A 55681-nucleotide genomic window follows, 5' to 3' on the forward strand; every position below is an offset into this window, starting at 1 on the left:
GGACGAGTTCAACATGGGTCAATTCTCAGTGGAAATTTACGCCCTACCCGGGTCACTTCTCAGTGGAAATCAACAGGAGTGGAGGTCAGGGCGAATATTGTTGTCAATCCTGAACGCTTCAGGGACGATCGGATCGAAACCCGCTTCGACAGGTTAGTCCATGTGGTTGATTGATCGCCATAGCGACGGACTTGACGCCGCTCGCATCCCCCTTCCGCTCCCCCTTCGGGCGGCTCTCGTGCGCTGGTACATCGGTAAAGGATCCCGACATGACGAAGAGGCCGGCATCACGTTGGTGCAGCAGGCGCGTATCGGCTCGAAGTGGATTGCCTGCAACTGCCGTGGCACCAAACAGGCACCACCCATTTTGACACCCGCGTTCCTGTCGGAAGCGGAGACCTATTACCTGCGGCGGCTCACAAGCACAAACCGGCCCGAACACGTTTCGTCCTGTCCCTTCTTTCGGGACCAAGCCACGAACCGCATCACGGAAACGCGGAGAGCCCAGACGCCGGCAGACCCCCCCGTCGGCTATTTCGAGGTTCTGCGCCCGGCGCCGGAAAAGCTCGCTCAACGACCAGATGACGACGCCAGCGACGACCGCACGCGAAGTGCTTCCGTTCCGCGCCTCGCCCGCCTGCTCTGGAGGCTGATCGCCAATGCCGGTCTCAACATTGCCGTCCCCAGCGATCAGGAGCCGTCAGAGCGTGCCATCGGCGCGGAGTTCAAGCTGCTCGCAGCGGCCGCCGCGAGGATCGAAGTTGCCCCTGGAATCGAACTCGATCGTGTTCTCTGGACTCACGGCGACGCGCTTCACAGCAGGCGGGCCTTCGCAGGCATCCGAGCGCTATCTCGCCGATGGCCGCGCGGCCATGCACCCCAAGGCTTTCTCACGATCTTTGCCAAGTCGTTCAAAGGCTCCACGATCTTTCCGGCAGGATCCGAGCCGATCGCAGTCGCCAATCGCGTCCAGTCGCCATCGGTGCGGGATAACTCGATCACAGGGCCGTATCTGGTGATTGTCGTTATCGGCCAATATCCCGAAGCGCAAGGCTATGCGCCACTGCGAGCCTACGCCCAACCGATTTATTCGGGTCTGAGGTTCATACCGGTCGATAGCAATTTCCATAGGACCTTGTTGAGAGCCCTCCTCCGATCGAGGCACCGCCTCATGCAAGATGGCATCGAACTAGCAATTGAGAAGCCAGTTTTTGACCGGCTGACCCCGCTTGGAAGCTGTCGACCGGAATTCCTCCTCGAAGCGCGCTCGCGTCTTACTGGTGAGATTCGACGATTCATAGTGCAAGCTCTAGAGGAGACGAGCGTCGAGCTACGTATCCCGAAGCTGGCTGCTCGCCGGAGCCTTGAACAGATCGCTCCCGTTCTTTCAATCACGCCGAAGGACGTTGAGGATGAACAAATCTGGCGCCTGATCGTCGAAGCGTTCTACCGATCCTGATGGAAGGGCGTAGCCCTAAGGCCAAGACAATGTCATGGCGAATGCACTCACGATGGCAAGCGTAACAGGGGTCGAAAGCAGGTACAGCTTCTGCCATCTCCACCAGGTTTTAGGGATGAGCCGGAGCAGGTTCCTCGGCGTGGTGACCGTTTCCCATGTCCGTTCGCGGCACAGCTCGACGGTGATGAAACCCAAGGACATGATAAGAGCAAGGGCGCAGCAAAGCCCCGCAGCGGCATAGAGCGCGATCCAATTCTGAAGCTCCGCGGCCGAAAGATGTTCCACGGTTCACAACCCTTCCATCCGCTCTGGTCGTATCAGTCGACCACGGCCGTCGTTTCCATGAGACTTACACCAGTCGCAATCAATCGACTACACACGCAAAGTTGCTCCAATTTGGAGACGATTTTCAGCGATCTCGAACGGCGTCGGGCTTAGCATGGTCAGCAGCCTGGAGACAGTTCATAAATTGGTAGGTACACAGGGCGAGCTTCAAGGTGTCATGCAGGTATCGGTTCTTGTGATACTCTATCGTGGGCGAGAGCGCATCACGGTTCACGACGACAGTGATAAGGCCTGGTCTGAACTTGTAAATTTTGTCGACGCCTTCTGGAAGAATTCTGACGTGGCGGTGCTGACCTCTACCCCCGCCTCAGAAGAGCAGCGCGTCAAACTATTCTTTTCCGAGACGGGTGCATCCTATATCCTAGGCCATGCCGACGTGTCGGCGCTTGCTGCACACGTTATGGCAATGGAAGACTAAGCAAGGCCGAGTTGGTTCCAAGTTCTGTACCGTCCGGCAATCTCAGTCGCCTCTCTACACGAGGATGTGCATGTTCGCGTGCCTTGTTATCGGTGACAGCATTGGCGTCGGACTGTCGGGAGCGATCAATAACCGATACGCCAGTGGGTGCGATTCGGTGGTCGAGGCAGGCGCTACCATCGACCAGATACTGGCGTGGCGTAAACCCGCCAGGCTATATGGCACCACCGTCCTCGCCGTCGGATCCAACGATCAGCCGAGCCGACAGCTAACGCTCAAACTGACCAGACTACGCCAAAATATCGCGACAAAACGAGTGATCTGGATGCTGCCCTACTCCCGGGAGCGAGCCTATCTCATAAACTCGATTGCTGTGACGTTCGGCGACGACACGTTGGACATCGCGCGTTTCCGCACGAGCGACCGTGTCCACCCGATCAGCTACGATGAGATCGCGGCTGTTCTCCTGCCGAGGGGCCAACCACGGGGGAGCAGGAAATCCACTGTTGAGTGGTCTCAACGCAGTCGACGATAAAGCATCGACCTAAAACGCTGCATTTCATTCGAGTAAGCTGAGCTTAGTCCTCCATTGCTCCAGATGTTGGAGCGCAGGTCTCAAACCATGCGCCAATGGCCCCAAGCCATAGAGTTGATAGGATTCAGGCGGTGGCGACATCATTCGCGAGACCAGAGATACGCCTTCCAATTCCCGTAGGCGGACCGTGAGCACATTAGCGCTGATTTTCGGTATGGCTCGACGAATGGATGTAAATCGCAGCTCGTCTTTGCTCAGGGCTACCAGGATGTGCAACACCCATCGGGCACTCAATGTATGGAATATCGCGTCGGCCGCCGCAGGGTCTATCGCTTGAAAAAGCTGTCTTTCTGACTCGATGCACATCCAGTTACTTTCTCACCCTAAAAGGCGCAGGGCCGGACTGAGTCAGCTACGCCGTTCGCGGTTCCGTCGGGCCCGGCTTGGCGGTGCTTGGAGGGTCGCCGACCCGCTCATGGACAATTGCGGAGGGCGTGCGCGAACGGCGGCGGCGAGCGGCCGAACTTGTGACCACCACTGCCTTGGTACGTCTTCGTCCCAGTGAAGAGCAGATGAGGGAAGGCGCTTTTTGACATCACGATTTGCCGATGCGCGAAGGTCCGATGAGGGACGACTCTGGGGCACCACGACGGATTTCATGTCACGCGATCCGCCAAATCAAGTGAAGCTACTCCCGACAAATCAAAGTACCGCAGTGCAACGCGCCTGATGCGTGCGTCACCGTTCGAATATAATACGCGGCGAAGCGTCCAACCCCTCAGCCTCGGCGCGGCGGAGCTTGCTCTTCGGGCCTCATCGCCTTACCTGCCGCCTCCCCCCGAGCGGGGTTGGAGTCGGAGAAACGAGCCGACCGACCACGTAGCCGCGGAACAAAGGCGGGTACGCGGTCCATATACGCACGATATGCCTGGCCAAATTCCGCGAGCGCCGCCTTCTCCTCATGCCGGGCAAGGCGAATATACATCACCACCAACACCGGAAACATGGCGAGCGTCAGTAACGTCGGCCATTGCAGCAGAAATCCGAGCATCACGAGGATGAACCCGATATATTGCGGATGGCGAACCTTGGCATAGATTCCCGTCGTTGCGGGCTTGTGAACGCGCTGGGCTGCGTGAAGCGGCGCCCATCCGGCCGAGATCAGCCAGAAGCCCGCGCCGATCAGCACGAAGCTGGCAAGATGGAACGGGCCAAAATGTGGGTTGACCCTCCAGCCGAACATCATCTCGAGCAGATGGCCGGCATCGTGGCTCCACCAGTCGAGGCCGGGGAAATGCGACTGGAGCCAACCCGAGAGCAAGAAGATGGTGAGCGGGAAGCCATACATTTCGGCGAAGAGTGCAACGATGAATGCGCTGAATGCGCCGAAGCTGCGCCAGTCGCGCCCGGTGGCGGGTTTGAAGAAGCTGTACGCGAATAGGATGAACACGGAGGCGTTGACCAGCGCCAGCCCCCAAAGACCATAGCCATAATCGGTATGCGTCATCGCGGCCCCCCTTCCACGCGCTCGTTCGAATTCGCAGGCAGTCCGGTCGGGACAGCACCCGGCATCTGGTCATGGCCATGCTGATGGCCGCCATGACCGTGATGCATGAACAGGTGCATGAGCGGACAGGCGAGCAGGATCAGATAGGGCAACACACCCAGGAAATGTGCGGTGTGCTCGGTGATGAGGAAAAAGCCCGCGACTAGCAGGAAGCCGATCAAAACGATCTTTCCACGCTTGCGCATGCGATGGTCATGCCCGTCCATATGCCGCTCTTCTCTCGCCAATGTCTTGCGAGCATAGATCCGAGTCCCGGGAGCAAGGTATAAGTAGAGACCGAAGTCCGTCATTCGCCCAAGAAGGCGATGCCGGCTGGTTCACAAACCTCACCATCCCTATCGGCGTTACGCAGTGGTCATGACGCGGCCGTCATTCTGCGGCTTTTGCGTATAGGCGTGCGCTGGTCGTCCACCAATGCTGCGCTAAGGACAATAAGCGTGAGAGGCAGGCCAGAGTTCATGCACAAGAAAAGGAAAAAGCATCATTCCCGCGGCCATGTCGGGGTGAACCTGCTCGAACGGGAAGCAAGGATCGACCTCGCCACGCGACCTGCCGACGGCCTTGGCGTCGCGTTCCTCGGCGCATCGGAAACGGTGACAGGGTCGCGCTATCTGGTGGACGACGGCGATACGCAGGTCGTGGTCGATTCAGGCCTGTTCCAGGGTCCGAGGGATTTGCGCCGCCTCAATTGGGCGCCGATCGCGCCCGAGGTTGCCGATGTCGGCCTGTTGCTGCTGACGCACGCGCATCTTGATCATTCCGGCGCGCTGCCACGCATGGCGCGCCTTGACTGGGACGGGACCGTCCTCAGCACCCGGGCGACCGAAGCTTTGTGCGAGCTTCTGCTCCCCGACAGCGGGCACCTCCAGGAAAAGGATGCGGAGTTCGCCAATCGCCACGGCTTTTCCAGGCACCAGCCCGCGCTGCCGCTCTACACGCAGGCTGACGCCCGCCTTGCGCTGCAGCTGTTCCGCACGGTCGAGTTCGGGGCGTGGCACCCGATCGCGGACGGCATCAGGGCGCGCTATCATCGCGCCGGCCACATCCTCGGCGCCGCCTCGATCGAGATCGATTGGAAGGGCCGCACGATCCTCTTCTCAGGTGATGTCGGGCGCTATGGCGACGCAGTCATGAAGGATCCCGAGCCACCTGCCCGTGCCGATTATGTCCTCGTGGAATCCACCTATGGCGATCGCCGCCACGAACAGGTCGATCCGACCAAGACCCTGGGGGACCATGTCGAACGGTGCGTCAAGCGTGGCGGGACCGTGGTGATCCCCGCCTTCGCCGTGGGCCGCGTCCAGTCCCTGCTCTACCATTTTTCCCGGCTGCGCGCCGAAGGCCGTCTGCGCGACATCCCGATCTTCCTCGACAGCCCGCTGGCGATCAACGCGAGCGGGCTGATGTGCGATTTCATGGACGAGCATCGCCTGACACGCGCCGAGTGTGAAGCGGCGTGCGGGGTCGCGCACTATGTGCGCGAAGTGGAAGAATCCAAAGAACTCACCGCCAACCCCGCCCCTAAGGTCATCATCTCGGCCAGTGGAATGGCGACGGGCGGCCGCGTGCTCCACCATCTCAAGCGCTTCGCGCCGGATGGGAAGAACCTCATCCTCTTCTCGGGCTTCCAGGCGGCGGGCACCCGCGGCGCCGCCATGATCGGAGGCGCCCGGACGATCAAGATCCACGGTGAGTATATCCCGGTCGAAGCCGAGGTCGCCAACCTGACGATGCTCTCGGCCCATGCCGACAGTGACGAGCTGATGCGCTGGCTCGGGTCTCTGCACGAGGCCCCACGCCATGTCTATGTCACCCATGGCGAGCCGACCGGCGCCCAGGTTCTGGCAAAGCGCGTCTCGGAGGAGCTGGGCTGGGCATGCAGCGTACCGGCGCTGGGTAGCTGGGGCATGCTCGCATGAAGCCCGGGATTATCGAGGACGCCGAAGCAGAGCCTGTCGCGACGACGCTGCGGGCACACCGCATCGGCCTGTCGGCTGCCGGAAGCGATCAGATCGCGGTCATGCGCCACGACTGTCCGGTCTGCCGCTCGGAAGGTCTCGCGTCGCGCGCGCAAGTTGCGCTGCGCGCCGGCGGGCGGGAAATCGTCGTCTCGCTGCTGCATAGTTCCGCGGAGGCTCCAGCGCCAGGCGAGATCGGCCTGTCCGAATCCGCTTGGCAGCGGCTCGGCGTCAGTGACGGCGATCCGGTCGAGATCGCGCACGCCCAGCCTCTCGCCTCGCTCAGCGACGTGCGTCGGCGCGTCTATGGCAATCGGCTTTCCGATGGGGCTTTTTCAGCGATCATCACCGACATCGCCGAGCGACGCTATAGCGATGTCCATCTCTCGGCGTTCGTCACGGCCTGCTCAGCGGTCCCGCTCGATACGGACGAAACGATCAGCCTGACCAGGGCGATGGTCGATGTCGGCGAGCGATTGCAGTGGCCCGAAGAGGTCATCGTCGACAAGCATAGCGTCGGTGGATTGCCGGGCAATCGCACCACGCCGATCATCGTCTCGATCATGGCCGCGGAGGGCCTGATCATGCCCAAGACATCGTCGCGGGCGATCACCTCGCCGGCCGGCACGGCGGACACGATGGAGGTGCTGGCACCTGTCGACCTCGACGTTTCCGCAATCCGCAAGGTGGTCGAGCGCGAAGGCGGCTGCATCGCCTGGGGCGGCGCCGTCAATCTCAGCCCTGCCGACGACGTGATCATCGGCGTGGAGCGCGTGCTCGATATCGATGCCGTCGGGCAGATGGTCGCCTCGGTGCTGTCCAAGAAAATCGCGGCCGGTGCGACCCATCTGGTCATCGACATCCCGGTTGGGCCGACGGCGAAGGTACGCGGCGCCGATGCCGCCGACACGCTCGAGCGCGCGCTGAGCTCGGTCGCCCAAGCCTTCGGGCTTCGCACGCGCGTGATGCGCGGCCCCGGCGCCGAGCCGATCGGACGGGGCATCGGTCCGGCGCTCGAGGCGCAGGATATCCTTGCCGTGCTCCAGGGGCAGCCGGGCGCCGAGGATCTCGCCCACCGGGCCTGCGAGCTGGCGGGAGGACTGCTTGAGCTCGCGGACGCAGCCCCGGCCCGCGAAGGTTATGCGCGTGCGCGGGCGTGCCTCGAAAGCGGCCGGGCCTGGGCCAAGTTCCAACGTATCTGCGAAGCGCAGGGCGGCATGCGGGCTCCACCGGTCGCCCGGTTCCAACAGGATATGATCGCTCCCTATAGCGGCCGCCTGGTGAGTATCGACAATCGCAAGCTCGCGACGGTCGCGAAGCTTGCCGGCGCGCCGATGGCCAAGGCCGCCGGCGTCGCGCTGCAGTGTCGGCTGAACCAGATGGTGGATGCCGGGGCTCCCTTGTGCACCATTCATGCCGAGAGCCCGGGCGAGCTCGACTATGCGGCGGCCTATGCGGTGAGCGACGGGCCGATCTTCGGGATTGAAGCGCTATGAACCGTCCCGTGCTGTTCGCGCTGTCTGGCAGCGAGGCCCTGGCACAGCCGCTATCCGCCGCGCTCGATGCAGAGGTCGGCACGATCGAGCATCGTCAGTTTCCTGACGGGGAAACCTATCTCAGGGTCGTAAGCGACATCAGCGACCGCGAGGTCATCCTGCTGTGCAGTCTCGATCATCCGGACGCCAAGCTGTTGCCGCTGCTGTTCGCAGCCGACACCGCGCGCGATCTGGGCGCTCGCAGGATCGGGCTCGTCGCCCCCTACCTCGCTTACATGCGCCAGGACATTCGCTTCCATCCCGGCGAGGCGGTGACGTCGCGAACCTTTGCCGCGATCCTGTCCCGCCATCTCGACTGGCTGGTGACGGTCGATCCGCATCTCCACCGCTATCATGCGTTGTCGGAAATCTACCGCATCCCGACCCAGGTTGTTCATGCTGCGCGGCTTCTGGCCTCGTGGATCAAGCGCAATGTCGCTCGTCCGCTGATCATCGGTCCGGACCTGGAAAGCGAACAGTGGGTCTCGCAGGTGGCGGCCGATGCCGATGCTCCGTTTCTCGTGTGCGAGAAAATCCGGTCCGGCGACCGTGACGTCACCATCTCGATTCCGAATGCCCCAGCGTTTCTCGATCGCCAGCCGGTGCTGGTCGACGATATCGCCTCATCCGGCCGGACCCTCGCCGAGGCGGCGCGCCAGCTGGTCGGCATGGGGTTCGCGCGACCGGATTGCGTGGTCGTGCATCCGCTTTTCGCCGGCGATGCAGCGCAAGTCCTGGGTGGGCTCGTCGAGAGGATCGTGAGCACGAACGCTGTTGCGCATACCTCTAATGATATCGACGTGATGCCGGCGATTGCGGAGGCCGTTCGTCACGGAATTTGAACGGTGCGCTGCGCGTCAGTTCTTCAGTACTCAATGCTCAATGCACGATGAAAACGAACGCCCGGCAAACGCCGGGCGCATTCCCATCCATTGACCCTACACGAGCCCGAACCAATCTTCCGGGAACTTCGCTTTCGGAGAAAGTCGCGGCAGGAAAGGAGGATATGTCATGTCGCACACACGCTCTTTCCTTGATCCCTTCATCGTTGCTCGGACCCGCAGCTTGAGCCCGAAGTGAAGCCCGCCATCCTTGCATCCTGGGCGTCCGATCGCTCCGCCGTCGAGGGCCAACCGGCCCTCCGTCGCCCGCCAGCATCCCGGTGCCGGTCGACGATGTGATGGCAGCGCTGCGCTGGCTCGATCGCGCTGAGCGCGGCGCGGGCCTGGCATCCTTGGTTCGTCAGGAACAACCCGGTATCGGTGCCATCCTCGCCGGGAATATCGAAACTGCGACACGGAAGGCGGGCGATCTCTGCGATGATCAGCCTTCGATCTCAAAACCCTATGATCACCGGTTCGTGCTGAATCGGATTCGCCGTGCCGTAGCGGCGCGCGAGCGGAGCTGCGATCCGCCCCGGACATCGGCGTTACGGCGCGCTGCTGACACAGAATAGCGATTATCAGCTTCTTGCCATGACAACATGACGCGTCGAGCTTAGGAGCAACCAGCGCGCTCATCCCCCAAGAGGCGTGCCCACTCCCGGCGGCAGCGTCTTGCGGCGCCTTGCCGCCGGGAGACCAGAGGGAGCGCCGCCCCGTTCGCAAGAGCGGTCATCTCGCAAAGTTCGGCACATGATGCCGGGTCGCTTACCCCCCTCTCGCCGAGCACCTGCCTTGCCTGTTGTGATGCGGCGGTATTTCGGCCTTGACCTTGGACCATGGCCCTACCCGTAGAAGGTCTCCCCTTTGAAGCTGTGCCCGCTGGGGTGCGCAGCAATGCCAACACGTCCGGGGGGCCATGGAGAGCAAGCGCGTCGTTCATGTCATTGATGACGAAGAAACAATCAGGAAAGCTGTAGGATTCACATTAAGGACAGCGGGATTTGCCGTCGAGACCTATGGCTCGGGAGTCGACTTTCTGAAAATTGCAGATGAAGCTGAAAGAGGTAGCATCGTTCTCGACATGCACATGCCGGACATGAACGGTCTACAGGTTCAGGCAGCGCTGACGCAGATGGATATAAGCATGCCAGTCGTGATGCTGACCGGCAACGGAGACATTGCGCTTGCTGTCCAAGCGATGAAGGCGGGTGCTGTCGATTTCCTGGCCAAACCTATCGAACGGGCGCTGCTGCTCGATGCGATAGACCGAGCGTTCGCGCGCATCGACACGGCCGAGGGGCGCGCTCTCGAAGAAGCCGAGGCATGCCGACAGGTCGATCTACTGACACCGCGCGAACGGGATGTTCTCGAAGGCCTTGCGCAAGGCCTTCCGAACAAGACCATCGCCTATGATCTGGGCATTTCTTCACGGACGGTCGAAGTCCATCGCGCGAGCATCATGTCCAAGCTTGGAGTCCGTACCCTTGCCGAAACCTTGCGGATCGCCTTTGCGGCTGGAATGGGAAGGCCGCTGTAGGTAAAGGCGGCCAGGGCTGCTGCGGTTGAATCTCTGCGTGTCACCTGATGGCGCGGACATAGTGCCTGCCGGGATGCATCGACGTTGTTCATCAGCTTTTGGCGGAATTTTCGTGAGCCCAGGCGAAGGGTCGCGCTTGATTGCTATCGCGAAAGGAGATGAAACTCTTCCAACAGCTGGGCGATCTCTGTGCCTTCAAGCTTCTTCATCAACAGCTTGCGCAGGAAGGACGGGCCGGGAATGTCGATCCCTTTGCCATCCCTGAGCGGCCCGATTGTGGCCAGAAGCGTGCGGATATCATAGGTTGAGTTGAACACTTCCGGCACGCCGCGTTCGACCTTCATCAGGGTGTAGACGGCCTCCATCGGCGTGCGCACCGAATATTCCGTCGTGAAGATACAATCACGCTGCTTCGACTCGGCAAACTGGCCGACAAAGGCGAAGTTGACCGCGCCCTCGGGCACCACGTCCGGCCGGTCGCCGGCCTGGCGCGGCATGAAGAAGGCGGTGATGTAGGGCATCATCACCGGCACGGTCTTCGCCCCCGTCGCGGCGAGGCCGGGGATGTCCTCGACCGGCACGCCGAGATGATAAAGCCATTCCTGCGTGATCTCCTCGCCCGTGCAGTCCTGCATCGGCTTCTTCACATAGTCGCCCGGCCGGTCGACGAACAAGGCATAGAACCAGGCGACGATCTGGTCCTTCGGCTGTTTCCTGAAGTGGGGTTGCCGGCTGACCGTCCAGCTCAGCAGCCAGCTCGAGTCCTTGACCGTGACGATGCCGCCAGTCACCACCGTGCCGCTGAACGGATCGCGCCTGGCGATCTTGCGAATGTACGCCGGAATGCGCGCGTCGAGCGTGGTGATGGTCGCCGACGCCCATTTGGTTTCCGGGATGTGCGATCCGAACACGTCGGGACGACCAAAGGCCGGGTCCTTGGCCGCGATCCGGCGCCACAGGTCCCAGGCCGGCGCCGGCCCCTCATTCAGCCTGGCCGGTGTATGATGATCGCCATTGTCGGAATTTTCGGTCAGCGATCCGATGGTGATGAAGACGAGATCATCGGCGCCGAGATCGACGCCGCCTTCGACGCCGTTTTCGATCCAGGCAATCCGGGTCGCCTGCTTGCGGCCGGGCTGGATGTCGAAATCGACGTCGGTGACCTCGACGCCGTAGCGAAATCTGACACCGCGATCCTGCAACCATTTGACCAACGGCAGGACCATCGATTCATATTGGTTGTAGCGGTTGAACTTGAGCGAGGAAAAATCCGCCAGACTGCCGATATGGTGGATGAAGCGATGCAGATAGAGCTTCATCTCGAGCGCGGAATGCCATTCCTCGAAGGCGAACATGGTGCGCCAGTAGAGCCAGAAATTGCTCCTGAGGAAATCATCGCCGAAGACTTCGTTGATCCGCTTGTTCTCCATCTCCTCCCGCGTCGCGAGGAAGACGGAGATCAGATCTTTTTGCGCGCGACCGCCGAGTGTCAGCAAAGCCTTGTCGGGCACATCCTGGCCCTGGTTCTGCGTCACGCGTTGAAGCGAAAAATTGGGATCGTCCTTGTTGAGCCGGTAGAATTCGTCGAGCACACTCGCATCCTCGATCTCCAGCGAAGGGATCGAGCGATAGAGATCCCAGAGGCATTCGAAATGCTCCTCCATCTCGCGCCCTCCGCGGATGACGAACCCCTTTTCGGGGACGTCGAGGCCGTCGAGCGCGCCGCCGGGAACATGCAGCTCCTCAAGGATGGTAATATGCTCGCCGGCGACGCCGCCGTCGCGGATCAGGAACGCCGCGCCTGCCAGTCCCGCAAGACCCGAGCCGACGAACCAGGCCGTCTTCCTGTCAGCGCCCTCAGGTTTGCGGGGCCGCACGAAAGCTTCGTAGTTCCCGCTACTATAGTGCATGCTCAACTCCATCCTTGATCCCGACGACAATGGCGGTTCTGCGGTTTCTTGCTGAACAGCAGAAATGCCTGCCCTGCATTCATTCTCGCCGATGTCGCCCGCCGCTCAGTTCGACGACTTCACTGGTGATCTGATCCTGACGCGTGAGGCGCTCCTCGAGGCGCAGGGCCTCGCCCTTGCGATCGATGTGGCTGCGGGCGGTCGCCATGGTGCGCAGCCGTGCCTCATTCTCGGCGACGAACGTCTCGACCGCAGCCGCGCAGATGTGGGCGAAGACATATTCCGCGGTCAGGTCGCCGATAAGGTCCGCCGCGTTGATATTGACGAGCGGCGGCAAATCCGCCGTGGACGCGGGGAAAGTGTCGAGGTCGAGCGGCAGGAGGCTCGCGCGCACGATCGAGACGCCCTTGCCGCTGCTCCAGACCGGATAAGCCATGGTGATGGGCACCGCGCCGACCTCGTCCAGATAGTCGTACAGCGCGTCGATGATGCTTGTCGCGAGTGCGGGCAGCGCATCGGCCTTGCTCGGCATGCTCGCGCTCCATGCGATGCGCAGACCGCGCTCGGCCGCAAGCGTGGCCGTGCGCGCGCCAATCAGAAGAATATGCCTGTCCTGCATGTCGGCCGCGGCGCCGTCGAGCAGCTGCTCCGGAAAGGCCCCGGCAAAGCCTTGCTCCGCACCGAACAGGATAAGGCCGCCTCTCGCACCACCGACCGCCCGCGCCGGAAAACGCGCCAGTGGCTCGTCAAGGCGGCGCGCCTGGCCAATGGCGGTGCGGGCGGTCTCCGCATAGCGTCGCACCGCAGGCAGCAGCGCGCGCGCCTGATGCGCCCGCTGCGCGGCGATGCCCTGCATGGCGTTGACCACCGCACCGAGCTGGCGGACGGTCTCGATCCGCTGGCCGATCTCGGCGAGGCGATCGCTCATGATGCAGAACCGGCCGGCTGGCTTTCGATCAGCGCTTTCACCGTCGTCATCAGAGCGGACCGCTGCGCGGTGTCGATCTGTCCAGTCCGCTCGATCTGCGCGCATAGATCGGGGACGTGATCGTCGATCCAGGCGGGCAGCCGCGTGCGGAGCGACGATATCTCCGAGACCGCCATGCCATCGAGCAACCCTTCGCCGAGCGCCACGACCAGCGCCACCTGGTCGACGACCCGTAGTGGACTCGACAGCGGTTGCACGAGCAAGGCGCGCAAGCGCTTGCCGCGTTCGATCTGGGCGCGGACACGCGGCTCGGGCTGCTCGCCGAAGCGGGTGAACATCTCGAGCTCGAGGAACTGCGCATAGTCGAGGCGCATGGTCCCGCTCGCGTCGCGCAGGACGCGAAGCTGCGTCTTGCCGCCGACCCGGCTCACGCTCGTGCCCACATCGATGGCGGGCTTGTGCCCCTGCGCGAACAGCTTCGCGTCGAGAATAATCTGACCGTCGGTGATCGAGATCAGATTGGTCGGGATATAGGCGCTGACGTTGCCGGCATCGGTCTCCGCGATCGGCAGAGCCGTGAGCGAACCGCCCCCCTTCTCCGTCGAGAGACGCGCCGCACGTTCGAGCAGGCGGGAATGGAGGAAAAAGACGTCGCCGGGATAGGCCTCGCGCCCGGGCGGCTGTCCGGTCAGCAGGGCGATCTCGCGATGGGTCGCGGCATGCTTGGTGAGATCGTCGAGCACCACCACCGCATGGCCGCCACCATCCCGAAAATACTCGGCCATCGTGAAGCCCGCGAACGGCGCGATCCATTGCAGCCCCGGCGCCGCGGCGGGGCTCGCCACGACGAAGATGGTGCGGTCCGGCGCGCCATGCCGCCGCACCTGGTCGACCACGCGCGCGACCGCCGAGCTTTTCTGGCCGATCGCGACATAGACGCAGATCATGTCGCTGGTGCGCTGGTTGATGATCGTGTCGACCGCGAGCGCCGTCTTGCCTGTGGCGCGGTCGCCGAGAATGAGTTCGCGCTGCCCCCGGCCGATGGCGAACATCGCATCGATTGCGAGCGTGCCGGTCTGCACCGGCTGGACGACGAGGTCGCGTTCGATGATCGCCGGCGCCGGCCGTTCGACAGGATCGAAGCGCCTGGCCCGGATCGGCGCGCCCCCATCGAGCGGACGGCCGAGCGGATCGACGACTCGGCCAAGCAATGCCTCGCCAACCGGCACGCGCACCACCTCGCCCGAGCCGGTTACGGTGTCTCCTGCCTCCACCTGGGCGGCATCGTCGAGCAGCACGCAGCCGATCCGGTCCCGGTCGAGCGTGTGGACGAATCCGGTCTGGCCCCGGGCGAAATAGAGCAATTCGTCGAGGCGCGCGTCCGGAAGGCCCGAGACCATGGCAACGCCGTCGCCGATCGATTCCACCCGGCCAATTGCATCGACACGCGGCCCGAGATTGGCGCGCGTGATGCAGCTCTGGGCCTGCGTCAGCCAGTCTTCAGGCGATCCGGGCATGATCGTCTTCATTGAGGCTCTCAACCATGGCGTCGAGATCGGCGCGCCAGCTGTTGCGCACGACGGCGTGGGGCGTGCGAAGCTCCGCGCCGGCGATGAGATCTGGATCGACTGCGAAGATCGGGGTCGCGGTATCCGGCAGGATTTCGCCAAGCGCGCGCGCTACCTGCGTCTGCAGATCGGCCGTCAGCGGCGCGGGCGTCGCGACGGTGACGGGCCCGGCGGCCGCCAGGCTGCGGCGATCCGCCTCGGAAAGGTCTCCGAGCCGCGCCTTGAGCGCGTCGACCATGGCCTGCACCGTCTGCTCGGGCGGGAGACGAGCGAGCAACGTGCCTGCCATCGAGGCGGCGAGGTTCGCTGCCTTTTCCCGCCACTGCGCCGCCACCCGCCCGCGTTCGGCATCGATCGCCGCATGGCCTTGCTCGACGACGGCGTCCGCCTCGAGCCTGGCCTGCGCGAGGAGGCGCTGGCGCTCCGCTTCGGCCTCGGTCCGGATCTCGGCGCGGCGAGCCGCCGCATCCGCGACGAAGCCGTCATTCTGCGTTTTGAGCGCCTGCGCTTCGGCCTGTGCCCGGTCCTTTGCCTCCCGCGCTTCGTCGAGCAGCGCCTGGGCCGATGCCTGGCGGGCAGCGATGGCATCCATCACCGGACGGAACAGGAAGCGTCCGAGCAGCCACACGAGGATGAGGACATTGACCGCCTGCAGCGCGAGCGTCCACCAGTCGATCCGCATGTCAGGCGAACGGGTTGGCGAAGAGCAGCAGCAGCGCGATCACGAGGCAGTAGATCGCCATCGTCTCGATCATCGCGAGGCCCACGAACAGCGTGCGCGAGACGGTGTTGGCGGCTTCGGGCTGGCGCGCGATCGCGTCCATCGCGGCGGCGACGGCCCTGCCCTGCCCGAGCGCCGGGGCGATTGCGCCGATCGAGATCGCGAAAGCGGCTCCGAGGATGCTGGCGAGATGGATCCAGTTCATGCGGGGGACTCCTGTTTGGATGGCGGGCGGGCGCCGTTCTCGCTGATAGCGCTCCCGATAAAGACCATGGCGAGCGCGCCGAAAATGTAGGCCTGGACCGCGCCGGTCAGCATTTCGAGCGCCATGAGCGGGATCGGGACGAGCAGCCCGGCGAGGCTCAGCACGACGCCGATCATGAAGACGCCGCTCATGACGTTGCCGAACAGGCGCACCATCAGCGAGAAGCTGCGGGTGAAGAGCTCGACGATATTGAGCGGGGCGAGCAGGATCGAGGGGCGCGCGAAGGTCGCGAGATAGGCCCTGGGCCCGAGCGCGCGGACGCCGAACCAGAGCGTCGCGCCGAAGACGATCAGCGCCAGCGCCGCGTCGGTTTCGAGGGTCGCGGTCGGCGGCTCGACGCCGGGGATCAGCGACGACCAGTTGGCGACCAGCAGGAACAGGAACAGCGTGCCGATCAGCGGCAGATAACGCTGCGGTTCCGCCTCCATCGTCTCGCGGATCTGGCCGGCGACGGTCTCGACGACCAGCTCGAGCGCCGCTTGGGCTCGGGTTGGGCGTAACGCAAGGCGGCGGGTCAGCAGCCAGCTTCCGATTGTAAGGAAGGCCATGATGCCCCAGGTCGTGGCGACCGGCTGGCTGATCGGCACCGGACCGATCGCGAACAGCACATGGCTTTCAAGTGGTGACGCGAATTTCATCGGGCGCCTCCGAGCCGGTGGAGCATGATCTGGCGCCCGCCCATGAAGCCGGTTGTTGCGGCAAGAAGCGCCGGCCACCCTTGCCGGCTGGCGATGACGAGAACCAGAATAGTGACGGCGAGACGCCCGAGCCTGAGCAGGATCGCGCGCGATGCCGGGCCGCCATGGGTGACGAGGTCGGCTTCTCTGGCGATGGCCGCGAAATGGGCGAGGCCGACCGCAAATCCGAGGGCCAGGAACAGGATGGGGGAGAGCTGGCTCATTGCCGGTGCATCCAGCGCCAGCCCGACCAGCAGCCGAGGGCGAGCCCGACGAGCAGGAGCGGCGCGGTCCAGAAGATGCCGCTATCCAGCCGGTGGTCGAGCCAGCGGCCGATCGCGAGACCGACCAGCGCGGGCAGGACGATCTGCCAGCCGAGCACGCCGATCTGGCCGAGATTGCGGGCGACGGAAGGAAGCCGCTGCGCAAGCCGCCGCCGTTCCGCGCGGGTCCGGATGGCTTCGACGATCGGCTGCTCGGGCTTGTCCGCGGTCACAGACCAAGCTCCCGGCCACCACCCTGCAGGGCCTCGACCATATGGCGGATCGCCTGCATCCTGAGCTTCGCCGACGCGATCCGTTCGGATCGTTCGCCCTCGTCGCGCTCGCGGTAGCGCGCGAGCACGTCATGCTCGAGCGTTCCGAGGTCATCGCCGACATGGCCTTCGCGCGTCGCGACCGCGACCCCCGTGCCGTGGCTTACGGTCAGAATGCCGTTGCGCACCGCGCAATAGCCTGGAGCGCCATCGGCGCCCCGCCAGGAGACGATCGAGACGCCAAGCGCGGTCAGGAAATCGGCGTGGCCCGACAGGATGCCGAAACTGCCGCTGGCATCCTCGGCGCGAACCGACCTGACGTCCGTGTCGACGAGGATCGCGGTCGGATCGGTGATCCGCAGCTTCATGCGCCCTGCCCCACGCGAGAGCGTGCCTCTTCAATATCGCCTACCATGTAGAAGGCGCTCTCGGGCCAGTCGTCGGTCGCGCCGGCCAGGATGGCCGCGACGCCCTTCAGCGTATCGGCCAGCCCCACAGAACGGCCGGCTTGCCCGGTGAAGGCCTGGGTCACCATGAAGGGCTGGGTCAGGAAGCGCTGCAGCCGCCGCGCCCTGCCGACGATCAGCCGATCCTCGCGGCCCAGCTCCTCGATACCGAGCAGCGAGATGATGTCCTGGAGCTCGCGATAATGCGCGATCGTCTCCCGGACCTGCTGGGCGAGCGCGTAATGATGATCGCCCACGACCTGCGGATCGAGCAGGATCGACGAGGATCCCAGGGGATCGACCGCGGGATAGATGCCTTCGGCCGCCATGGCGCGCGAGAGCAGAATGGAACTGTCGAGATGGGCGGAGATGGCGGTGACCGCAGGGTCGGTGAAATCGTCGGCGGGCACATAGACCGCCTCGATCGCGGTCACCGCCGCTCCATGCACCGAGGCGATGCGCTCCTGCAGCGCGGCCACTTCGCTGGCCAGCGTCGGCTGGTAGCCGACGCGTGAAGGCATGCGTCCGAGCAGGCCGGAGACTTCGCTGCCGGCCTGGACGAAGCGGAACACATTATCCATGAGCAGCAGGACATTGCGCTTCTGCTCGTCGCGGAAATATTCGGCGATGGTGAGCGCGGTCAGCCCTACCCGCCAGCGCGCGCCCGGCGGCTCGTTCATCTGCCCGAAAACGAGCACGGTCTTGTCGATCACGCCCGAGCCGCGCATGTCCGTGAGCAGCTCATGGCCCTCGCGCGATCGCTCTCCGATGCCGGCAAAGACGGAAACACCTTCATAGCGCGCGACCATCGCGTTGATGAGTTCCATCACCAGCACGGTCTTCCCCACCCCCGCGCCCCCGAACATCGCCGCCTTGCCACCCTGGGCGAGCGGCGCGAGCAGATCGATGACCTTGATGCCAGTCTCGAACATCGCCGTCGCCGCGTTCTGGTCTTCGAGCGGCGGGGGTGCGCGGTGAATGGGCCTCAATGGAACATCCGGCCCAAGCGGCGCGCCGCCGTCACCCACCTGCCCGGTCGGCGTAAGGAGCCGCCCCAGAACCTTGTCTCCGACCGGGACCGCGATGGGGGCGCCCAAGGCCGTCACGCCGACATTACGAGCGAGACCGGAGGTCGGCTGAAGCGCGACGGCGCGGACGGTGCGGTCATCGATATGGCTCTGCACTTCCGCGACCAGCGGGCCTGACGATGCATCGACGCGCAGCGCTTCATTGACCGCGGGCAGCGGCCCTTCGTCGAACTCGACGTCGAGGACGGGACCGCGCAGCGCCGCAATCCGGCCGAGCCTGGCTATGGACGGTATCACGCCCATGCCGGTTGCCGGGTCAGACCATAATCATGCCCGACCGTGCCGCGATCATGACGGGACGGGTAGAAGTCGCTGCCCGCGGGCACGACATGGACGACAAGCCAAAAGTGCATTGGCTGAGCGTCGCAGGCAAGCCGCAGATTCGGCATACGTAGAGTTACCGATTCTCTCTGATTCAGCCTCGCCGAATAACGGCGGCGCGACGCGATGGGCCTCAGGCCAGGGCGCTATGCCCGATATGCCAGAGCTCAAACGCGAAGAGAAAGGTTCACCGTTTCATGCCCTATCCCGTTGATCAACTCGCCGCGCTCGCCAAAGCGAATGTCGGCCTGATGCTGAAGCTCGCCGAAGTCGCCCGGAAAGGTGGCGAAGAGTCGCTCGAGGTCGGCAACCGCGCCGCCGGCCGCTTCGCCGAAGAGGCGCGTGCCTCGATTGCGGGCGCGACGGACAAGACGTCGGACGCCGGCGCGGTCAGCCCGGCCGGACCGCGGGCACTGTTCGAGGACATGGCCACGGTCCGCGAGCATATGATTGCCGGCACAAGATCGGCGTTCGAGGAATGGCAGCAGGCCTGGCAGGCCGTCGCGAGCGCTCCGACGGCTCCCGGGGCGCTGGATGCCTTTGCTGCCATTGTCGGACCATGGTTCGGGCAGAAAAGCCCGGGCGACGGCGAGAAGCAGGCCACCAGCGACAAATAGGATAGCCCCCGATCGCGGCGAGCCGCCCTAGCCGAGCAGGTGCTGACCGCCATCGACCGGAATGATCGTGCCGGTGATATGGCGGCCGGCATCGCTCACCAGAAAGGCGGCGAGCCCTCCGACATCCTCGATGGTCACGAGCTGGTGCTGCGGGACCGTCGCCGCGGCCCGTTCGAGCAGCTCGTCGAAGCGGTCGATGCCGCTGGCAGCGCGGGTCGCGATCGGGCCTGGCGAGATCGCATGGGCGCGAATGCCCTTGGGGCCAAGCTCAGCCGCGACATAGCGGGTCGCGCTTTCGAGGGCCGCTTTGACCGGCCCCATCAGGTTGTAGTGCTCGACCACCCGCTCCGACCCGTAGAAGGTGACGCACAGCAGGCAGCCGCCATCCGACATCAGCGGCTCGGCGAGACGCGCCATGCGCAGGAAGCTGTGGCACGAGACGTCCATCGCCAGCGCGAAGCCTTCGGCCGAGCTGTCGACGACGCGGCCGTGCAAATCCTCCTTCGGCGCGAAAGCGATCGAGTGAAGCAGGAAATCGAGGCCGCCCCATTCGGACTTCACCCGCTCGAACAGGGCCTCCACTTCGCCCGGCACCCGGACATCGCACGCGGCGAGCCATTCGACTCCCAGGGTCTCCGCGACGGGCGCCACGAACGGCTCGGCCTTTCCGTTGAGATAGGTCGCCGCCAGTCTCGCCCCACAGTCGTGAAAGGCCTGGGCGCAACCCGCCGCGATGCTATGCGCGTTGGCGATACCGATCACCAGGCCGCGCTTGCCAGTAAGATCGACGAGAGGTTTCATGCTTTCGGCTCCTCACGCAGCAGATCGGCGGCGTGGATAGCGATCATCCTTTCCTCATCGGTCGGGATGACGCGGACGGCGACACGGCTGGACGGCGCGCTGATGACTGCATCTCCTCGGAGGTTCGCGTCCGCGTCGAGGTCCACGCCGAGCCAGCCGAGCCGACCGGCGACGCGGGCGCGAATTTCAGGCGAATTCTCGCCGATCCCGGCAGTGAACACGAATGTGTCGAGACCCCCGAGCGAGGACGCGAGAGCGCCGGCCTGGCGCGCGATCTGCCAGACGAAGAGCTCGATCGCTTCCCCAGCGGCGGGCGTTTCGCTGCCGAGAAGCGCGCGCATGTCGCTGGAGACGCCGGACACGCCCAAAAGGCCGGACTCACTGTAGAGGAGATGCTCGACTTCACGCGCCGTCATGCCCCTCTGCTGGAAAAGATAGAGCACCGCGCCCGGGTCGAGCGCGCCGCAGCGCGTACCCATCACCAGCCCGTCGAGCGCGGTGAACCCCATCGTCGTGTCGATGCTGCGCCCCCCGGCCATCGCGCAAAGGCTGGCCCCGTTGCCGAGATGCGCGGCGATCGTGCGGCCACCGCCTGTATCGGGATCGATCGAACGCAGCTGCCGCGCGATATATTCGTAGGAGATGCCGTGAAAACCGTAGCGCCGCATGCCCTCTTCGCCAAGCGCGCGCGGCAGCGCGAGGCGCGTCGCGATCGGGGGCTGGCCATGATGGAAGCCGGTGTCGAAGCAGGCGACTTGCAGCACAGCGGGGCGCAGCCTGGAGACGGCGCGGACCGCGGCGAGATTATGGGGCTGATGCAATGGCGCCAGTGGGCAAAGCGCCTCGAGCGCGGCGAGGAGTGGCGCGTCGACCCGCGCCGGCGCTGAATAGTCGGTGCCGCCATGAACGATCCGATGGCCGACCGCGATCAGATCGTCGCCGACCGAGGCTTCGATCTCCCGCAGCAAATCCTCGAGCAGCGTCTCGTGCGTGATCGTGCCGTCTTTCGTCCAGCGCCGCTCGGCAAGGACATCCCCCTTCGCATCGCGCGCGATCAGGTGCGGCTCAAGGCCGATATTCTCGATCTTGCCGCTCGCCAGCAAAGAGGGCTCATCAGTGCCCGGCTCGGCGTAGAGCGCGAACTTAAGGCTCGACGAACCGGCGTTGAGGCACAGGATTTCAGCCATCGCGGCGCTGTCCCGCAACGCCGGGAGCCGCCTTGGTCGCAGCCCGCGCCAGCAGCACCGCGAGCGCGCAGGAGGCGAGGCGCGTGCGCACGCTGTCTGCCCGGCTGGTGAGGATGATCGGAGCGCGCGCGCCGAGCACCACGCCTGCGGCATCGGCGCCGCCCAGGAAGGTCAGCTGCTTTGCGAGCATGTTGCCGGCCTCCAGATCGGGCACCAGCAGGATGTCCGCCTGGCCGGCGACCGGCGAGACGATACTTTTCTCGCGCACGGCCGCCTCGCTGATCGCATTATCGAGGGCGAGCGGGCCATCGAGCAGCGCGCCTTCGATCTGGCCCCGGTCCGCCATCTTGCAGAGCGCCGCGGCATCCAATGTGGTGCGCATTTTCGGATTGACCGTTTCGACGGCGGCGAGGATCGCGACCCTGGGCTGTTCGATCCCGATCACATGGGCAAGGTCGATCGCGTTGCGCGCGATGTCGGCCTTGTCCTCAAGCGTCGGCTCGATGTTGATCGCGGCGTCGGTGATGATGAGCGGGCGCGGATAGCCGGGCACGTCCATCACATAGGCGTGGCTGATCCTGCGTTCGGTCCGAAGGCCCGTGTCGGACGATACGACCGCGCCCATGAGCTCGTCAGTATGAAGCGAGCCCTTCATCAGCAGCGCGGCTTCGCCGGCCCGCACGCGCGCGACGGCTTCGGCGGCGGCGGCGTGGCTGTGCGGGACGTCGATCACCCGGAAGGCCGCAATATCGACACCGGCGTCCTTCGCCGCATTCGTCATACGCGCCGCAGGGCCGATGAGAATCGGAACGACGATGCCGGCGTCGGCGGCCTCAGCCACTGCGCGCATGGCGTCGGCGCTGCACGGATGGACCACGGCCGTGACGCACGCAGATCCGTCCTTGGCGCGCGCCATCAACTGGCGGAAGCGGTCGTGGCTGGCGATCCGCACGTCGGGAAGCGGCATGCGGGGCCGGCTGACTTTCTCGGTGGGCGCCTTGACCTCGGCCTGGCCGCTGATGACGGTCTCGCCCTTCTGGTTCACACAGGTGCAGTCGAGAACGATGACATGATGCTCGGCGCGCTTCTGCGCGACGGTGACGCAGGCCGTGATGGTGTCGCCGACGCCCACCGGGCGGGTGAAGCGAAGCGATTGGCCGAGATAGATCGCACCGGGCCCTGGCAGCTCGGTTCCCAGGATCGCCGAGATGAGCCCCGCGCCCCACATGCCATGAGCGATGACCCTGTGGAACATGTCCGTTTCGGCATAGACAGGGTCGAGATGCGCCGGATTCACGTCGCCTGACACCGCCGCGAAGAGCTGGATGTCGTCGGCGGACAGCGTGCGGGTGAGGCTGGCCGTATCGCCGACGGCGATCTCGTCGAACGTGCGGTTCTCGATGAGGTTGGCGGCGGCCATGGCTCAGCGCTCCAGCACGTAGCGCCCGGGGGCATCACCGAGCGGCGGATAGTTCCGTTCGGGCGCGCCCATCGCCGGTGGGGCCGCCGCCTCGCCCGAGTGCGATCCAAGCCATGAACTCCATTCCGGCCACCACGACCCTTCGCGCACCTCGGCCCGCTCCAGCCAGGCATCGGGACCTGGCGCCGGGCCATCCTGCATCCGTGTCGCGATGCGATAATGGCGATGAGGATGCCCGGGCTCGGAGACGATCCCGGCATTGTGGCCACCGCTCGTCAGCACGAAGCGGATCTCCGCGCCCGTCAGCATGTGGAGCTTGTGGGTCGAGCGCCACGGCGCGACATGGTCGGTTTCCGTGCCCACCATGAAGATCGGCATGCGCAGCCCCGAGAGCGAGACCGGGTGGCCGCCGGCCTCGTAGCGCCCTTCGGACAGGTCATTGTCGAGGAACAGGCGCCGAAGATATTGCGCGTGCATGGCATAGGGCATGCGGGTGCCGTCGGCGTTCCATGCCATGAGGTCGGTCATCGGCTCGCGCTCGCCCATGAGATAGGTCGAGAGGATGCGCGACCAGAGCAGATCGTTGGACCGCAGCATCTGGAAGGCGCCGCCCATATGGCTGCTGTCGAGAAAGCCGCGCGCCCACATCATCGCATCGATCAGGTTGATCTCCGCCTCGTCGATGAACAGACCAAGTTCGCCCGGCTCGCTGAACTCGGTCTGGGCGGCGAACAGCGTGACGCTCGCCAGACGCTCATCTTCATCGCGCGCCATCGCGGCCGCGGTGATGGCGAGCAGCGTGCCGCCGATACAATAGCCGGCCGCGTGGATCTTCTCGGTGCCGGTAATCGCCTGGATGACATCAACGGCGGCCATCGGCCCAAGCAGGCGATAATCCTCCATGTCGAGATCGCGGTCGGCGCTGTCGGGATTGTGCCAGGAGATGCAGAACACGGTGTAGCCCTGCCCTACCAGCCAGCGGATGAGCGAATTTTCCGGCGACAGGTCGAGGATGTAATATTTCATGATCCATGCCGGCACGATCAATATCGGCTCCGGACGCACCGTCTCGGTTGCGGGCGCATATTGGATCAGTTCCATGACCCTGTTGCGAAACACGACCTTGCCAGCCGTGGCTGCGACCTTCTCGCCGACCCGATAGGCCTCCGTGCCCGCTGCGGGCTCCCCGCGTACCAGGCGTTCCAGGTCGTCGCAAAAAAATCGCGCACCCTCGACAAGGCATTGTCCTCCGGTTTCGAGGATGCGCTGCTGGAGCACGGGGTTGGTCGGGATGAAATTGGTCGGGGACACCATGTCGAGCATCTGGCGGGTCGCGAACTCGACGATCGCTTCGTGGTGCCCGGTGACGCCGCTCACGCCGGTCGTCGCGGCATGCCACCATTGCTGCTGGAGCAGGAAGGCCTGCTCGATCAGGTCGAACGGATGGCGCTTCCAGGCTGCGTCGGCGAAGCGCCGATCCTGGGGCAGCGGATCGATCGCCGGCTCGGGATCGCTGCCGGATGCGCTGCGCATGGCATAGTCGGCGAGCCGCATCAGCTTGCGCCCGCCCTTGGCGGCGAGCTGCAGCTGCCTGCCTGGCGAGCAGAGAATGTGCGTCCACCAGTCGGAAAAAGACTGCGCCAAAGTGGCGGGCGACTGGCCTGAAGTCAGCTGCGCGATGGCGGCGAAGCTCGACCGATCCAGCGTCGTGGCCAGACCGTCCAACGGGTCAGGGATATTGCTTCGACTCTGCACATTTTCGCTCCTGCTGCGGTGCAACAAGCCCTGAAGCGCAGGAAGCCTCTGCGCACTCCGTAGTCCTACGGAGGGATTGCCTCGCATATGCCAGCCCCAGAAGTCAGAGCTCAGCACGACATTGCTGTATGAAAAGCGGCCAAATACGATCAGGAGGCTCAGTGCGGTCGCACGGGCGAGCCAGCTATCCCGCCGAACCAGTCCCGCAATACCGGCGAAAGGGTCTGCGGGTTGCCGCCGATATGGCGAAGATCCTCCGCCAGCAGTGGCGGGCGGACTGCGAGGAAATATATCGCGAGGCCCGTCGTGAGAATGCCAAGTGCGATCAGCACCCCGGCCGCCAGAGCGGGTCTGGTCCGAGAGGCGGCCGGCGCTAACATTTTCTGTCGAGACTCAGTTCGGCGATGATGGGACAATCTGGCCGCTCGTCGCCATGACAGCGCTCGGCGAGATCGACGAGGGTCTCGCGCAGGGTCGTCAGCGCTTCGGCCTTGCGCTGCAATTCCTCCGCCCGCGCCAACGCGACCCGCTTTACATCGGCGCTGCTGCGGCCCGTGTCGGCCCACAGGCCGAGCAGGGTCCGGATCTCCTCGATCGGAAAACCGAGATCGCGGGCATTGGCGATGAACCGCAGGCGATGGAGGTCACTCTCGCCATAGTCGCGATAACCCGCTCCCCGGCGCGGCGGCGCCGGGATGAGGCCGATCTTCTCATAATGGCGGATCATCCGCTCCGAGACCCCGCTTTGCTTCGACGCCTCCCCGATGTTCACAGCGCTTTCCGGTTGAGGCGCAGCGCGTTGGTGACCACGCTGACCGAGGAGAGCGCCATGGCGGCGGCCGCGATGATCGGCGAGAGCAGGATGCCGAACAGCGGATAGAGCGCGCCCGCCGCCACCGGCACCCCGGCGACATTGTAGATGAAGGCGAAGACCAGGTTCTGGCGGATGTTGGACATGGTCGCCTGGCTCAGCCGCCGTGCCCGCACGATGCCCATGAGATCGCCCTTGAGCAGCGTCACGCCCGCGCTCTCGATCGCGACGTCGGTGCCCGAGCCCATGGCAATACCGACATCGGCGGCAGCCAGTGCGGGGGCGTCGTTGACCCCGTCGCCGGCCATCGCCACCACGCGCCCCTCGCTTTTCAACCGCGCGACGACGGCACTCTTCTGGTCGGGCAGTACCTCGGCTTCGACATCGTCAATGCCGAGCCGCCTTGCCACCGCCTCTGCTGTGGTGCGGTTGTCGCCGGTCAACATCACCACGCGAATGCCTTCGGCCTTGAGTGCGGCCAGGGCCTCCGGCGTCGTCTGCTTCACGGGATCGGCGATTGCAAAGGCGCCGCCGACGGTGCCGTCGACGCCGATGAAGATCGCGGTGGCGCCATCCCGGCGCAGGGCGTCGGCCTGCTCCGCCAGCGCGTCGGTTGCTATGCCCTCTTCCGAGAGGAACCGCGCATTACCGAGCACGATCCGGCGGCCGTCGACGGTGCCGAGCGCGCCGCGTCCGGTGGGGGAATCGAAGTCGGTGACGTCGCTCGTGGGGATGCCGCGATCCTTGGCGGCCTCGACGATCGCCAGCGCGAGCGGATGCTCGGAGGCCCGCTCGACCGAGGCGGCAAGCCGCAGCAGTTCGGCTTCGTCGAAGCCGGGCGCCGGCACGATCTGGGTGACGGCAGGCCGGCCTTCGGTCAGCGTGCCGGTCTTGTCGACGACGAGCGTGTCGACTTTTTCCATATGCTCGAGCGCTTCGGCATTCTTGATGAGGACGCCGAGCCCGGCGCCGCGGCCAACCCCGACCATGATCGACATCGGCGTGGCGAGACCCAGTGCGCAGGGACAGGCGATGATCAGCACGGCGACCGCCGCAACCAGCCCGTAGGCGAAGCGCGGCTCGGGGCCCCAGATGCCCCAGGCGATGAACGCGACCACCGCGACCGCGATGACCACGGGCACGAACCAGCCCGACACCTGATCGGCCATGCGCTGGATCGGCGCGCGCGAGCGCTGCGCCTCGGCGACCATCTGGACGATGCGCGCCAGCATGGTGTCCCGGCCAACCTTGTCGGCGACGATAACGAGCGCGCCGGTCTGGTTGAGCGTGCCGCCGATCACCGTGTCGGCCTTGGCCTTGGTGACGGGCATGGACTCACCGGTGACCATCGACTCGTCGAGCGAGGAACGGCCGTCCTCGACCACGCCATCGACCGGCACCTTCTCGCCGGGACGCACACGCAGGCGGTCGCCGACCGCAACGAGATCGAGGCTGATTTCCTCTTCACTGCCATCGGAACCGATCCGGCGCGCGGTCTTTGGCGCAAGGTTAAGCAGCGCCTTGATCGCGCCCGAGGTCCGCTCGCGCGCGCGCAGTTCGAGCATCTGGCCGAGCAGCACGAGGACAGTGATCACCGCGGCCGCCTCGAAATAGACGGCAACCATGCCGTCCTCTCCGCGGAAGGCGGGCGGGAACAGCTGGGGCGCGAGCGTCGCGACGACGCTGTAGATCCAGGCGACCCCGGTCCCCATCGCGATCAGGGTGAACATGTTGAGGTTGCGGGTCTTGAGCGAGGCCCAGCCACGCTCGAAGAAGGGCCAGCCCGCCCAGAGCACGACGGGTGTCGCCAGCACGAACTGGATCCATACCGAGATCGACATCGGCACGAGGCGATGGATCGCGGGAAAGAGATGCGCGCCCATCTCGAGGATCAGCACCGGGAGGGCCAGCATCAGGCCGACCCGGAAGCGCCGTGTGAAATCGACCAGCTCATGGCTGGGGCCGCTGTCGGCAGTCACGGTCGCGGGCTCGAGCGCCATGCCGCAGATCGGACAGGACCCGGGATGGTCCTGCCGAATCTCGGGATGCATAGGGCAGGTCCAGATCGTGCCTTCTGGCACCGCGACTGGCGGTGCCGGCGGGCCGAGATAGCGCTCGGGATCGGCGATGAATTTTGCCCGGCAGCCCGCGCTGCAGAAATGATAGCTTTCACCGCCATGCTCGGCATGGTGCGCAGTGATCGCAGGATCGACGGTCATGCCGCAGACCGGGTCCTTGACGCCAGCCGCTGGTTTCGCAGCGCCGTGGCTGCCGCAGCAACCGCCGCCATGCGCCGCTCCATGTGTCTCGTTCATCGCCTTGCTCCTTTCGACGCCTGACGATCTAGGGTCTGACACCGTGTCAGGGTCAATACGTAATCGCCTAAGCGGACAAATCGGCGGGCCCGTTCGCCTGGCCGCCATCAGCCAAGGTCATTGGCAACCGTAAGGCCGTGGTCCTGCGCCGGTCGATGCGCCGTAAACAAGTCGATCGCGCCGGTGATGGTCAAAAGCCGAAACGTCTCGGCCACATGCCTGAAGCCGGCCGCCGCGATCAGGCCGGGGAGCACGCCGTCGGCATTGGGCCGGGTATCATCGATGCCATCGAGCCGCTGCACGGTCAGGCGGAAGGCAAGCCGCATGAAACCCTGCTGGCGGCCATAATCGGCGATCACCAGGCGCCCACCCGGGCGCAGCATGGCGAACATGGCGCGCAGGGTTGCCGCCTTCTCCCTGACCGGCATCTGATGCAGCACGAGACTCGACACGACAGCGTCGGCGGTACCCGGGGCCACGTCCCTGGCAAATCCCTGACGCCAGTCGATATCGGCCCGCCGCACAGCGGCCTTGTGCCGCGCGATGTCGAGCGCCTCGGCATCGGGATCGAGACCGATCACCTGCGTCCTGGGCTCGGCTTGCTTGAGCATCAGCGCGAAGCTGCCGGTGCCACAGCCGACGTCGACGACCGTCTCACCGGCTTTGGGCGCCAGGGCGGCGAGCATGGCGGCACGCCACCGCTTCTCCCGCGTCCACAGGCGGATCGCGCGATCATAGTCTTTCGTCGATCCGGTCCCGAGCGGCGGGGTGTAGGATTGCATTGGCTTCTCCCAACGCGAGGCGTTCGAAACGATAAACTACATCGACATGGGTGGCGACAGTGTCCCCAGCCAGGCGACCAGCCCGAGAATGACGATCGCAAGACCGCCTTCGACGACGAGGCTCGCGCGCAGCAGCGCCTGCGCCCGTGGCGCGTCCTCTTCCTCGATCGCCTGCGCAAGTGCCGGGGTCAGGCGATAACGGTTGAGCGCGGCCAGGCCCAGCATGCCGGCGAAGAGCAGCAGCTTGGCGATGAGCAGCAGGCCGTAGGTCGACTGCCCGAGAGACGCGATGTTGCCCGGGCCGACCAGGAACCAGCCGTTCACCGTCCCGGTCAGGATCAGCAGGGCGACGATGATCGTGCCGACGAGGGAGAAGCCCCGCAGCGCTTCCTCGGCGAGCATGACCCGGTCCATGTCTTCAGTGGCGAGATCATCGGTTGCGAGCCTGGTAAGAACCAGCGCAAGGAATGCGGCAAGCGCGCCGACCCAGGCGCCCGCGGCGAGCAGATGGATGAGATCGGCCCCCAGTTGCAGCCAGCCCGCCTCGCCTTCGCCGGCCGCGCCATGCCCGCTCCAGGCGAGGGTCGCGAGTGCGACCGCGCCTGCCAGAGTGGAGGCGATGAAGGCAGGACGGGATTGCCGGCGATAGAAGGGGATGGAGAGCAGAAGAACGAGGAGCGCGACGAGGCGCGCCTTCAGCGCCGTTCCCATGGACGTGCCGTTGAACAGCTCTGCGACCATGGAAAGATCAGGCTGGGTGAGCGGCAGCCCGGTCATGGCCGCTGCCTGCAACGCGAACCCCAGCGCCGACAGCAGGAGGGCGAGACAGGCGAGACCGGCCACCATTGCTACCATCGGCAGATGCCGCTGTACCATCCGGCCGCCGCCGGGCGCATAGAGCGCGAACAGCGGCAGGCCGAACAACAGGCCGAGATCGACGTAGAGCGCCCAGCGGACGGCGACGAGTGCCACGTCGTTCATGGCGTCACTTGACGGTAAAGGCGAGATTGCCCTGGATGCGGTGCGTGTCGGTCGAGACGACGTGCCAGGCGACCTGATAGCTGCCCGCCATGAGCGGCTTGGCGAGCGTCAGCACGAGCGTCTTGTCGCCTTCGACGGACGTCTTGAAGCCGGTTACCGCCATGCGGTGGTTGGGCATGCCGGGCATGCCGGTCATCACGATCTCGGCGCCCGACAGCTTCGGCATCAGACCTTCACTGAAGGTGAGCGTGATACGCGAAGGCGCCGAGACGCTGGCGTTCGCGGCGGGCGTCGAGGACACAAGCTTGGGATGCGCGTAGGCCGGAGCAGAAACACTCAGGCCGACGGCGGCGATAACTGCGAGAGGCGAAAAGAAACGCATTGGAACATTCTCCTGTAGATCCCATGAGACAATACGCAGCCCGAGCCCCCACCCCTCGCAATTATTCTTTTCAATCTACAGCAAGGGTTCCTGGACCATCGTGCGTATTGAAGGATGAAGACGGAGAAGCACCATGGATGAACTTGACCACCTGCTCTCGCGGTTGCGCGATGCGCCTCTCGATCCCAGGCTCGGCGGCCTGGAAAGCCGGGTCATGGCGGAAATAGCGCGCATCCGGGCCATACCAAGCCTTGGCGCTATGACGTTCGGCATCGCGGCCGCAACCGCGCTGTTCATCGGAATTGCCGGCTCGGCAGTTCCGACACGGTCTGCTGATGCCAAACCGCTATCGCCCTTCGATGCTCGGCTCGCGCTTGCGCCCTCGACGCTGCTGAGCTCGCAGTGATGCGCGACCGCCGCCGGCTCCTGCTCCTCGTCCTGGTGACCTTCGCCGCGGCGATCGCTGGCGTTGTCATTGGCCGCGTCTATGTGGTTCCAGTGCGCCCGGTCGAAAATGAGCTGCACGAGCTGCTCCATCGCGATCTGAAGCTGAATTCAGCGCAACACAGCCGACTCGAGACAATCGAGAAGAACTACGCGATCCGGCGTCAAGCGCTGGAGGCCGAATTGCGCGCCGACAATGCGCGTCTCGCGGAAGCGATCGAAGCGGAGCATGGCTATGGCCCGCAAGTCGCAACTGCGGTGGATCGCTCGCACCAGGCCATGGGCGCGCTGCAGAAAGAAACACTTGAGCATATCTTCGCGATGCGGGCCGTGCTGCGCCCGGATCAGACGGACAAATTCGACGACGCCGTGGTGAAAGCGCTGACGGCCAAATCCGAATGACCGCGTGCCTCCCCGACTGCTCGGACGGGGAGCTCGCGGCTCTGGCGCTTGGAGGCCGGCAAGCGGCCTATGGCGAGCTGGTCCGCCGGCATCAAGGTTGGGTTCACCGGCTCGTGCGCAGCCATGTCGGATCTATGGATGAGGCATTGGATGTCACCCAGGCGAGCTTCGTCGCGGCCTTTGCCGCACTCAACCGCTATGACGTAACCCGACCCTTCCAGGTCTGGATGTCCCGGATTGTCATCAACAAATGCCATGACTGGCGGCGTCGGCGAGCGGTTCGAAATTTCTTTGCCCTAGCCCTACCGCTCGGCGAGGCGGACGGCGTCGCCGACGACGCACCGCTGCCCGATCAGGCGATCGGGGCCGAACAGCAGCTCGCGCAAGCAATGAAAGCGATTGCTGCCCTGCCGTCTTCCCTCAAGGACACGCTTATTTTGCGTACGATCGACGAGAAATCGGAAGCTGAAACCGCCGAAATTCTCGGGATCAGCCAGAAGGCGGTCGAAACGCGCCTCTATCGAGCTAGGGCACGCCTTTCGGAAATATTAAAGAAAGTTTGAGGGGGATGAGGCCATGCTGCGTATTCCCAATAGGTACGCCCTCTTTCTTAAAGCTGAGACAACCGAATGATTTCTGCTCTCGACCGCCGCCAGTTCCTCCGCGGCGCGGCCCTCGCCGGCGGCGGCGCAGCATTGTCAGCCTGGCTGCCGGCCTGGGCGCAGACGATCTCGCCGGGGATGCGACCGACGCTGCCGACCGTGTCGGGCGAAGACATTACGCTCACCATCGCCCGGCAGTCGATGACCATCGACGGGCGCAAGTTCCGGGCAATCGGCCTCAACGGCACGGTCCCCGCCCCGCTGATCCGGCTGCGCGAGGGCCAGCGCGTGCGGCTCAACGTCATCAATCAGCTGGAGGAGGACAGCTCGATCCACTGGCACGGGCTGATCCTGCCGGCCAATATGGACGGTGTGCCGGGCGTGTCTTTTCCGGGCATCAAGCCGGGCTCGAACTACCTCTACCAGTTCTCCGTCGTGCAAAGCGGCACCTACTGGTACCACAGCCATTCAGGCCTGCAGGAACAGGAAGGCCATTACGGCCCGATCATCATCGATCCCGCCGGTGCCGATCCGGTCGCCTATGACCGCGAGCATGTCATCGTGCTCGCCGATCACAGCGCGCTCTCGCCGCAGGCGATCTTCCGGCGCCTCAAGGTCAACCCCGGCCATTTCAATTTCCAGCGCCAGACCCTGGCCGGGCTCCTGTCGGGCAAGGATCAGCCGCTCAAGGACCGGCTCGACTGGGGCCAGATGCGGATGGACCCGGCCGACATCTCCGATGTGACCGGATCCACCTACACCTATCTCGTCAACGGCCATGGTCCGATGGACAACTGGACCGCGCTCTTCACCCCGGGCGAACGGGTGCGGCTGCGGGTCATCAATGCGTCGGCGATGACCACCTTCAACGTCCGCATCCCCGGCCTGCCGCTGACCATCGTCCAGGCCGACGGGCAGAATGTGGTGCCGGTCACCGTCGACGAGTTCCAGGTTGGTGTTGCCGAGACCTACGACGTCGTTGTCAGCCCAGGCGATGACAAGGCCTACACCCTTGTCGGCGAGGCGATCGACCGCTCGGGCATGGCGCGTGCCACGCTCGCGCCGCGCGCCGGCATGGCCGGCGAGGTTCCCCCCTTACGCAAACGGCCGCTCGCCGACATGAAGGACATGGGCATGGACATGTCCTCGATGCCGGGCATGGAAGGCATGGACATGTCGGGCGGCGCTATGCGGGGCGTCGATCCGACGGCCGAGAAGAACGCGTCCGCGCGCCTCGCGACCGGCGCGGCGGCAGCGATGGCGACCATGGACAATAGCGCCATGGCAGGCATGGATCATTCGGGGATGGATCATTCCGCGATGAGCGGGATGGACCACGGCGCGATGGGCGCCGATGGCCAGATGGCGGGCATGGACCATGGCGGGCACGCGATGGGGTCGATGAAGATGCGAGACTTCTCGAACGCGCCGCAGGTGAAGCGCGACCCGAGCGTCCAGACCATCTCGCCGATGCCCGTCGACCGCACCGGCGAGCCCGGCCAGGGCCTCGCCGACGTCGGCCACAAGGTGCTTGTCTACAGGGACCTGATGGCGCTCGATCGCAATCCGGACGTGCGCGCGCCGAGCCGCAGCATCGACATTCACCTCACCGGCAACATGGAGCGGTTCATGTGGTCGTTCGACGGCGAAAAAATGTCGGACCATCACGAGCCGATCCCCTTCATCGAAGGCGAGCGGGTGCGCGTCAATCTCATCAACGACACGATGATGGGGCATCCGATCCATATTCACGGGCATTTTTTCGAGCTGGTGACGGGGCATGGCGATCATGCGCCACGCAAGCATACGGTAATCGTCCAGCCCGGCGGCAAGGTGACCTGGGACTTCACCGCCGACGCGGTCGGCGACTGGGCCTTCCACTGTCATCTCCTCTACCACATGCATGCCGGGATGATGCGGGTCGTGAGCGTCCGTCCGAAGGGAGACGCGTAATGACCCGCATCCTCACGCCGCTGGTGAGCGCGATCGCCCTTTTCGCTGCCGCGCCCGCCTTTGCCCAGGATCATTCAATGCACGGCATGCCCGGCATGGCGCCGCCGGGCGAGGTGCCGCCGGCGCAGGAGAAGAAGAAGGACAAGGCCGCCGCCAGGCCGCGCGCTCAGACACCAGCGCCAGACGCCACCTCGGCGATGGACCATTCGCAGCACCAGGCCAGTCCTGCGCCGCAGGGAGATGCGGCCGGTCAGCCGCAACCCGCGTCTCCCGCGATGCCGGACATGCCGGGCATGGACCACTCCCAGCATCAGGACGGCGCGATGCCGGACATGCCCGGGATGGACCATTCGCAGCATGGCCAGACCGCCATGCCCGGCATGCAAATGACCGGCACGGCGCTTCCGGCCGGCAATGCGCCCCCGCCGCCTCCCCCCAGCGACCACTTCGCCGATCGTGATTTTCCCGGCGCCGAGATGGCGCGCTCACGCGACATCATGATGAAGGACAGCGGCGGCAACAATTTCGGGCAGGTGCTGCTCAACCTGTTCGAGTATCAAGCGCATAGCGGTCGCGATGGCTATCGCTGGGATGGCGAAGGCTTTTACGGCGGCGATATCAACCGGCTCTGGCTCAAGAGCGAGGGCGAAGGCGAGTTCGGCCGCGGCATCGACAGCGCGGAGGTGCAGGTGCTCTATAGCCGGGCCATCGACCCCTATTTCAATCTTCAGGGCGGTATCCGCCAGGACTTCGGCCGCGGGCCCGACCGCACTTACGCGACGGTCGGCGTCGAGGGCCTGGCTCCCGGCATGTTCGAAGTCGAAGGCGCGCTGTTCCTCTCGACCAAGGGCGATGTTCTGGGCCGGGTCGAGGGCTATTACGACCAGCGCATTACCCAGCGCCTGATCTTGCAGCCGCGCGCCGAGGTCAATTTCGCCGCGCAGGATATTCCGGAGAACGACATCGGTTCGGGGCTGGTCAACATAGAGCTCGGCGCGCGCCTGCGCTATGAGTTCAGCCGCCAGTTCGCACCCTATATCGGCGTCTCTTATCTGCGCAAAGCCGGCGACACGGCGCGGCTGTCGAGGCTTGCCGGCGAGGACGTCCATGCCACCAGCTTCGTCGCCGGCATCCGCTTCTGGTTCTAGCATCGGGACGGCTGATGGCGGGGGCGAACAGGAGAGCGGGGCGTTACACTGAGACCCAGGTCGGCCTGCGCCGAACGAAGGAGATACGCCATGGATCATTCGTCCCACATGAGCACACGGAAGATGGGCGCCTATTGGAGCCTGGCCTTCCAGACCGTCATCAGCGGCGTCATCATGTATCTGGTGATGTTCGTCATGATCGACGGGCTCGACAGCTTCTACAACAACCTCAACATGCTCTACATGACGCTGATGATGGTCTCACCGATGGTGGTGCTCATGATCCTCGCCATGCGGCACATGTTCCCGTCGAAGGCCGCCAACATCGCGCTGATCGCCGCGTCGCTGGTCGCCTTCTTGGGCAGCTTCGCGTTCATCCGCACGCAGACCACGATCGGCGACACGGCCTTTCTGCGCTCGATGATCCCACACCACTCCGGCGCGATCCTGATGTGCCAGGAAGCAAAGCTCAGCGATCCCGAAGTCATCCGGCTTTGCGAATCGATCAAGCGCTCGCAGCGGCAGGAAATCGACGAGATGAAGGCCATACTCGCGCGGCGCTGAGTGGCACGGTCCGGCTACGCCCGGATACGTGCGCCCGGCCGGGCGTGTGAGCCGGCCGATGGTCTACACGAGGCGCGGGCCCGACGAGATTGCCAGGGAGGTGGCGCGGCTTGCGCCGCTGTTCCTGCGACAGGCTGGCGGCCACGTCCTGACGCTGCTCGATCCTTCCGGGATGGTGCTGAGCTATAATGAAGAAGGCGAGCGTGCCGAATGCTGGCCGCTCGATCGCGTCCTGGGACAGCCCCACGACCTGTTCTACCCGCCCGACGAGATTACGGCGGGGCGTCCAGGCGCAGACCTGGCGGCCGCCCTTCACGAGGGCACGCTGGAGCGCGAAGCGTGGCGGGTCTGCGAGAACGGCGCGGAATATCTGGCGCGCCTGACGATCACCGCACTGTTCGAAGGCGACACACATCGCGGCTTCGCCTGCATCAGCCGCGATGTCACCGACGAGGCGGCGGTCCGCGCATCGATCGAGACCCGCGAGCAGCATCTGCAATCGATTCTGGCGACGGTGCCGGATGCGATGATCATCATCGACGAGACCGGCGCCATCACGTCGTTCAGCGCAGCGGCACAACGCCTGTTCGGCTACAGCGAAGCCGAGCTCGTCGGCCGCAACGTCTCCTGCCTTATGCCCCAGCCCGATCGCGACCGTCACGACGAATATCTCGCGCATTATCTGCAGACCGGCGAGCGCCGGATCATCGGCCTCGGTCGCGTCGTGGTCGGCCAGCGCCGCGACGGCTCAACCTTCCCGATGCAGCTGTCGGTCGGCGAGGCCGGTGAAGACGGGCAGCGGTTGTTCACCGGCTTTATCCGGGATCTCACCGCCAAGGAGCAGGATGAGCTCAGGCTCAAGGAACTGCAGGCAGAGCTGGTCCATGTCTCTCGGCTGAGCGCGATGGGCACGATGGCCTCGACGCTCGCGCATGAGCTCAACCAGCCGCTTGCCGCGGTCGCGCTCTATCTCGAGACGATCCGCGACATGCTCGACGAGCGGGACGACGAACCCTTCGTGTCGCTACGGTCGGTGATGGATGATGCGGCACAGGAAACGCTGCGGGCCGGCCATATCGTCCGGCGCCTGCGCGATTTCGTCGCCCGCGGCGAGGTCGACAAGAGCCTCCACGAGCTGCCGCAGGTCATCGCCGAGGCGAGCCAGCTCGCGCTGGTCGGTGCACGCGAGCGCGGCATCCGCAGCTTCTTTGCGGTCGATCCCGCCGCGACGCTGGTCCTCGTCGACAGGGTGCAGATCCAGCAGGTGCTGGTCAACCTGATGCGCAATGCCATCGAGGCGATGGCGGAGTGTCCGGTTCGCGACCTCAAGGTGGCGACCAGGTTGCGCCCTGACGGGCTGATCGAGGTGACCGTGGAGGATACCGGTCCCGGCATCGCGGACGGAATCCGCGAGCAGCTCTTCACGGCGTTCAACTCGACAAAGGCCGACGGCATGGGCCTCGGCCTCTCGATCTGCCGGACCATCATCGAAGCGCATGGCGGCCGTATCTGGATGGAGCGCCCCGACCGCGGCGGCACCCGCTTTCATTTTACCTTGATCCATGCGCGGGCGGAGGAGGAACATGGGGGATAGACGCGTCATCCATCTGGTCGACGACGAGGAGAGCATCCGCAAGGCGGCGAGCTTTGCGCTCAAGACCGCGGGCTACGACGTCGTGACCTATGCCTCGGGCGTGGAGTTTCTCAAGGAGGCGAAGTCGGCGGCCGTCGGCTGCGTCATCCTTGACGTGCGCATGCCCGAGATGGACGGTCTCGAGGTTCAGGCCGCCATGGCAGCACGCGGGGTCAACATGCCGGTCATCGTCCTGACCGGCCATGGCGACGTGTCGGTTGCGGTGCAGGCCATGAAAGGCGGCGCGGTCGACTTTCTCGAGAAGCCCTTCGAGAAAGCGGCCCTGCTCGGCGCCGTCAGCCGCGCGTTCGCGCGTCTCGACGATGTCGACTTTCGCACTCTGGAAACCTCTGAAGCCGGCGTGCGGGTCGCTGCACTGACGCCCCGGGAGCGTGAAGTGCTGGAAGGGCTGGCGAACGGCCTGCCCAATAAGACGATCGCCTATGACCTGGGCTGTTCATCGCGAACGGTCGAGGTCCATCGCGCGAGCCTGATGGCCAAGCTCGAGGTCCGCAATTTGTCCGAAGCCCTGCGGATCGCCTTTGCCGCGGGCATGGGCCGCAAGCCGAAGTGACTGCGACCTCTACGTAGCGACGGGACGAGGCGCGATATGCGATCGATGGTGCAATCGTCACACGGGTGTCCGCTTCTCGCAATGCCATCGGTCCGTTCCACTCAGCATGATGGCAGATACACCATCCTCGTCTCCGACGACGATCCCGGCGTGCGGCGTGGCCTCCAGCTGCTGCTGAGATCGCGCGGCTATGCCGTGTGGGGATATACGACCGGCCACGCGCTGTTGGCCGACCCCCGCGCGAAGGAGGCAGACTGCGTCATCCTCGACTATCGCATGCCCGACATCGACGGATTCGCGATGCTGCGTCACCTTCGCGAGATCGGATGGTCGGGACGCGCCATCATGATCTCAGGCTTTCACGACACGCTGCTGGCCTGGCGGGCCGCCGAGGCGGGCTTCGATCACGTTCTCGCAAAGCCTTTGATCGGCAGGGCTTTGCTCGATGCGTTGGACCGGCACCGCGCCGAGGTTCTGCGAAAGCATTGAGTTATGGCGGCCGGCCCCCGGCAGCCTCAGCCCGGCGCGATGTGGAAAGCCGATCTGCGCCGTCAAAGCCAGTGGCTACGTTTGAACCGGATGTAGAGCCCAATGCAGACCGCAGCGATGACGCCGAGGATGACGAAATATCCCCATTGCGTCTTCAGTTCGGGCATATTCTCGAAATTCATGCCGTAGATTCCGGCAATCGCGGTAGGCACCGCGAGGATCGCGGCCCAGGCGGCAAGCTGACGCGTGATCGCACCCTGGCGCTGCTGTTCGAGCAGGTGACTCGCCTCGAACACCGAGATCAGGATGTCGCGGATGCCGGTGATGGCGCTCTCAACCCTGAGCATGTGATCGAGCAAATCACGGAAATAGGGTTTCCTTCTCACGATCTGGCTTTTGAGCCATTCGAGCATGGAATCTTTTGCCATCATGGGCGTCGTCGTCGCTCTCGGCAGCATCGTCTACCGGGCCAGCATCCGCCGGTCATCAACGTAGGGGTCACGACGGTGGAGCGAGCGGTCGGCTCTTCAAGCCCAACGCGATCGGCTCATTTCTCGCTCACCAGTCGTGAACTAACGGCAAATTTGTCAGAATTTGAGGGTGAAAGTGATTTATGGCCCTCATTTTTGTTTCAAGCAGCGCCTGCCGAATGCATCTCTGCGATTGATGTCTTCTGCAAAAGCTTGTTGGCATCGGATGCTCGCTGATCACACCTAACCCGTAATCGTGCCTCTGGCTGACATACCCGACAAACGTATAAGCTCGCCATGCGCGGGCGTCACCAACCCAATTCCGCGTGCGATCCCAAGCGCACAAGCTGCAAGGTGTCGTCATCGGGCTTGCGGTAAATCAGCACGAGGTCGGGCTTTATGTGGCAATCGCGATGGTCGCGCCAGTCGCCGGTCAGCGCATGGTCGCGGTGGCGCGGTTCAAGCGGCTCGTCGGATGCCAGCGCCTCGATGATCGGGATCAGGTCAGCGTCCAGCGTCTTGGCGTGCTGCCCCTTCTTCTCCCGCTTGTAGTCGCGCTTGAACCGCCCGAAGCGTTCAATCGTCCGCATTGAGGTCGGCCATCAGGTCGACCACCGTGGCGAACCGCTTGCCCTTTCCCTCGCGCGCTTCCTTCATGGCCTCGATCGTCTCGGCATTGGGCACCAGCGGTTCAAACGGCAAGGCCTTGTCGCGGGCAACGCGGGTCAGCATCAGGCGCACGGCATCGGAGACGGTCAGCCCCATAGCAGCCAGCACGGTCGCGGCTTCCTCCTTCACCGCTCCGTCGATCCGGGTCTGCACAAGAGCGTTTGCGGCCATGTCGATTTCCTTTCTGCATGACGATGTAATGCAAGCGAACGCAAAGTGCAATCAGGCAAAGCCCCGGCTATCGACATGGCGACCGGGCTTCGCGTTTTTCACCTTCAATGCTGTGAGTGCCATCGGTTCGGGGCCCTGATCGGGAATGTTGGGGCCGTTCTCACACTTTCGGTGGGCAAACGGTCCCACAATCGTTCCCACATTTTGGGCCAAATTCAGGCAAATCAGGGAGACGACCGCGAACAACTTACAAGACAAATCGTTGCTTTTTCAGTGTAGGTAGGGGTAGGGACGCCATCAGCTCGCTTGACACAAGGTTCTACACTCGACAGCGGGGTCCTCTACCACCGGGCAATTCTGCAGGATGCTGCAAACCGCGCGATATCAATGGCGGGCGAAAATTCGCTGACCGGCGCTGCCGAAGGCCACCACCGTATAGGGTTGGCGGGCAGCGCCTGCCACTTCCATGCCCTCCGAACCGATCGGCATCCCCGCAACCGCAATGCCTTTGACGCCCGCAGGACGGGTCGCCAGCAAGCGCTTGACGTCGGATATCGGGACATGGCCCTCGATCATATAGCCATCGACGATCGCGCTGTGGCAAGATGCCAGCGTCCGGGGCATGCCGGCCTTGCGCTGAAGCTCGCTGCGCGACGCATCGTCACGCATGACGACCTTGCGTCCCAGCTTCGCGCGCACGGCCTGCGCCCACTTCTCGCAACATCCACATCCCGGATCCCGGTGGACGACGATATCACTGGCCGCAAGCGCTACGCCGGGCATGGCGAGGAACAGCAAGGCGACGAATAGGCGGGTCTTCATGAAATGACTCCCGGAAGAACGATAAGCATGGGGCAGAGGCCCCTTCTTTTCTATACGCATCAATGCGCCCCTCCCCTCATCACGCAGATGATTTTACGATGGCGGGCGGCCTCCAGGCTAGCGGCAGGGACACAAGCAGCGCTAGCGATAGACCACCAATCCCCCACAGAACGAGCGGCTGCGCCCCGGGAGCGACGATGGCTATCGCCAGCGGCGCGAGCGCCTGCCCGATGCTGGCGGCGGAATGCTGGAAACCGAGCTTCACGCCTGAAGGGGCCCCGCCGCCGCTGATCCAGAAGCTGGTGACCAATCGAAGGGTTGCCGAGCTCCAGCCGGCAGCAACGATGATCCCACTGAGCTCGGCCATACTCGCGGCGACAGGAAACATGAAAAGTGCCACAGCCAGCAGGCCCAGCGTCAATCCGGCAAGCCGCCTCGGCACAGTGACCAGCCAATCCAGCTTTGCATGGAAGATCTGTGCCGCCAGCATGCCCAATCCGCAGAGACTGAGCATCCAGGCGATCTCTTCGCGGCTCAGCGAAATGGCGCTCCGCGTCACCAGGAGATTGACATGCATCGCCGCCAGCCCGCCGCCCGCGACGATCGTGATAAAAAGCAGGATCAACGTCGCGCCGAGCGTAGGCGCGGGCAGGTCTCCGCCATCGATGCAAGGTGCACACCAGCGCGGCAGACGCACGGCGCAAAGCGCCGCCCCGACGGCACCGATGCCGAGAGCGAGGATCATGAGGGGAGCGCGGGGCAGGATCGCGGCCGAGACCTCCGCCACCAGCGGACCGGCGAGATCGCCCAGAAACACGAAGGCGGTCAGCCAGGTGAAGCGGCGCGCCTGGTCCGCGCGCCCGCTTGCGGCAAAGCTCGCGCAGAGCAAGCCCAACGGTATGATGGCGGCCGACGCCATCCCCGCCACCAGACGCAATGCATAAAGCTCAGGCAACCCGACGAGGCCGATCGGCGCGGTCACCAGCGCGAGGATGACCAGCGCTGCGCGCAACATCGCCCGATAGTCGACCCGGTCCGCGATCCAGCCCCAGAGCGGCGCCGCCAGCAAGGCTGCCAGGGGATGGACCGCAGTCAGGCTCGCGACGTGAAAATCATGAGCGCTTGACGATAGCGCGCCACGAGCCGGGTCGACCAGTGCCGGAAGGAAGGCGAGAATGGCCGTCTGTCCCGCCGACGCCGCAGCCGCCGCGAGCAACAAGACGAAAAAGGAGGCCGGCCAGCGACCGTTGGCTTGCGATCCAGCCTTGTCACGCGGCGCGTTCGCGGTCGATCCCTCGAGTGGCCATCCGCGGATCACCACCAGGCGCGCAAGCCGATCACCAGCCTGTGTTCGGAAGGCCCTTCCCTGCGCAGGCGACGGAAATCGGCCGTGCCGTCAAATGCGCGCTCCCAGACGAAGCCGATATAGGGCGCGAACTTGCGCGACACCTCGTAGCGCAACCGTCCGCTCAGCTCGACATTGCTGAAGCCGCTGCCGAGCTGCCGATCGCTCGACCGCTTCGAATAGATATTGGTTTCCACCTGCGGCGTAAGGATCAACCGATTGGTGAACAGGACCTCATAGGAGGCCTTGGCGCGCGCCGCGAGACGCCCATCGGTTCCTACATAGCCGGTGAGCTGGACGTCGAACCAATAGGGCGCCAGTCCCTCGACGCCGGCGGCGAGCCAGGTGGTCGCACCCTTGCCGAGATCCTGCCTGACCCCGAGCAGCGTGCCCCAGAACGGGTTCTTGCTGTGCCACCACAGCGCCTCGACGCTGCTCTCCGGATCGAGACGTTGGTCGCGGGAGTTCTTGAGCCCCTGGCTGCGCAGCCAGAGCTTGTCATTGTCCTGACCCTTGGTGACGAGCACGGTCCAGCCCACGCCCTGACCCTCGTTGCCGCTGGTGAACTCGAGCTCATCCACAAGTATCTTGGGGATCGAGAGCTTGTCGGCCATCTCATAGCCCGGCAGCGTCGAGTTGCGATAGCCGTCGGCATAATCGTCCGAGTTGCGCGCGTCCGGCGGGGCCTTGCCACCCTGCATCGAGCCCATGTCCATCGTGGCGCCGTTACCGGACGCCTTCGTGTCGGTCATATCCATGCCCGGCATGTCCATGCCCGCATGCTCCTGAGAGCCTTGCGCGGAAGGTGAGTTTGGATCGGGAGTGGCCGTTTGGGCAGGGGTGGCGGCGGGCGACGGGGGCAAGGCATCCTGCGCGAGGGCGGGAGCCGTGATCGCCGGCGCCAGGAAGAGGGCAACGCCAAGAGCAATGCCGCGCGAGGGGATAATCCGGATCATGCGACCACCACCTCCCGGAACATGCCGGCCGCCATGTGATAGAGCAGATGGCAGTGGAAGGCCCATCGGCCCATGGCGTCGGCGGTGACGCGGAAGCTCACCCGCTGGGCGGGCTGGACCACGACCGTATGCTTGCGGACCTGGAAGGCGCCGTCCGGGCCTTCGACATCGCTCCACATGCCGTGCAGATGCATCGGATGCGCCATCATCGTGTCGTTGACGAAGGTGACGCGCAGCCGCTCGTTCGGCTTGAAATGCAGCGGCCGGGAATCGTTGAGCTTGATGCCGTCGAGCGACCAGATGAACCGTTCCATATTGCCCGTCAGATGCAGCTCGATGTCGCGCTCGGGCTCGCGCGGGTCGGGATCGCCGCCCGGCGTGCGCAGATCGGCCAGCGTCAGCACGCGCCAGCCGCGCCCGCGCAGCCCGGCGCCGGGATCGTCCAGATTGGTGCGGGGATAGTCGACGCGCATGTCGGTATTGGCGCCATATTCGGTGCGGGCGTGCTGTGCCCTGGCCGGCATCTCGGTCATGCCGTGCCCGGCATGCGCGTCGCCTCCCATTGCGCCCATCGTCGCCATCGCGCCCATCATGTCGACCGGCTCGAGCCAGGTCCGGGCATCGAGCGGCGGCACGGCTGCCGCCATGCCCGGAGCCGGTGCGATCGTGCCGCGGGCATAGCCGCTCCGATCGATCGCCTGCGCGAAGATGGTGCGGGCGCCGCCCTCGGGCATGGTGAACTCGACGTCATAGGTCTCGCCCGGGCCGATCCGGAATTCCTCGACCGTGACCGGCTCGACCGGCTGCCCGTCGGCCGATACGACCGTCAGCTCGACCCCCGGGATCCGCACGTCGAAGAACGTCGCCGTCCCCGCGCCGACGAAGCGCAGGCGCACGCGTTCGCCGGGCGCGGCGATACCGGTCCAGTTGCCGGCGGGCGGCGCGCCGTTCATCAGATAGGTGTAGGTCGCGGCAGAGACATCGCTGTAGTCGGTCGGGTTCATCCGCGAGCTGTTCCACATCCGCCGCCGCTCGAGCGCCTTCCCAAGGCCCATGGCGCCGACATCCTTGAGGAAGTCGCCGGCTGTCGGCTGCGCAAAATTATAGTAGCTGCTCTGCTTCTTGAGATTGAGGAAGATCTGCAGCGGCGGCTCGTCCGACCAGTCGCTGAGCACGATGCAATAGTCGCGATCGGGCGCCCGCGCCGCCGGCGCCTGTTTCGGCTCCACGATGATCGCTCCATAGAGTCCCGTCTGCTCGGCGAGCGTGTGAGCGTGATACCAGTAGGTTCCGCTCTGGCGGACCTCGAAGCGATAGGTGAAGGTCTCGCCCGGCGCGATGCCGGCAAAGCTGATGCCGGGCACGCCGTCCATCTCCGCCGGCACGATGATGCCGTGCCAATGGATGCTCGACATCTCCTTGAGGCCGTTGCGCACACGGAGCGTGACCGTGTCGCCTTCGCGCAGGCGCAGGACCGGCGCGGGCACGCTGCCGTTCACGGCGGTCGCGATACGGCGTTTGCCGGTGAAGTTGACTGGCAGCTCGGCGATCTCGAGGTCGAACTCGGTCCCGCTAAGCTCGGCGGGCGAGACTGGGGCGGATCGCGCGAGAAGCGCCGGGGCGAAGCCGGCAACCGCGCCGCCGATCGCCAGCCCCTGGACGAAACGGCGCCGTGCGATCGGCCGGATATGTAAGGGAGACATGAACTGTACTTTCGCGAAGTCGGGTTCAGGCGAGGTCGAGGACGATCCGGCCCTCGATGTCGCCATGGTGCATGCGGGAGAAGACGTCGTTGATGTTCTCCAGCTTGTCTGCATGGACCGTGGCCTTGACCTTGCCGTCGCCGGCGAACGCCAGTGCCTCGAGCAGATCGAGCCGCGTGCCGACGATCGAGCCTCGCACGGTAATGCCGTTCAGCACGGTGTCGAAGATCGACAGCGGGAAGTCGCCCGGCGGCAGACCATTGAGCGCGACCGTGCCGCCGCGCCGGACCATGCCGAGCGCCTGCTGGAACGCCTTGGGCGAAACGGCGGTGACGAGCGCTCCGTGCGCGCCGCCTATCGCCTTCTTGAGCGCTGCCGAAGGGTCCTCGCTGTGCGCGTTGACCGTCAGTGTGGCGCCAAGGCGTGTAGCGAGGTCGAGCTTGCTATCGTCGATGTCGACCGCGGCCACATTGAGACCCATGGCACGGGCATATTGCACCGCCATGTGGCCGAGCCCGCCGATCCCTGAGACGACCACCCACTCGCCGGGTCGGGCCTCGGTGGCCTTCAATCCCTTGTAGACGGTGACGCCCGCGCAGAGGATCGGCGCAATGTCGAGGAAGTCGACATTGTCGGGAAGGTGACCAACATAGTTGGGATCGGCGAGGACATATTCGGCAAAGCTGCCATTGACCGAATAGCCGGTGTTCTGCTGTTCGTGGCAAAGCGTCTCCCAGCCACCCAGGCAATGCACGCAATGCCCGCAGGCGGTGTAGAGCCAGGGCACGCCGACCCGGTCGCCTTCCTTCACATGGGTGACGCCCGCACCGACGGCGGCGACATGCCCGACGCCTTCATGGCCAGGAATGAAGGGCGGGTTGGGTTTGACCGGCCAGTCCCCTTCTGCCGCGTGCAGGTCGGTATGGCACACGCCGGTTGCCGCAATCTTGACCAGGATCTGCCCGGGGCCGACCGTCGGGATCGGCGCGTCCTCGATGACCAGGGGCTTGCCGAATTCGCGGACGACCGCCGCCTTCATGGTTTTCGCCATGTCCGTTTCTCCTTTTGAGCGAGGGGTCAGAACAGGCCGAGCGCGTGCTCGTCATAGGAGACGAGCAGGTTCTTGGTCTGCTGATAATGGTCGAGCATCATCCGGTGATTTTCACGCCCGAAGCCCGACGCCTTGTATCCGCCGAAGGCGGCATGGGCGGGGTACTGGTGATAGCAGTTGGTCCAGACCCGCCCGGCCTCGATCGCGCGGCCCAGACGGTAGGCGGTGTTGCCGCTCCGGGTCCAGACGCCCGCGCCAAGACCGTAGGCGGTGTCGTTGGCAAGTGCGATCGCCTCCTCGACCGTCTTGAAGGTGGTGACCGCCAGGACGGGACCGAAGATCTCCTCCTGGAAGATGCGCATGTGGTTCTGACCCACGAACACGGTCGGCTGTACGAAATAGCCCTGGTCGAGCGCACCGCCCGGCAGCGCCCTGGCGCCACCGACCAGACACTGCGCGCCCTCGGCCTTGCCGATATCGATATAGCCCAGGATCTTGTGGAGCTGGTCCTCCGACGCCTGCGCGCCGACCTGGACCGACGGGTCGAGCGGATCGCCCTGGCGGATCGCGGCGACGCGCGCCACGGCGCGCTCGATGAAGCGGTCGAAGATCGACTCATGGATCAGGGCGCGCGACGGGCAGGTACAGACCTCGCCCTTGTTGAAGGCGAACAAAGTAAAGCCTTCGAGCGCCTTGTCGAAGAAGGCATCGTCCTCGTCGAGCACGTCCGCCATGAAGATGTTGGGCGACTTGCCGCCAAGCTCCATCGTCTGGGGGATCAGATGGTCCGCCGCGGCGTGCATGATCTGCTTGCCGGTGACGGTCTCGCCGGTGAACGAGACCTTGGCGATGCGCGGATTGGCGGCGATCGCCTGGCCAACGGTCCGTCCCGGGCCGGTGACGACATTGAGCACGCCGGGCGGCAGGATGTCGGCGGTGAGCTCGGCGAACATCAGCAAGGTGAGCGGCGTCTGGGATGCGGGTTTGATGACGGTGCAGTTGCCCGCCGCCAGCGCCGGCGCGATCTTCCACGCCGCCATCAGCAGCGGGAAGTTCCACGGGATGATCTGGCCGACGACGCCGAGCGGCTCGCGGAAATGATAGGCGATGGTGTCCGCATCGATCGTCGAGATGCCGCCTTCCTCCGCCCGGATGCAGCCGGCGAAGTAGCGGAAATGGTCGATCGCAAGCGGAACGTCGGCAGCACGCGTCTCGCGGATCGGCTTGCCATTGTCGATCGTCTCGGCAAGCGCCAGCAGCTCCAGATTATCCTCGAGCCGGTCGGCGACACGATTGAGAATCCTGGCGCGCTCGGCGGGGGCGATTCTTGCCCATTGATCCTTGGCAGCGTGCGCCGCATCGAGCGCGCGCTCGACATCTTCCGGCGTCGACAGCGCGAACTCTGCGATCTGGGCACCATTGATCGGGCTCTTGTCGGCGAAATACTCGCCGCTCGCAGGAGCATTCCATCGACCACCGATGAAATTATCATAGCGGTGTCGGAAGGAGGCCGCCGCATTGATGGTCCCGATCGCCTTCTCGAACATTACCTGACTCCATCTCTATCGATGGCCTGACGGAGTAATCTCTTTGCCCGGGCGGCCTATAAGTAAGTTCCGCAGAAGGTAGTTTGGTATCGGTGTCGCGGTCTTTGAGGGTCAGACACGCCAACGGAGCCGATGAGTATTCATCGACTCCCGAACCTATTCGCGCACGCATGATCGGAATTATGCCGAGACACGCTACTCGGCTGATTCTTCTTTTGGGGAGGGCGGCGCTTGGCATTCCAATTCTGGCGTTACGCCCGGACGCGCTTTAGGCTCACCCAATCGCCTTTCTGAAGCGTCCCGTCCCTCACGCGGAAATGAGCGTAATGGTCGTCGAAAATCTGGTCGACTTCGACATGACCGACAAGGCGGCGGTGGCGCGGCGTTGCGTGATAGACTTCGAGTATCTGCCCGATGTGCGCGCCATCGGCTTTGCCCAGGCAGGCCACTGTGCCGCCCGCATCCGTACGGACGATCTTGCCGCGCATGAACAAGCTATGGCCGATACCCTGTGCGAGGAGCGGCGTGCTGCCAAAGAGCAGAAAGCCAACAGCAGCACCGACGCCAAGATGTTTTCGCATCACTGTTTCCTCTCTCACGTCAGTTGCTCGGTCCCGGCTTTGAAAGTTGGGAGCACGGGGCGACGCTGGGCATCGTCAAAGAACTGGCCCGCCGCGGGGGCGGCGGCGGGCCCTCAGCCCCGGGGGGTGTTTTATCGGGGCTGGAAACTTCACATGTCGCTCATCGGCTTGTCGGCCATGGGCTTGGCGGTCTTCTTCGCGGCCGGCTTGGCCTTCTTCATCGGCATCTTGCAGCAGCCACTCTTCGCCTTACCGGCCATGCCCGAGCCGTTCGATGCAGGCGACCCGCCGGACATGCCGGCCATCCCCGACATGCCCTGTTGATCCTGCTGGGCCGGTTGCCGCTGCTGCTTCTGCGCGCCGGCCTGATGTTCCTTCATCATCTGATCGTGCATCTGCTGCCCGCCATGATCCATGCCCTGCTGGTGGGCATGGGCCGGCGCAGTCTGCGCGGGCGCGGGCGTCGACTGGGCGAGAGCGGTGCCGGCGGCGAAGGTTAGCGTCGCGAAGAGGCTGATGGTCGCCGCGCGAAATGTCGTCTGTCGCATTGAGGGTCTCCGAGTGTTCGTCCTGTTGCCCGGTCGACGTTCCGATCCCGGCAATTCCGAAGCTTCAATGCTGCTAGCGAGACGCAGTCTGTATACGTAACTTACGAATCCGCTTTGGATCGCGACAAGCATGCGCGGGATCGTGCGGGGTGGACCATGGCCCAAGTTCAAGCGAATTCATGATCCCGCTTGATGGCGGCCGGCAGCGAAGTGCAAAAGCCAATTGGCCCGCCGTGGGAGAACGGCGGGCCAAAGCTGCGGTTGAACTAGGCCACGGTCGTTGGCCGCCCAGCCTCGTGGTCGGAGCTGGCTTAATGCAGGGTCAGCAACCGCCCCGCGACCTATGCAACATGCGGGAGGCTCCGTCCTGGGTTCCCATCTCCCGCATAGCGATCCGATGGTCCTGCATCATCTCACCGTGCATCCGTACTTCGCGGTGTCGCATGCCTTGCATCTGGGCCGTGTCGGACCGAGCCGGCGCCGGCTTCGCCTTGAGCGTCTGTTCAAGGTCGGGCATGCCCGGCGGCATCCCATCGGCGAGAACTGGCCCGGCGCCGACGGCAAGGACGCCAAAGGCTGCGAGCGAAGCGATAATCGCTGCTTTCTTGCGCAAATATGATTCCTTCAAGTCTGAGTTTCAGTGCGACCGGACACATGCCCGGTCGATTCTCGCTCCCCAGGGAGCTTGCCGTTGAGATGGTATCGGCCTGGAGGTGGCAGTATACGTAATTTGCGAAGCTGGCGGTCAGCCTGCAATGTCAGCTTTAGTTCGGCTACTAGCAAAAGCTGGGCGCGGATGACCGACGACGGCGGCCATCAAAGCCTCCGCCTAGCCCGAGCACTGGAAAGCGACGCCGCCTGCTGCAGTGGCGAACAGCGAAACGTAAATCGCACGCCGCTTTTGCTTCGGCGCGATCGTGGCAAGGCCCACCGCCGAACCAGCCACTCGGACTGGCCCAGGCTAAATTGTCGGAATAGACGCTCGCTCGGATCGGTGCCGCAGTGATTGAACGCTCGCCTGGCTGATTATTGATCAACTGGCGAGGGCCGCAACCAGCTTAGAAGGGCAATTTTGTCTTCCCAGAGGGGGCGGGCACAAAAGCGATCGGTTCGGGTATTACGGATATTGCCCTCCCGCGCGCCCTTTAAGGGAAGAGCGGCGCTTCGCCTCGGTGGATCTCATCGGATCGAGAAAAGCGCGTTTGCGTCAGTTTCACGATTGCTCAGGAGGGGCTTCGAAATGACTTTTCTGAGCCGGCGAACTGTCTTGGCGGGCGGAGGCCTCCTGCTGGGGGCGGCATGCACGCGCAGATTTGCGACGCCGGACCAAGCAGGCACGCTGCCCATTCCTCGCCTGTTAGATGCACGCGACCATGGGCAGAGAATTGGACTGAGGGCGCAGGAAGGGGAAACCACTTTCTTCCCAGGGCGGCGGAGCGCCACCATGGGATACAACGGAAGCTATCTCGGCCCGACTCTGCGGGTACATCGCGGGGACGACGTGACGGTGACTGTCAGCAACAATCTGTCTGCTGATACCACGGTTCACTGGCACGGGCTGCTCGTACCGGGAGAGCTGGACGGCAGCCCCCACCAGACCATTAGTCCAGGCGAGACTTGGCGTCCGACGCTGCCGATCCGTCAGCCGGCGGCCACTCTCTTTTATCATTCGCATGCACACGGCCGAACGGCGGAGCAGGTCTATGCAGGCCTAGCGGGATTGCTCTTCGTCACCGACGAGGAAGAGCAAGGTCTCGGTTTGCCTTCGGATTACGGCGTCGACGATCTACCAATCTTGATCCAGGATCGGCAGTTCGTGGATGGCCGTCTGGTGTTACCGGCGGGCATGATGGTGGCGCTGGACGGGAGGCGGGGCAACGTTATTCTCGTAAACGGCGCGTACAACCCGCGAGCAGACGTTCCCAGAAGCTTAGTGCGGCTGCGGCTCGTAAATGGTTCGAATGCCCGGACTTACGATCTTTCGTTCAGCGACGGACGAGCCTTTTATTGGATCGGCACCGAGGGCGGCCTTTTGGAAAAGTCCGTTGAATTGCAGTCCCTCACTCTGGCCTCCGGTCAGCGGGCTGAGATCTTGGTGGACTTCAGCGATGGCAAACCGGTCTCGTTGGTATCGGCTCCGGACCAAAGCACCCTCAGGATGCATGGCATGGGCATGATGCATCGGCACGAGGCTAGCGAAAACAACGCAGGGGATGAAACTGTCCTCACATTTTCACCGCGCTTGGCATCGAGTAAGCGAGGTAGCACCACGCTTCCGCTCCTCCTGGCGTCCCGCGCGGTGCCAGATCCGGCGACGGTCGTCGCACGGCGACGTCTGGTGCTCAACATGAGGCTGGGAGGTATGATGGATAGCGACGAAGAGCCGCTAACGATCAACCACAGGCGATTCGATATTGATCGCATCGATGAGGAAGTCGAGCTTGGCGCCGTCGAGATATGGAAAGTCTCCGGGCAGAAAATGGCCCATCCCTTCCACATTCATGGAGTGCACTTCGACGTGCTACGTCGCGATGGCGAGGAACCAGATCTTCTTGATCAGGGGCCACGTGACACCATCGTCGTGGACGAACCGGTCGAGTTATTAATCCGCTTCGACCAGCCTGCTTCAAAAGCGCCCTTCCTGTTCCATTGCCATATCCTGGAGCACGAGGACGAAGGCATGATGGGTCAGTTTTCCGTGACGTAGTGGGAACAACTCAAGAAGCGAAATCCTGCATATGCCAATAAGGGGGCAATGCTCGACGTGTGACTTCGAACTCCACTCTCGTTTTTGGTCCCTTTTCGGGCTTGGGCCAGAACGTTTCGCACATCTCGATCGAAGGCATTCGATCATCCCGGACACTTGTGCATCACATGACGAACCCTGCGGTTCGTCACGGCCACCAGGCGCCGCGGGCCGCGCTCTATAATGACCATACGCTTGTCGGGCCGTCCCGCGGCCGCTGTCAGTACTCGCGGCAATGAGTAATAGATGGTATCGCCGCGTTCATACCACTTTCCTCCGCCAAGCGGCGTCTGGTCAGGCAATCGGATTTCGCTGTAAGATCCGTTGCGATTAAGAACCCAGGCCATCCCCGACTTACAGCCGGATCGGCCATCAAATGACCAGACACCCGCGAGCTTGGTGGTCGAGGTATCTTCCCTTGCGGGAACGACCCTGGCCGGCGAAGGTAGCGTTGGCACAGTGAGCGCGGCGAAAATCGCCCAGATGGAACACGACCACCGTGTGAAAGTGAGCAGCCGGCATCGATATAACCCGTTAAGCGCGATCGTCATACTGTTCCCTTCCGATCCACACTCACTCCGCTGCGAGCTTCGTTGGTTGCCCTGGGCAGACTATGCCGACCATCTGCCGGTGGTAATGCGTATTTGTCGCTAGACAGAAGAGACGCCTGCGATGGCATCTGATCGCAGATCGCCCAGGACAAGGCAGCCGGCGCAGAACTTGGGATGACGGTGATCGTCTCATGCGCAGTGCAAGCGAGCAACCACATGAGCGGTAACGGGGGTGACGAGTTCGCTTCCGGACGAGGAAAAGGTGACCAGGTGACCTTCATTCTATCCCGACATGTTGGTTTGGACGCTCAAGCCGGGTGCCGAGGCGGAGGCATATAGGCCCGCCCGATGTACTAATCGCAAGCGACCGGTTTTCGGTTCTGATGCTCTTGCGCCCCAGTCAACCGACCGATCGCCATTCGTATATATCACAATTTCGCGGGTCGTTCCCCCCAGATAGGGTCAGAGCAGGTTCGAGTCGTGGAGGGGTCTTGGAACTCAGAAAACGGCGGAAATCCGAGGATTTTTCTTCCCACAGAAACCACTGCTGTACCATGCTGCTGTACCAGTTGGTCACGCAACGAGGCTGTTGAAGCACGCTACACTGGGATGATCAATCCTTTTTAAGGCGGCTTGCGCCCATCTCGGTCGTTGAAACCCTCGCTGCCGGCAGCCTGAAAGCGGACGATGCGGGTGGAATGGCGGCGCTGTCGGACTGTCCGGTAAGTCCGCTTCCGGGCGGCCACCTGGCTGGAGCGGTCGTTCGTTCATCCAACGCAGAGATGGCAGCAAGGCGCCCTTTCCGGTCGCTCGTGAGACGCCCTGTAACCCCAACAGGAGCCATTGGTCGAGATCGTGGTGGCCATCTCCGTGACGCCTTTATGACCAGGCTCAGGCGATCACTTATACTCTGCTGTAAGCGGCTGAGGCACGGCGTCGGATGAAAAGACGCCGCCTCGCGCTTCTTGGACCTTGATGTCATGGCGTCTTACGAGGCGTCATTTCGCTGCTGACGAAGCCATCTGGAGGTCGAGAAAGTCGCCGTGCCGCGTATTCTCGCCAGGTTTAGCGCTGGGAGGCGGCCGACAATCAGCCGTATTCCGGCCCATAGCCGGCTTCGGCCCAAAGCTGCGCCTCGCGATCCGCCTGCAGCGTCTCAAGCGGCACCGCCGCCTCCTTGAAGTCGAGGTGGTACATCGGAAGCTGCCAATAATGCCGCAGCAACCTGACGTGATCGGCGCTGGCCGCCTCCGTTACGACCTGCGCCGCATCGAGCCGTTCGAACATCGCCTGCGTCAGCTTTTCCTGTTCGGTATAGCCCTGCGTGTCGACGAACTCGACTTCGCCCCAGACCTCGGCGACCGCCTGCAGCCCCGCGCGGGTGAACATCCCCACCGCCGCCATCGCCTTGCCGAGCATCAGCGCGGCTGGCTCGCTTGGCCTCCTGACCGAACCGAATTGCAGCGGCTCGCTCCAGTGCGCGCTGCCATTATCGAGCACTTCGATATCGGCGTACATCGCCGCCTCGCGGCTATAGCGGCTCCAGTTCGGCACGATATATTCGCCGGCATAGCCTTCGAGATAATGGCCCTGTCGCGTGTTATCGACATAGTCGCGCAGCTGCGCCACATCGACCGGACGCCAACTCTGCGCGTCACCATAGATCAATCGGCCGAGGTGATCGTAGAAGGTCCGCACGATCTTGCCGCTGAGGCTCGCGACTAGCTTGGGCGGGCAGCGCACCAGATCCATCAGGATCAGGATCTTGGCGGCTTCCTCCTCGGCGAACCCTTCAAGCACGCGGGCTTCGCGGGGCGCCTGCGTCAGGCTGGCGGCCGCCGTCCAGAAGCTCTCGGCGCTGGCGAGGATCACCGGCAATCCTTCAGCGATCAGGTCGAGTCGCCGCTCGGTAGGGAGATTACACAAGATGCCGGCCTGGCGGTTGCCGAACGTCACTTTGGCCATGGGTCGTTACTCTCGAGTCTTCGCTGGCCCTACTGTGCCCGCGATTGCGGAGGCGCTGAAGGATTTCTGACGTGGCCTGATGGGCGGCGACCGCGCGATGAAAACGCATCGACACGGAGACGCCACTATGATTGCTTCGCCGCTGATGCAGGCCACCGCCGACCGAATCAAAGCGCTGCGCGCCGCCCGCGCGCTGACACAGGAAGACCTCGCCGCCCTGGCGGGGCGCAGCGTCGCGTCGGTGCAGCGGATCGAACGCGGCGAAAAGGTCAGCGCCTACACCATCGCCTCGATCGCCGCCGCGTTCGACATTACCGCCGAGGCGTTGACCGCCGCGCCAAATGATGACCGCCCCTATCTGCCGCTCGCGACGATCAATGGCGGCCGCGCGCTGGTCGGCTTGATGACGGGCTGCTCGCGTCTCGATTTCGGGTTCGACGAGCTCGACACCCTGGATCAGGCCGAGATGCTGGAGGCGTTCCACGATTTCTGCGCCGGGCTGGTCGGCGATGGCGCCCCGGCAACACCGCTCGCCATCACTCGCAGCGAGCTCGAGGGGCGTGCGAAGCTGACGGCGCTGTCCGAGCGCGGCTTCGTCGTGAGCGGGGCGGCGCTCGCGATCACGGCACATGAGGTCGACGATGACGGCGGCGCCGGCATCGCCATCCTGTTCGCGCAATGGGACGAGACCATCGCGGTGCTGCGCGTCGGGGTCGGGCGGACGCTCGATCGCGCCTAAGTGCTCGACAGCCTGGGACAATGGGAGACGCCCAAGGGTTACGCGCTAGTCTATCCGGCCGGCTCGCGCGAGGATGGCGATTGGGCAGAAGATTGGAGCGGGATCGGCTCCGATCCGCCGTCGGACGGGGAAGGTTCGGGCGCCAATGTATAATGTGATGGTCACCGCTGGCGACAATGCCTGGGAAGAAGGCGTCTATGTCTGGGATCGCACCCGGATGCTCGAATATACCGAGGACGTCATTCGCGATGCCCTAAAGGCGCTGACCCCAGACGCGCTGGAGGAGCTCGCCAAGCTTCCCACCCTTTTCATGTACGAGCAGCACACCGAAGGCACGCCGCGCCTCGGCACGATCAAGCGCATCCAGCAGCGCGGCTCGGAATTTCGTGTGATCTTTGAGTTCGACGAGGACGTGCCGGCGCTCTCGCTCGAGCAGATCGCGGCGACCAAATGGGATCTGCAGCTCGCTGATTTCGAGTTCAGCCGCACCCATTGGGCGGTCAAGGCAGGCGATCTCTACGCGATCCTGCGCCAAAAGGGGCTGATCCCGGACGCCGCGCCGGAGGCGGTCGCAGCGCCGGCCGAGCCGGAAGCCGCGCCCGCCGTTGATGTCGTGCCAGCCAAGGTCTTTCTCGTCCATGGCCGTGACGAGGCCGCCAAACATGCGGTCGCGCGGTTCCTAGAAACCCGTGTCGGCCTCGGCGTGATCATCCTGAGCGAGCGCCCCAATCAGGGTCGGTCGATCCTCACCAAGTTCCAGGAGGAGGCCGATGGCGCCGCCTACGCTGTCATCCTGATGACGCCCGATGATCTGGGCCAGTTGCGTCCGGGGCTTCTGCCGGCCGGCGTGGCGCCCGCCGATCCCGCGCCGCGCCCGCGCCAGAACGTGATTTTCGAGATGGGCTTCTTCATCGGCCAGCTCGGCGCCGATCGCGTTTGCGCGCTCGTTCCGCCGAACGTCGAACGGCCTTCCGACTATGATGGCATCGTTTATGTGCCCTTCGATGATCAGGAAGGATGGCAGCGCAAGCTTGTCACCGAGCTGCACGCCGCCAATGTGCCGGTCTCGCCGACTTGGTGGCAGGCTCCTTAGCCCCGCGTGTCATTGCTGTGACATTGCCGATCGAGAATTCGGGCACTAAGCCTTCCGCGCCTGCCGTGGCTCTACAGCGTGGTTGAAACATTGCCGCTGCACCCTCTCGCCCGTCGCGTCCGTTTGCCAAAACCTGCTTTTCCGCTACCGCCCCATTCTGCCGGCTAGTAGAGCCTCGCGTTTACATCGACAGTACCGCTGGTTCGAACGTCGGCTTTGGTACTCTCTGCAATATATAAGCTGCCTGGCAACTCACGGCCCGATATCGGTCGCTTGCCCGACCGGAGCGACAGAGTCGCAGTAACGACCGGCACTGGGCCGCTAGCGGTCAGTCGGCTATTAGTGTTGTTCTCAAGCAGACAAGCCGTTCGGCCAAACTCTCAATCCACGGCAAAAAGCGATCAATCACCAATCGCTAGCAGTTTAGGTCTCCGCCTACGGATCTGCGATTGGCAGCGACTAGCAGCCCTTTTTGGCGGATATCCGTCTATTTCCGCGCTGGTTTTGCGTATGAGATCGAATGAAATACTCTGCTCGTCGATTGGACGAATGCGGCCGTTGTACTTCGGGCTCAATCCATAGACGCTAAGTGAACCGCTTACCTTCGTCCTCCCAAGCCGACAACGCTCCGGCTTTTCCCGATTCCGACAGATGCGGTTGCTTTCATAATCATCGAGGCGATTTTCTGCGCGCTGCTCACATAGCACAATGCCATGCCGGCAAGCGCCTGGCACCGGGACAGCAAAGCCGGGCAAGCGGAACCCCGCGAGTCGGGTTGGGCTTCACGCGGGGTTCCTGGACGGCCCCTTGGGGGCACCTGCGACCCGCAGGGCTTCGGGGGGAGGCGGGGCCGTCCTTTCCTGATCTTGCGATGTTCGTTGCGGTTTCCTGCCCAGGGTATCTCCTGAATAGCCGTGTCACCGGGGAACGCGCCCGATCACATGCTGTCCATGTCGTGATCGGCCATCGAGAACATGTCATGGCCCGCATGGGGATCGGCGGGCGGGGTCGCCTCGCTCGCGGGTTGCGTGCGCGTTGCTGGCGCTGCGGGTGTGGCAGTTGCGCGTGATGCGGGCGGGACAGCGCGCCGTGACGCAGGCGTGGCGGCGCCAATTGTCGAAAGAGCGTCCTGACGTGCGGCCGCTGCCTCATTTTCGGAGGGAGAGG

At 64.3% G+C, this 55681-nt stretch carries 58 protein-coding genes and 2 pseudogenes; 24 read left to right on the forward strand and 36 right to left on the reverse strand.

Going from position 1 to position 55681, the window contains the following annotated elements; all coding sequences use genetic code 11:
* The first annotated feature begins 160 nt into the window (after nucleotides 1–160).
* Complete coding sequence (locus LL253_RS16915) at nucleotides 161–1459, forward strand: hypothetical protein (RefSeq protein ID WP_150289959.1); 1299 nt, start codon at nucleotides 161–163, stop codon at nucleotides 1457–1459.
* Nucleotides 1460–1474: 15 nt separating this feature from the next.
* On the opposite strand, the gene LL253_RS16920 is transcribed toward LL253_RS16915, so the two are convergent.
* A complete protein-coding gene (locus LL253_RS16920) occupies nucleotides 1475–1744 on the reverse strand; it encodes a hypothetical protein (RefSeq protein ID WP_066701146.1) in 270 nt (89 codons plus the stop codon).
* Between the two features lie 154 nt (nucleotides 1745–1898).
* Here LL253_RS16920 and LL253_RS16925 point away from each other — a divergent pair, with 154 nt between their 5' ends.
* Nucleotides 1899–2222 carry a hypothetical protein gene (locus LL253_RS16925; RefSeq protein ID WP_070936271.1) on the forward strand — a complete coding sequence of 108 codons (324 nt, stop codon included), beginning with the start codon at nucleotides 1899–1901 and terminating at the stop codon, nucleotides 2220–2222.
* A gap of 70 nt (nucleotides 2223–2292) precedes the next feature.
* Nucleotides 2293–2757 carry a hypothetical protein gene (locus LL253_RS16930; RefSeq protein ID WP_076605462.1) on the forward strand — a complete coding sequence of 155 codons (465 nt, stop codon included), beginning with the start codon at nucleotides 2293–2295 and terminating at the stop codon, nucleotides 2755–2757.
* Between the two features lie 24 nt (nucleotides 2758–2781).
* Here LL253_RS16930 and LL253_RS20035 read toward each other — a convergent pair whose 3' ends face one another.
* The 3 genes from LL253_RS20035 to LL253_RS16940 form a co-directional block, all read right to left on the reverse strand.
* Nucleotides 2782–3123 carry a winged helix-turn-helix transcriptional regulator gene (locus LL253_RS20035; protein ID WP_076605463.1) on the reverse strand — a complete coding sequence of 114 codons (342 nt, stop codon included), beginning with the start codon at nucleotides 3121–3123 and terminating at the stop codon, nucleotides 2782–2784.
* Between the two features lie 412 nt (nucleotides 3124–3535).
* A complete protein-coding gene (locus LL253_RS16935; RefSeq protein ID WP_083216029.1) occupies nucleotides 3536–4264 on the reverse strand; it encodes a methyltransferase family protein in 729 nt (242 codons plus the stop codon).
* On the reverse strand, nucleotides 4261–4509 hold the full coding sequence (locus LL253_RS16940; protein ID WP_037477917.1) for a DUF2933 domain-containing protein: 249 nt from the start codon (nucleotides 4507–4509) through the stop codon (nucleotides 4261–4263). Before LL253_RS16940 ends, LL253_RS16935 begins: the two co-directional genes overlap by 4 nt.
* A gap of 273 nt (nucleotides 4510–4782) precedes the next feature.
* Here LL253_RS16940 and LL253_RS16945 point away from each other — a divergent pair, with 273 nt between their 5' ends.
* From LL253_RS16945 to LL253_RS16970, 6 genes and pseudogenes are all read left to right on the forward strand, one after another.
* Nucleotides 4783–6243 (forward strand): MBL fold metallo-hydrolase RNA specificity domain-containing protein, encoded by a 1461-nt coding sequence (locus LL253_RS16945; protein WP_171012665.1) that lies wholly within the window; start codon nucleotides 4783–4785, stop codon nucleotides 6241–6243.
* Nucleotides 6240–7778 carry a thymidine phosphorylase family protein gene (locus LL253_RS16950; protein WP_066701149.1) on the forward strand — a complete coding sequence of 513 codons (1539 nt, stop codon included), beginning with the start codon at nucleotides 6240–6242 and terminating at the stop codon, nucleotides 7776–7778. Before LL253_RS16945 ends, LL253_RS16950 begins: the two co-directional genes overlap by 4 nt.
* A complete protein-coding gene (locus LL253_RS16955; protein WP_150289958.1) occupies nucleotides 7775–8659 on the forward strand; it encodes a ribose-phosphate pyrophosphokinase in 885 nt (294 codons plus the stop codon). Before LL253_RS16950 ends, LL253_RS16955 begins: the two co-directional genes overlap by 4 nt.
* Before the next feature lie 169 nt (nucleotides 8660–8828).
* A pseudogene (locus LL253_RS20040) lies at nucleotides 8829–9024 on the forward strand (hypothetical protein); the annotation flags it as partial.
* Complete coding sequence (locus LL253_RS16965; protein ID WP_140159542.1) at nucleotides 8998–9273, forward strand: hypothetical protein; 276 nt, start codon at nucleotides 8998–9000, stop codon at nucleotides 9271–9273. The pseudogene LL253_RS20040 and the gene LL253_RS16965, both read left to right, overlap by 27 nt.
* Before the next feature lie 344 nt (nucleotides 9274–9617).
* A complete protein-coding gene (locus LL253_RS16970) occupies nucleotides 9618–10238 on the forward strand; it encodes a response regulator transcription factor (protein ID WP_030541612.1) in 621 nt (206 codons plus the stop codon).
* Nucleotides 10239–10381: 143 nt separating this feature from the next.
* Here the strand turns inward: LL253_RS16970 and LL253_RS16975 are convergent, their stop codons facing one another.
* The 10 genes from LL253_RS16975 to atpD all read right to left on the reverse strand — a co-directional run bounded on the left by LL253_RS16975 (nucleotide 10382) and on the right by atpD (nucleotide 18619).
* The gene (locus LL253_RS16975; protein ID WP_066701150.1) at nucleotides 10382–12148 is read right to left on the reverse strand and encodes an oleate hydratase; all 1767 of its coding nucleotides are present in this window, start codon (nucleotides 12146–12148) and stop codon (nucleotides 10382–10384) included.
* Nucleotides 12149–12227: 79 nt separating this feature from the next.
* Nucleotides 12228–13076, reverse strand: a complete 849-nt coding sequence (locus tag LL253_RS16980; RefSeq protein ID WP_021245233.1) for a F0F1 ATP synthase subunit gamma — start codon at nucleotides 13074–13076, stop codon at nucleotides 12228–12230.
* Nucleotides 13073–14605 (reverse strand): F0F1 ATP synthase subunit alpha, encoded by a 1533-nt coding sequence (locus LL253_RS16985; RefSeq protein ID WP_306303067.1) that lies wholly within the window; start codon nucleotides 14603–14605, stop codon nucleotides 13073–13075. The genes LL253_RS16980 and LL253_RS16985 overlap by 4 nt, the downstream gene beginning before the upstream one ends.
* Complete coding sequence (locus LL253_RS16990) at nucleotides 14577–15326, reverse strand: F0F1 ATP synthase subunit B family protein (protein ID WP_021245231.1); 750 nt, start codon at nucleotides 15324–15326, stop codon at nucleotides 14577–14579. Before LL253_RS16990 ends, LL253_RS16985 begins: the two co-directional genes overlap by 29 nt.
* Before the next feature lies 1 nt (nucleotide 15327).
* A complete protein-coding gene (locus LL253_RS16995) occupies nucleotides 15328–15570 on the reverse strand; it encodes a F0F1 ATP synthase subunit C (protein WP_017501321.1) in 243 nt (80 codons plus the stop codon).
* Nucleotides 15567–16238, reverse strand: coding sequence for a F0F1 ATP synthase subunit A (locus LL253_RS17000; protein WP_234703094.1), 672 nt, complete (start codon nucleotides 16236–16238; stop codon nucleotides 15567–15569). Before LL253_RS17000 ends, LL253_RS16995 begins: the two co-directional genes overlap by 4 nt.
* 26 nt (nucleotides 16239–16264) lie before the next feature.
* Nucleotides 16265–16531, reverse strand: coding sequence for an ATP synthase subunit I (locus LL253_RS17005; protein ID WP_017501319.1), 267 nt, complete (start codon nucleotides 16529–16531; stop codon nucleotides 16265–16267).
* Nucleotides 16528–16803, reverse strand: a complete 276-nt coding sequence (locus LL253_RS17010) for an AtpZ/AtpI family protein (protein WP_021245229.1) — start codon at nucleotides 16801–16803, stop codon at nucleotides 16528–16530. Before LL253_RS17010 ends, LL253_RS17005 begins: the two co-directional genes overlap by 4 nt.
* Nucleotides 16800–17210 carry a F0F1 ATP synthase subunit epsilon gene (locus LL253_RS17015; protein WP_228227937.1) on the reverse strand — a complete coding sequence of 137 codons (411 nt, stop codon included), beginning with the start codon at nucleotides 17208–17210 and terminating at the stop codon, nucleotides 16800–16802. The genes LL253_RS17010 and LL253_RS17015 overlap by 4 nt, the downstream gene beginning before the upstream one ends.
* Nucleotides 17207–18619 (reverse strand): F0F1 ATP synthase subunit beta, encoded by a 1413-nt coding sequence (gene atpD, locus LL253_RS17020; protein WP_037448022.1) that lies wholly within the window; start codon nucleotides 18617–18619, stop codon nucleotides 17207–17209. Before atpD ends, LL253_RS17015 begins: the two co-directional genes overlap by 4 nt.
* A gap of 329 nt (nucleotides 18620–18948) precedes the next feature.
* Here atpD and LL253_RS17025 point away from each other — a divergent pair, with 329 nt between their 5' ends.
* Nucleotides 18949–19314: a hypothetical protein gene (locus LL253_RS17025; protein ID WP_125964309.1), complete on the forward strand. Its 366-nt coding sequence runs from the start codon at nucleotides 18949–18951 to the stop codon at nucleotides 19312–19314.
* 27 nt (nucleotides 19315–19341) lie between these two features.
* Here the strand turns inward: LL253_RS17025 and fabI are convergent, their stop codons facing one another.
* The 10 genes from fabI to copC all read right to left on the reverse strand — a co-directional run bounded on the left by fabI (nucleotide 19342) and on the right by copC (nucleotide 29748).
* A complete protein-coding gene (fabI, locus tag LL253_RS17030) occupies nucleotides 19342–20115 on the reverse strand; it encodes an enoyl-ACP reductase FabI (protein WP_037448018.1) in 774 nt (257 codons plus the stop codon).
* Nucleotides 20112–21302 carry an acetate/propionate family kinase gene (locus LL253_RS17035; protein ID WP_037448015.1) on the reverse strand — a complete coding sequence of 397 codons (1191 nt, stop codon included), beginning with the start codon at nucleotides 21300–21302 and terminating at the stop codon, nucleotides 20112–20114. Before LL253_RS17035 ends, fabI begins: the two co-directional genes overlap by 4 nt.
* The gene (locus LL253_RS17040) at nucleotides 21295–22722 is read right to left on the reverse strand and encodes a bifunctional enoyl-CoA hydratase/phosphate acetyltransferase (protein WP_066701152.1); all 1428 of its coding nucleotides are present in this window, start codon (nucleotides 22720–22722) and stop codon (nucleotides 21295–21297) included. The genes LL253_RS17035 and LL253_RS17040 overlap by 8 nt, the downstream gene beginning before the upstream one ends.
* A 3-nt stretch (nucleotides 22723–22725) precedes the next feature.
* Nucleotides 22726–24447 carry a PHA/PHB synthase family protein gene (locus LL253_RS17045; RefSeq protein ID WP_021245223.1) on the reverse strand — a complete coding sequence of 574 codons (1722 nt, stop codon included), beginning with the start codon at nucleotides 24445–24447 and terminating at the stop codon, nucleotides 22726–22728.
* Between the two features lie 188 nt (nucleotides 24448–24635).
* The gene (locus tag LL253_RS17050; protein WP_017501310.1) at nucleotides 24636–24857 is read right to left on the reverse strand and encodes a hypothetical protein; all 222 of its coding nucleotides are present in this window, start codon (nucleotides 24855–24857) and stop codon (nucleotides 24636–24638) included.
* On the reverse strand, nucleotides 24851–25249 hold the full coding sequence (gene cueR / locus LL253_RS17055; RefSeq protein ID WP_007406402.1) for a Cu(I)-responsive transcriptional regulator: 399 nt from the start codon (nucleotides 25247–25249) through the stop codon (nucleotides 24851–24853). Before cueR ends, LL253_RS17050 begins: the two co-directional genes overlap by 7 nt.
* Nucleotides 25246–27603, reverse strand: coding sequence for a heavy metal translocating P-type ATPase (locus LL253_RS17060; protein WP_021245221.1), 2358 nt, complete (start codon nucleotides 27601–27603; stop codon nucleotides 25246–25248). Before LL253_RS17060 ends, cueR begins: the two co-directional genes overlap by 4 nt.
* Before the next feature lie 107 nt (nucleotides 27604–27710).
* Nucleotides 27711–28385, reverse strand: coding sequence for a class I SAM-dependent methyltransferase (locus tag LL253_RS17065; RefSeq protein WP_017501308.1), 675 nt, complete (start codon nucleotides 28383–28385; stop codon nucleotides 27711–27713).
* 36 nt (nucleotides 28386–28421) lie between these two features.
* Nucleotides 28422–29366 (reverse strand): copper homeostasis membrane protein CopD, encoded by a 945-nt coding sequence (copD, locus tag LL253_RS17070; RefSeq protein WP_020820523.1) that lies wholly within the window; start codon nucleotides 29364–29366, stop codon nucleotides 28422–28424.
* 4 nt (nucleotides 29367–29370) lie between these two features.
* Nucleotides 29371–29748 carry a copper homeostasis periplasmic binding protein CopC gene (gene copC, locus LL253_RS17075; protein WP_007683372.1) on the reverse strand — a complete coding sequence of 126 codons (378 nt, stop codon included), beginning with the start codon at nucleotides 29746–29748 and terminating at the stop codon, nucleotides 29371–29373.
* Nucleotides 29749–29881: 133 nt separating this feature from the next.
* Between copC and LL253_RS17080 the strand changes: the two genes are divergently transcribed.
* The 9 genes from LL253_RS17080 to LL253_RS17120 all read left to right on the forward strand — a co-directional run bounded on the left by LL253_RS17080 (nucleotide 29882) and on the right by LL253_RS17120 (nucleotide 37557).
* A complete protein-coding gene (locus tag LL253_RS17080; protein ID WP_004212738.1) occupies nucleotides 29882–30154 on the forward strand; it encodes a hypothetical protein in 273 nt (90 codons plus the stop codon).
* The gene (locus LL253_RS17085; RefSeq protein WP_007683368.1) at nucleotides 30154–30594 is read left to right on the forward strand and encodes a periplasmic heavy metal sensor; all 441 of its coding nucleotides are present in this window, start codon (nucleotides 30154–30156) and stop codon (nucleotides 30592–30594) included. The genes LL253_RS17080 and LL253_RS17085 overlap by 1 nt, the downstream gene beginning before the upstream one ends.
* Complete coding sequence (locus LL253_RS17090) at nucleotides 30591–31157, forward strand: RNA polymerase sigma factor (protein WP_007683367.1); 567 nt, start codon at nucleotides 30591–30593, stop codon at nucleotides 31155–31157. The genes LL253_RS17085 and LL253_RS17090 overlap by 4 nt, the downstream gene beginning before the upstream one ends.
* A gap of 66 nt (nucleotides 31158–31223) precedes the next feature.
* A complete protein-coding gene (locus LL253_RS17095; RefSeq protein ID WP_007683365.1) occupies nucleotides 31224–33149 on the forward strand; it encodes a copper resistance system multicopper oxidase in 1926 nt (641 codons plus the stop codon).
* The gene (locus LL253_RS17100; RefSeq protein WP_007683363.1) at nucleotides 33149–34297 is read left to right on the forward strand and encodes a copper resistance protein B; all 1149 of its coding nucleotides are present in this window, start codon (nucleotides 33149–33151) and stop codon (nucleotides 34295–34297) included. Before LL253_RS17095 ends, LL253_RS17100 begins: the two co-directional genes overlap by 1 nt.
* A 90-nt stretch (nucleotides 34298–34387) precedes the next feature.
* Nucleotides 34388–34861 (forward strand): DUF305 domain-containing protein, encoded by a 474-nt coding sequence (locus LL253_RS17105; protein WP_007683361.1) that lies wholly within the window; start codon nucleotides 34388–34390, stop codon nucleotides 34859–34861.
* 58 nt (nucleotides 34862–34919) lie between these two features.
* Nucleotides 34920–36455, forward strand: a complete 1536-nt coding sequence (locus tag LL253_RS17110; protein WP_150289957.1) for a two-component system sensor histidine kinase NtrB — start codon at nucleotides 34920–34922, stop codon at nucleotides 36453–36455.
* Nucleotides 36445–37068 (forward strand): response regulator transcription factor, encoded by a 624-nt coding sequence (locus LL253_RS17115; RefSeq protein ID WP_007683357.1) that lies wholly within the window; start codon nucleotides 36445–36447, stop codon nucleotides 37066–37068. The genes LL253_RS17110 and LL253_RS17115 overlap by 11 nt, the downstream gene beginning before the upstream one ends.
* A gap of 81 nt (nucleotides 37069–37149) precedes the next feature.
* Nucleotides 37150–37557, forward strand: a complete 408-nt coding sequence (locus LL253_RS17120; protein WP_007683354.1) for a response regulator — start codon at nucleotides 37150–37152, stop codon at nucleotides 37555–37557.
* 62 nt (nucleotides 37558–37619) lie between these two features.
* On the opposite strand, the pseudogene LL253_RS17125 reads toward LL253_RS17120, so the two are convergent.
* The 11 genes and pseudogenes from LL253_RS17125 to LL253_RS17175 form a co-directional block, all read right to left on the reverse strand.
* Nucleotides 37620–37934 (reverse strand): annotated as a pseudogene (locus LL253_RS17125) (CorA family divalent cation transporter); the annotation flags it as partial.
* Between the two features lie 401 nt (nucleotides 37935–38335).
* Nucleotides 38336–38617: a type II toxin-antitoxin system YafQ family toxin gene (locus tag LL253_RS17130; RefSeq protein WP_004212690.1), complete on the reverse strand. Its 282-nt coding sequence runs from the start codon at nucleotides 38615–38617 to the stop codon at nucleotides 38336–38338.
* Nucleotides 38604–38867 carry a type II toxin-antitoxin system RelB/DinJ family antitoxin gene (locus LL253_RS17135; protein ID WP_004212689.1) on the reverse strand — a complete coding sequence of 88 codons (264 nt, stop codon included), beginning with the start codon at nucleotides 38865–38867 and terminating at the stop codon, nucleotides 38604–38606. Before LL253_RS17135 ends, LL253_RS17130 begins: the two co-directional genes overlap by 14 nt.
* 384 nt (nucleotides 38868–39251) lie before the next feature.
* Complete coding sequence (locus LL253_RS17140) at nucleotides 39252–39689, reverse strand: DUF411 domain-containing protein (RefSeq protein WP_007683347.1); 438 nt, start codon at nucleotides 39687–39689, stop codon at nucleotides 39252–39254.
* A gap of 79 nt (nucleotides 39690–39768) precedes the next feature.
* A complete protein-coding gene (locus LL253_RS17145; RefSeq protein ID WP_007683345.1) occupies nucleotides 39769–41010 on the reverse strand; it encodes an MFS transporter in 1242 nt (413 codons plus the stop codon).
* Nucleotides 41004–41990: a copper resistance protein B gene (locus LL253_RS17150; RefSeq protein WP_009823975.1), complete on the reverse strand. Its 987-nt coding sequence runs from the start codon at nucleotides 41988–41990 to the stop codon at nucleotides 41004–41006. Before LL253_RS17150 ends, LL253_RS17145 begins: the two co-directional genes overlap by 7 nt.
* On the reverse strand, nucleotides 41987–43693 hold the full coding sequence (locus LL253_RS17155) for a copper resistance system multicopper oxidase (protein WP_007683343.1): 1707 nt from the start codon (nucleotides 43691–43693) through the stop codon (nucleotides 41987–41989). Before LL253_RS17155 ends, LL253_RS17150 begins: the two co-directional genes overlap by 4 nt.
* Before the next feature lie 25 nt (nucleotides 43694–43718).
* The gene (adhP, locus tag LL253_RS17160) at nucleotides 43719–44744 is read right to left on the reverse strand and encodes an alcohol dehydrogenase AdhP (protein WP_007683342.1); all 1026 of its coding nucleotides are present in this window, start codon (nucleotides 44742–44744) and stop codon (nucleotides 43719–43721) included.
* 26 nt (nucleotides 44745–44770) lie between these two features.
* A complete protein-coding gene (locus tag LL253_RS17165; protein ID WP_009823976.1) occupies nucleotides 44771–46291 on the reverse strand; it encodes an aldehyde dehydrogenase family protein in 1521 nt (506 codons plus the stop codon).
* A gap of 251 nt (nucleotides 46292–46542) precedes the next feature.
* Nucleotides 46543–46872, reverse strand: coding sequence for a hypothetical protein (locus LL253_RS17170; protein WP_021224454.1), 330 nt, complete (start codon nucleotides 46870–46872; stop codon nucleotides 46543–46545).
* 149 nt (nucleotides 46873–47021) lie between these two features.
* Entirely contained in the window at nucleotides 47022–47420 is a 399-nt protein-coding gene (locus LL253_RS17175; RefSeq protein ID WP_021224453.1) for a hypothetical protein, read from the reverse strand.
* A 397-nt stretch (nucleotides 47421–47817) separates the two neighbouring features.
* Here LL253_RS17175 and LL253_RS17180 point away from each other — a divergent pair, with 397 nt between their 5' ends.
* A complete protein-coding gene (locus tag LL253_RS17180; RefSeq protein WP_009823981.1) occupies nucleotides 47818–48039 on the forward strand; it encodes a hypothetical protein in 222 nt (73 codons plus the stop codon).
* A gap of 621 nt (nucleotides 48040–48660) precedes the next feature.
* Nucleotides 48661–50127: a multicopper oxidase family protein gene (locus LL253_RS17185; RefSeq protein ID WP_009823982.1), complete on the forward strand. Its 1467-nt coding sequence runs from the start codon at nucleotides 48661–48663 to the stop codon at nucleotides 50125–50127.
* 1679 nt (nucleotides 50128–51806) lie between these two features.
* Here LL253_RS17185 and LL253_RS17190 read toward each other — a convergent pair.
* A complete protein-coding gene (locus LL253_RS17190; RefSeq protein WP_009823983.1) occupies nucleotides 51807–52682 on the reverse strand; it encodes a hypothetical protein in 876 nt (291 codons plus the stop codon).
* Nucleotides 52683–52809: 127 nt separating this feature from the next.
* Between LL253_RS17190 and LL253_RS17195 the strand changes: the two genes are divergently transcribed.
* The 3 genes from LL253_RS17195 to LL253_RS17205 are packed head-to-tail and all read left to right on the forward strand — an operon-like array spanning nucleotide 52810 to nucleotide 54514.
* A complete protein-coding gene (locus LL253_RS17195; protein ID WP_228223031.1) occupies nucleotides 52810–53421 on the forward strand; it encodes a helix-turn-helix domain-containing protein in 612 nt (203 codons plus the stop codon).
* Complete coding sequence (locus LL253_RS17200; RefSeq protein WP_228223032.1) at nucleotides 53422–53574, forward strand: hypothetical protein; 153 nt, start codon at nucleotides 53422–53424, stop codon at nucleotides 53572–53574.
* The gene (locus LL253_RS17205; RefSeq protein WP_009823985.1) at nucleotides 53567–54514 is read left to right on the forward strand and encodes a TIR domain-containing protein; all 948 of its coding nucleotides are present in this window, start codon (nucleotides 53567–53569) and stop codon (nucleotides 54512–54514) included. Before LL253_RS17200 ends, LL253_RS17205 begins: the two co-directional genes overlap by 8 nt.
* The last annotated feature ends 1167 nt before the right edge of the window (nucleotides 54515–55681 follow it).

It is taken from the genome of Sphingobium soli, assembly GCF_020782245.1.
GTDB classification, from domain to species: Bacteria; Pseudomonadota; Alphaproteobacteria; order Sphingomonadales; family Sphingomonadaceae; genus Sphingobium; species Sphingobium soli.

Bases quoted from the DNA above. Each gene is read 5' to 3' on its own strand.
- adhP (WP_007683342.1), bottom strand. From the start codon at position 44,744: ATGGCGAAAACCATGAAGGCGGCGGTCGTCCGCGAATTCGGCAAGCCC.
- LL253_RS16970 (WP_030541612.1), top strand. From the start codon at position 9,618: ATGGAGAGCAAGCGCGTCGTTCATGTCATTGATGACGAAGAAACAATC.
- LL253_RS17025 (WP_125964309.1), top strand. From the start codon at position 18,949: ATGCTGAAGCTCGCCGAAGTCGCCCGGAAAGGTGGCGAAGAGTCGCTC.
- atpD (WP_037448022.1), bottom strand. From the start codon at position 18,619: ATGGGCGTGATACCGTCCATAGCCAGGCTCGGCCGGATTGCGGCGCTG.
- LL253_RS17060 (WP_021245221.1), bottom strand. From the start codon at position 27,603: ATGAACGAGACACATGGAGCGGCGCATGGCGGCGGTTGCTGCGGCAGC.
- LL253_RS17195 (WP_228223031.1), top strand. From the start codon at position 52,810: ATGATTGCTTCGCCGCTGATGCAGGCCACCGCCGACCGAATCAAAGCG.
- copC (WP_007683372.1), bottom strand. From the start codon at position 29,748: ATGCGTTTCTTTTCGCCTCTCGCAGTTATCGCCGCCGTCGGCCTGAGT.
- LL253_RS17035 (WP_037448015.1), bottom strand. From the start codon at position 21,302: ATGGCTGAAATCCTGTGCCTCAACGCCGGTTCGTCGAGCCTTAAGTTC.
- LL253_RS17065 (WP_017501308.1), bottom strand. From the start codon at position 28,385: ATGCAATCCTACACCCCGCCGCTCGGGACCGGATCGACGAAAGACTAT.
- LL253_RS17120 (WP_007683354.1), top strand. From the start codon at position 37,150: ATGCCATCGGTCCGTTCCACTCAGCATGATGGCAGATACACCATCCTC.
- LL253_RS17170 (WP_021224454.1), bottom strand. From the start codon at position 46,872: ATGCGAAAACATCTTGGCGTCGGTGCTGCTGTTGGCTTTCTGCTCTTT.
- LL253_RS16935 (WP_083216029.1), bottom strand. From the start codon at position 4,264: ATGACGCATACCGATTATGGCTATGGTCTTTGGGGGCTGGCGCTGGTC.
- LL253_RS17090 (WP_007683367.1), top strand. From the start codon at position 30,591: ATGACCGCGTGCCTCCCCGACTGCTCGGACGGGGAGCTCGCGGCTCTG.
- LL253_RS16930 (WP_076605462.1), top strand. From the start codon at position 2,293: ATGTTCGCGTGCCTTGTTATCGGTGACAGCATTGGCGTCGGACTGTCG.
- LL253_RS20035 (WP_076605463.1), bottom strand. From the start codon at position 3,123: ATGTGCATCGAGTCAGAAAGACAGCTTTTTCAAGCGATAGACCCTGCG.
- LL253_RS17140 (WP_007683347.1), bottom strand. From the start codon at position 39,689: ATGAAGACCCGCCTATTCGTCGCCTTGCTGTTCCTCGCCATGCCCGGC.
- LL253_RS16975 (WP_066701150.1), bottom strand. From the start codon at position 12,148: ATGCACTATAGTAGCGGGAACTACGAAGCTTTCGTGCGGCCCCGCAAA.
- LL253_RS17185 (WP_009823982.1), top strand. From the start codon at position 48,661: ATGACTTTTCTGAGCCGGCGAACTGTCTTGGCGGGCGGAGGCCTCCTG.
- copD (WP_020820523.1), bottom strand. From the start codon at position 29,366: ATGAACGACGTGGCACTCGTCGCCGTCCGCTGGGCGCTCTACGTCGAT.
- fabI (WP_037448018.1), bottom strand. From the start codon at position 20,115: ATGAAACCTCTCGTCGATCTTACTGGCAAGCGCGGCCTGGTGATCGGT.
- LL253_RS16915 (WP_150289959.1), top strand. From the start codon at position 161: ATGTGGTTGATTGATCGCCATAGCGACGGACTTGACGCCGCTCGCATC.
- LL253_RS16955 (WP_150289958.1), top strand. From the start codon at position 7,775: ATGAACCGTCCCGTGCTGTTCGCGCTGTCTGGCAGCGAGGCCCTGGCA.
- LL253_RS16985 (WP_306303067.1), bottom strand. From the start codon at position 14,605: ATGAAGACGATCATGCCCGGATCGCCTGAAGACTGGCTGACGCAGGCC.
- LL253_RS16950 (WP_066701149.1), top strand. From the start codon at position 6,240: ATGAAGCCCGGGATTATCGAGGACGCCGAAGCAGAGCCTGTCGCGACG.
- LL253_RS17205 (WP_009823985.1), top strand. From the start codon at position 53,567: ATGTATAATGTGATGGTCACCGCTGGCGACAATGCCTGGGAAGAAGGC.
- LL253_RS16925 (WP_070936271.1), top strand. From the start codon at position 1,899: ATGGTCAGCAGCCTGGAGACAGTTCATAAATTGGTAGGTACACAGGGC.
- LL253_RS16980 (WP_021245233.1), bottom strand. From the start codon at position 13,076: ATGAGCGATCGCCTCGCCGAGATCGGCCAGCGGATCGAGACCGTCCGC.
- LL253_RS17180 (WP_009823981.1), top strand. From the start codon at position 47,818: ATGGTCCTGCATCATCTCACCGTGCATCCGTACTTCGCGGTGTCGCAT.
- LL253_RS17040 (WP_066701152.1), bottom strand. From the start codon at position 22,722: ATGGCCGCCGCCAACCTCATCGAGAACCGCACGTTCGACGAGATCGCC.
- LL253_RS17150 (WP_009823975.1), bottom strand. From the start codon at position 41,990: ATGATCCGGATTATCCCCTCGCGCGGCATTGCTCTTGGCGTTGCCCTC.
- LL253_RS17190 (WP_009823983.1), bottom strand. From the start codon at position 52,682: ATGGCCAAAGTGACGTTCGGCAACCGCCAGGCCGGCATCTTGTGTAAT.
- LL253_RS17165 (WP_009823976.1), bottom strand. From the start codon at position 46,291: ATGTTCGAGAAGGCGATCGGGACCATCAATGCGGCGGCCTCCTTCCGA.
- LL253_RS16965 (WP_140159542.1), top strand. From the start codon at position 8,998: ATGGCAGCGCTGCGCTGGCTCGATCGCGCTGAGCGCGGCGCGGGCCTG.
- LL253_RS17005 (WP_017501319.1), bottom strand. From the start codon at position 16,531: ATGAGCCAGCTCTCCCCCATCCTGTTCCTGGCCCTCGGATTTGCGGTC.
- LL253_RS16990 (WP_021245231.1), bottom strand. From the start codon at position 15,326: ATGCGGATCGACTGGTGGACGCTCGCGCTGCAGGCGGTCAATGTCCTC.
- LL253_RS17110 (WP_150289957.1), top strand. From the start codon at position 34,920: ATGGTCTACACGAGGCGCGGGCCCGACGAGATTGCCAGGGAGGTGGCG.
- LL253_RS17050 (WP_017501310.1), bottom strand. From the start codon at position 24,857: ATGTTAGCGCCGGCCGCCTCTCGGACCAGACCCGCTCTGGCGGCCGGG.
- LL253_RS17115 (WP_007683357.1), top strand. From the start codon at position 36,445: ATGGGGGATAGACGCGTCATCCATCTGGTCGACGACGAGGAGAGCATC.
- LL253_RS16940 (WP_037477917.1), bottom strand. From the start codon at position 4,509: ATGCGCAAGCGTGGAAAGATCGTTTTGATCGGCTTCCTGCTAGTCGCG.
- LL253_RS17015 (WP_228227937.1), bottom strand. From the start codon at position 17,210: ATGAAGCTGCGGATCACCGATCCGACCGCGATCCTCGTCGACACGGAC.
- LL253_RS17105 (WP_007683361.1), top strand. From the start codon at position 34,388: ATGGATCATTCGTCCCACATGAGCACACGGAAGATGGGCGCCTATTGG.
- LL253_RS17080 (WP_004212738.1), top strand. From the start codon at position 29,882: ATGGATGAACTTGACCACCTGCTCTCGCGGTTGCGCGATGCGCCTCTC.
- LL253_RS17135 (WP_004212689.1), bottom strand. From the start codon at position 38,867: ATGGCCGCAAACGCTCTTGTGCAGACCCGGATCGACGGAGCGGTGAAG.
- LL253_RS17100 (WP_007683363.1), top strand. From the start codon at position 33,149: ATGACCCGCATCCTCACGCCGCTGGTGAGCGCGATCGCCCTTTTCGCT.
- LL253_RS17095 (WP_007683365.1), top strand. From the start codon at position 31,224: ATGATTTCTGCTCTCGACCGCCGCCAGTTCCTCCGCGGCGCGGCCCTC.
- LL253_RS17155 (WP_007683343.1), bottom strand. From the start codon at position 43,693: ATGTCTCCCTTACATATCCGGCCGATCGCACGGCGCCGTTTCGTCCAG.
- LL253_RS16995 (WP_017501321.1), bottom strand. From the start codon at position 15,570: ATGAACTGGATCCATCTCGCCAGCATCCTCGGAGCCGCTTTCGCGATC.
- LL253_RS17175 (WP_021224453.1), bottom strand. From the start codon at position 47,420: ATGCGACAGACGACATTTCGCGCGGCGACCATCAGCCTCTTCGCGACG.
- LL253_RS16945 (WP_171012665.1), top strand. From the start codon at position 4,783: ATGCACAAGAAAAGGAAAAAGCATCATTCCCGCGGCCATGTCGGGGTG.
- LL253_RS17085 (WP_007683368.1), top strand. From the start codon at position 30,154: ATGCGCGACCGCCGCCGGCTCCTGCTCCTCGTCCTGGTGACCTTCGCC.
- LL253_RS17130 (WP_004212690.1), bottom strand. From the start codon at position 38,617: ATGCGGACGATTGAACGCTTCGGGCGGTTCAAGCGCGACTACAAGCGG.